Genomic DNA, 57,671 nt, shown 5'->3' with positions numbered 1-57,671 from the left:
TGGGCGGAGGACCACAGGACGGCCTTCGGCGAGGTCTGACGCGCGGCGGGGCGTGGAGCGGGGCACGCCTCCCGTCTCCACGCCCGCGCTCCACTTCCCACGCGCCTGCCGCATCCGCCTCAGCCGTACACCTCCGCACGCTCCTCGGCCTTCTCCGGCTCCGGCGTGGACGACGCGCGTCCCGGCCGGAGCGTCACCGCCGCGAGCACCAACCCCGCCGCCACGATCCCCGTACCGACGGTGAACGCCAGCCGGTGGCCGTCGGCGGTCGCCGCGACCAGGGCCTCGCCCTCGCCCAGGAGTCCGTCCGTGCGGCTCGCCGCCAGCGTCGTGAGCACCGCGAGACCGAGCGAACCACCCACCACCTGCGTGGTGTTGAACAGGCCGGAGGCCAGGCCCGCGTCCTCCTCCAGGACACCTGACATCGCGAGCCCGGTCACCGCGGGCAACGCCGCCGCGAACCCGGCGGAGAGCAGCAGCATCGCGGGCAGCACGTCCGTCACGTACGAACCGTCGACCGGTGCGCGGCTCAGCAGCGCCATCCCGGCCGTGATCAGCACGAGCCCGGCGAGCAGCACCCGGTACGGGCCGAAGCGTCCGATGGTCCGCGCGGACAGGCCCAGCATCAGGATCCCGATCAGGACGGGCGCGGGCAGGAACGCCGTGCCGGTCATCAACTCGCTGTAGCCCAAGACCTGTTGGAGGTAGAGCGCGCCGATGTACTGGAAGCCGAACATCGCCGCGATCATCAGGATCTGCACTCCGTTCGCGCCGGTGAGCAGCCGCGAGCGGAACAGCCGCAGCCGCAGCAGGGGACGCTCGGCCCGTGCCTGCCACGCGGTGAAGGCGACGAAGAGGGCGAGCGAGACCGCGGCCAGTGCGAGCGTGCCGCCGAGACCTCGGTCGCCGGCGCCGACGATCGCGTACACGGTCAGCATCAGTGCGCCGGTGACCAGCGCGGCGCCCGGGTAGTCGGCGCCCCTGCCGAGCCCGGCGCCGCGGTCGGGGGCGAGGATCCGCAGCGCGGCGAGCCACGCGACCACCCCGATCGGCAGGTTGATGAGGAAGATCCAGTGCCAGCCGATCGCCTGGGTCAGCGCTCCGCCGAGGAATGTGCCGAGCGCGCCGCCCGCCGCACCGACGGCGCTGAACACCGCGATGGCCTTGGCCTGTTCGCGCGGCTCGGGAAAGAGCGCGACGAGCATGCCCAGCACCACGGCCGAGGTCATCGCCCCGCCGACGCCCTGCAGCGCCCGCGCCGCGATCAGCGTCCCCTGGCTGGTGGCGACCCCGCACAGCACCGACGCCGCGGTGAACACGACCAGCCCCGCGGTGAACATCCGCTTGCGGCCGACCAGGTCACCGAGCCGCCCCACGAGCAGCAACAGCCCGCCGAAGGGGATCAGATACGCGTTCACGACCCATGCGAGGCCTGGCCCCGAGAAACCGAGGTCGCTCTGGATCGCGGGCATCGCGACGGTCACGATGTTGCCGTCCAGGATCGTCATCAAGGTGCCCGCGCACAGGACGACGAGGGACGCCCAACGGGAATACGTTCGCTCTGTGCGTGAGCCGAAAAGTGACTCATTCCGGGACTTGCTCCGGGACGACATGGCCACGGCCTCCGTATCGCTGCTGGATGTTCCATAGGTGCACGACTTGTAACGGGGAACATCGTGAGTGACCATGAAGACCGGCGTAAGGAGGCACTTCAATGTCCCAGGGGAACACCGGTGTTACTCCGCAGGTCGTGCACGCGGAGGGGTGTCCGGTCCGCGAAGTTCTTGACAGGGTCGCGGGCAAATGGAGTGTGATGATCATCGTGGCCGCCGCGCACGGCCCGATCCGCTTCACGGAACTGGAGCGCAGCATCGAGGGCATCAGCCGCCGCATGCTCACGCTGACCCTGCGCAACCTGGAGCGCGACGGACTCCTGACGCGCACCGTCCACCCGACGGTTCCGCCGAAGGTCGAGTACGAACTCACGCCCGTGGCCCGCGAGTTGTACACCAGCCTGCTGGGCCTGACCGACTGGGCGGAACGGCACCGCGTCACGATCGCCGAGTCTCGCGCGGCGTACGACGCCAAGCACCGGCCGGAGCTGCTGGACGCCTAGCCCGGGGGCCAGTTGAACGCCTACACGCGACGGATCAGAGGCCGAACAGTCGAGGATCCGTGGCCAGAGCGCGGAAGTACTCGCGTGGGTCCGCGACCAGCTTGCGTTCCTTGAGGTCCATCAGGCCGCCGGTGGCCGTGATTTCGGCGGCGACCGTGCCGTCGGTCTTGCGTATCTGCTGCTCGACGCGGAAGATCTTGGACTCGTCCATGTGGAAGTCGCACGTCACCTCGACTTCGTCGCCCGCCCGCAGCTCCCGCTTGTAACGGATGGTCGTCTCCAGCGTCACCGGGCCCACCCCCTTGGCTATCAGGCTCTCCTGGCTGACTCCGGCGGCCTGCACTAACGACCAGCGGGCGTGCTCCGCGTAGTTCAGATACACACTCTGGTTCAGATGGCCCAGGACGTCGGTCTCGTATCCACGGACGGTCACATGGACGGAAAACGGTCCCGACGCTGCTGTCGCTTCTGGCACGGCTTCCCCTTCTCGACGGTTGTGATCACCAGCTTGGCATGCCCGGCTCACACGCGTCGCGGCGAGGTGAAGTCACACCCGTCGCGGTGAAGCCAGCAGATAGCGCGCTCGGGTACGAGGCTCCGTGTACTCCCCGACCTGCCAGCCCGCCTTCTCCAGCGTGGCCGCACAGCCTTGCCGCGACTCGGCGTCCGGCACGTGCACCGCGACCGCCTCCGGCTGCGGTGTCGCACGCACCCGGTAGCCGTCGGCGTCAGCCCCGGCGGGCCGGTGCCCCGCCGCCTCCAGCGCGAGCGCGGCGGCCTGCACCAGATGCGTACGCTCCCATCCGCACGGCCGGTCCACGGCGCCGTCCGGATTGGTCATCCTCCGCAGCTCCAGGAGCCCCTGCCAGGCGCTGTGCACCTCACGTATGCGCCCGGGCCCCGTATCGATGCTCTCCTTGCCGCCGATCCGGGCGGCGAACACACCGGTACCGGCGGGCGCACGACTGGCGGCGTCCTCGGCGGCGGGGACACTGGCGACCTCGGCCTCCGCAGCCCCTTCCTCACGTATCCGATGCCCGGCCGGTGTCAGAAAGTGGTTGTGCGGCGGCCGGGGATGCCGAAAGGCGAGCCCCCGCTTCACCAGCGCCGCGAGCTGGCTCTCCGTACCCCTGAGCCGCCCCGTCACGGGATCGGCGGCATCGATGACACGCCGCTGCGCGGCGGTCGGCGGTCGTGTCACGGCGTGCTCCTCCCCGAATCCGGCTCCACTTGATCAGTGAGCCCATTCGAAGACTACGACCCGCCTCTGACACCAGGGGGCTTCTGATGGACCTCCGCGGCGTCACGGAGATCCATCAGAAGCCCCTGCCCTTTCGTCCGTCACCCGCCCATTCGTCCTTCGCCCGTCACAACTCGCGAGCCCACCGCTCCAACTCCTCGAAGTCCCGCTCCCGCAGCCCCTTGCGCGGATCGATCGGCAGCAGGAGCGCCGCCGCGTCATGATGCGCGGCGACATGCCGTACGTCGAGGTCGGTGATCATGTCGTCGACCCACACGAAAGGCCGGCCGGCAGCCCACGCCACGACGTGCCGCGTCTTCCAGTACAGACCCTCGGGGTCCCTGACGAACAACTCGGGCCACTCGATCACCGGCAGATCGCCCGGCAGCCCGATCACCGGCGCGATCACCTCGTTGGCATCGTGCATCCAGGTCGTGGCCCACGCCAGCTCGTACGGCAACGCCATCAGCCGCGCCCCATGCCCCGGATTGAGCCGCACCCGCAAGCCTCGCCGCAGCCGCCGCGACCCCGGCGCCTGCCGTGCGGACCAGTTCGCGGGATGCAGCCGCCGCGTCACATACCCGCGCGGTCGGACGAACCGCGCGCCGTGGGGATTGAGCGGTCCGTCGACGTCGAGGAGCAGCAGAGGTCGGTCAGTCATGCGAAGAGAGTTACCCAGACCAACCGGGCATGTACCCACAGGAGTTACTGCCAAGAACCCCTACTGCCGATTACTGCCGATACCCGCTCAGGAACCGCCCGATCCGCCCGATCGCCGCGTCCAGGTCGTCGACGTACGGGAGGGTGAGGATGCGGAAGTGGTCGGGGCGGGGCCAGTTGAAGCCGGTGCCCTGGACCACCTGGATCTTCTCCTGCAGCAGCAGGTCGAGGACGAACTTCTCGTCGTCGTGGATCTTGTGCACCTGGGGGTCGATGCGCGGGAACGCGTACAGCGCGCCCTTCGGTTTCACGCAGGAGACGCCCGGGATCTCGTTGAGCTTCTCCCAGGCGCGGTCGCGCTGTTCGCGCAACCTGCCCCCGGGCGCGGTGAGTTCGCGGATGGACTGACGGCCGCCGAGCGCGGCCTGGATGGCGAACTGGGCGGGCGCGTTGGCGCACAGCCGCATGGAGGCCAGCATCGTCATGCCCTCGAGGTAGTTGCGGGCGTGCTGGCGCGGGCCCGTGACGACCATCCAGCCGGAGCGGAAACCCGCCACGCGGTACGTCTTGGACAGTCCGCAGAAGGTGAGGACCACCAGGTCGGGGGCGAGGGAGGCTACCGAGTGGTGCACGGCGTCGTCGTACAGGATCTGGTCGTAGATCTCGTCGGCGAAGACCATCAGGCCGTGCCGGCGCGCGAGGTCGAGGATGCCCTCGATGATCTCCTTCGGATAGACCGCGCCCGTCGGGTTGTTGGGGTTGATGATGACGACGGCCTTGGTACGGTCCGTGATCTTGGCCGCCATGTCGTCCAGGTCCGGGTACCAGTCGGCCTGTTCGTCGCAGAGGTAGTGCACCGCCTTGCCGCCCGCGAGCGTCGTCACCGCCGTCCAGAGTGGGAAGTCCGGGGCGGGGATGAGGATTTCGTCGCCGTCCTCGACCAGCGCCTGGACCGCCATCGAGACGAGTTCCGAGACGCCGTTGCCGAGGAAGACGTCGTCCACGCCGACCTCCAGGCCCAGGTCCTGGTAGCGCTGGGCGACGGCGCGGCGGGCCGAGAGGATGCCGCGCGAGTCGGTGTAGCCGTGTGCCTGCGGCAGCATGCGGATCATGTCCTGGAGGATCTCCTCCGGCGCCTCGAAGCCGAAGAGCGCCGGGTTGCCGGTGTTCAGCCGGAGCACGCTGTGGCCCGCCTCCTCCAGGGCGTTCGCGTGCTCGATTACCGGACCCCGGATCTCGTAACAGACCTCGCTGAGCTTGCTCGACTGCCGGAACTCCATGCGGTGCGCACCTCCAGGTTGGTGTGTTGCTTGGTTTTACCAAGTACCAGCTTGGAAAGTCCAACAACATGTCTAGACTGCGTCGCATGTCACCACGCCGAAGCTACGACCAGTACTGTTCCGCTGCCCGGGCCCTCGACGCCGTCGGTGACCGCTGGACCCTCCTGATCGTGCGCGAGCTCCTCGCCGGTCCGCGCCGCTACACCGACCTGCACGCGGACCTGCCCGGCGTGAGCACGGACGTCCTCGCCTCCCGGCTCAAGGACATGGAACGGGACGGGCTGGCCACCCGGCGTCGGCTGCCCCCGCCGGGAGCGGCCTTCGTGTACGAACTCACCGACCGCGGACGCCAGTTGCTCCCCGTCCTGCAGGCGCTGGGCGAGTGGGGCGCGCCCCTGCTCCAGGAGCGGCGGCCCACCGACGCGGTGCGTGCGCACTGGTTCGTGCTGCCGTTGCTGCGCTGCCTGACGGGACTTGGCGAGGGGGTCGTACAAGTACAGCTGGAGGAAGGGGAGTTCTACGTATGCCTTGGCGCCGGGGACGACGGACCGGTCTACGGGGAGGGGGCCGCGCCCGAGGAGCCCGATGCCCGGCTCGCGCTCGACTCGGGGACGTGTACGGCACTCGCCGGGGGCGGCCTGACACTACGGGAAGCGATACGGGCCGGGCGTGTCGAAGTGGCGGGCGACAGGCCGCTGGCCAAGGAGCTACGAGACATTTGAGGGCACGGCGTCATCCTTCCAGCCCACGGCAGTTCAGGCTGCCCCCAGCGGATTCGGCACCCGTGCCCAGATGTCCCCCGGCCGCTCCGGTGAGAGCCGCATCAGCGTCAGTGCCTTCGTGGGCAGCGGTCCGTCCAGCAGGACCGCCAGGTCGGGCGTGCGCGGCAGGTCGCGTACGGCCGTGGAGAGAGCCTCGCCGAGCGCCGCACTCGAACCCGCCGTCGCCCCCAGCGTGCCCGTGACGAGCGAGCCGAACAGCTTGCGGCGCAGGGTGGTCTCGTCGTCCGTGATCAGCCGCCCTGACAGGTCCGGGGCCGGGATGCCATGGCGGGCGAGGCGGGCCGGACTGATGCGGATGTCGGCAAGGTCGCGGTAGATCAGGCGGGTCGGGGCGCCCGAGGGGGAGAGCACCACGAGAAGATTCTGGCCGTGGGCCTCCAGCGCCACGCCCAGCTCCAGCAGCCGCAGACACACCGTCAGCGCGAGCCGCGTGAACTCGGCCATCCAGGAAGGGGATTGGGCCAGGCCGGTCATGGTGAGTGCGGCGACCGGCACCACCCGCTCGCCCTCCGCCGCGTACATCTCAGGCGCCTCGCGCACCGCGGCCGCGAGATCGGGTGTGTGGGCGGTGGCCGCCCCCAGGGTGCGCGTGATGTGAAGGAGACCGTCCAGGCGAGCGGCGACGGAGTCCAGGAATGCCGACACCGTCGCGGCCGTCTCGATCGAGTACACCGAGATGTCCCGCACCGCCGACGTCAGCCGGGCGCTCAGCGCGGTCTTGATGTGCGGCCCGCCGGGCGCGGCGTCGGCGAGGGTGCGCAGCGACATGAGCGGGTGGGCGGTGATACCGGACTCGCCCACCAGCTGCTCGTCCTTCAGCACATGCCGGGCCTGCCACGGATGCACCGGGATCAGTACCCGCCCGGCCTCCCGGTATGGCCACTCTCCCGCCACCAGACAGGCCTCCTCCGGCGCGGCGACCAGGCCCAGCTCGACCACCGGTCGGTGCTCGGGCGCGTACGCCAGCTGCTCCGCCACCGAAAAGCCCGGCCGGGAACGGCAGTTGGGGTGGAAGGGATGCCCGTCTACGATCCGCTGCTCCCACTCCCAGGTCGCGGAAGGTGCGTCAAGGGGCGGCTGATCGGCGCGGGACAGGGCCAACGAGGCGACGCTGTGGTCGAGTTCGGCGGCGAAGGCGTCACCGTGCGGAAGGGAGAGAGCGGTCATGAGTGCGGCCGGGTGGTCATACGCCGAACCGTCCAGCTCAACCTCCGTAACAGAGGCGGCAGTTCCGTACGCATCCGAGTGCGGCCCGTGCAGCCGGCGGCCGTCGGCCAGATGGAGCGTCAGACCCTCGCGCCCCTGCTCCCGTCGCGTGATCCACGGCAGCGGCTCATGGGCGAGACCACGCCACAGCCGGGTCAGCACGGCCGCCCGGGCGCCCGGCAGCTCGGCGGCGTACCGCGACAGCAGAGAGGGGCATGCGGTACGCAGCTCGGCGGCGAGGTCGGACTCGGCCTCGGCCGGGGTGGGGGGATGGTGCACGGGGTGGCTCCTCGGGTGTGGGGACGGCGTCGGGACCGGGTACTACGACCGGGTACTACGGCAGACATACTGATCGTCAGCACCCGTATGGAACGAATGGATCGCGTGGAACCCATGCTCCCCAGGCCTCCCAGGGACGACGTCGCAGAGGCCGCCGACGCGTACGCGGCAGCGCCGCTGCTCAATTGTCTGCTGCGGGAGGTGGCCGAGCCCGCACCGGGGTCCGGTGAGCGGCCCGTGTACCGGCTTCCTGCCGGGGGACGGCTGCTGCGGGTACACGGCGGACGCCGACCCACCGAGCCGGAGGTCTACGCCGCCGGGGCCTGGCACCGCCTCACCCACGCCGAGCTGGTCAAACTCACCGCCGACGAGCTGCGCCGGCACACCGGCCTTGTCAACTCCGAGCTGCCCGCCGAGATGATCGACAGCCGGGAGGCGGTGGCGGCGCTCCTCGTCGCACGTGAAGGGGCGACCCCGCCCGAGGACCCGTATCAGCGCTCCGAGCAGTCCCTGATCACCGGGCACCCCTACCATCCCGCGCCCAAGGCCCGCGGCGGCGGCCCGGTCGCCGGCTGGCTCCCGTACGCCCCCGAGGCGTACGCCCGCTTCCCCCTTGTCCTTCTCGGGGTGTGCGAGGACGTTGTCGTCGAGGAGGGCGACCTGCGGGCGATCGACGCGCTGGGCCAGGCCCCTCCCGGCTACCGGCTTCTCCCCGCCCACCCCTGGCAGCTCGACCTGATCGGCAGCCGACCGGAGATCCGCGACGCCTTCGCCGACGGCCGCCTCGTACGACTCGGCCACTCCTCGTCCCCGGCCTGGCCCACCGCGGCCATCCGCACGGTGTACGACCCTGCCGCCGACCTCTTCCTGAAATTCAGCCTCGACGTCCGCATCACCAACGACATCCGCCGTCTCTGGCGTCACGACCTCCTCGCGCTCCGCCGCACGGACGCGGCGGTCACCTCGGCGTTCGCGGACGTGGACGGCCCCGCGGCCTGGCTGAGCGACCGCGGCTACCGCACCGCGAGCTTCGCCTTCGAGGAACTCGCCGTCCTCGTACGCGACGGCCTGCAAGGCCACGTCCTCCCCGGCGCCACCCCCTTGCTGGCGGCGGCCCTCACGGAAGGATTCGACGGCAGCCCGCTGGGCTCCCTCGCCGACCCGGCCGCCTGGTGGACGGCGTACGTGCGTCAAGTCGTCCCGCCCGCACTGGAGTTGTTCGCCCGGCACGGTGTCGTACTCGAAGCGCATCTGCAGAACACGGTGGTGGCCGTGGACGACTCCGGTCTGCCGGTGCAGGCGCTGTTCCGGGACGCCGAGGGCGTGAAACTGCTGCCCGACGTCACGCGCGCCGCCGGGTGGGAGCGACTGGTGTACTGCCTCCTCGTCAACAACCTCCTTGAGATCGCGGGGGCGTTGGAGGAGCGGTATCCGGGGGTGGAGCTCTGGCCTGCCGTACGACGGGAGCTGAGGCGTTACGAGCCGGGGCTGCCCGAGGCGGGGGAGCTGCTCCGGGCTCCCACGCTGCCCGGCAAGACGAACCTGCTGCTGCGGTGGACGGGAGCGGACGGGGCGGACGCCCGGTATCTGCCGCTGGCCAATCCCTTGCTGTAGGGGGCGGAGACCGCGGTTGCCCGTTAATGCCGGTGGGTGCGGTGACCCGTTGATTTGCAGTGGCCGGTGTGCTGCGCGAAGTGACCGCCGACCGATACGTGACCCCGCTGAGGTCCGGCGGCTCCGTGCCCGGAGTCGTCGAGGCCGACGACCTGGGGACAGGGTGAGGGTCTTCAACTGTTGGCGGTTTTGCTGCGTTTTCCTGCGTGAACCGGGCGTGGTCGGTCGGGTGCCGTGTCTTTGTGCGGGTGTCGGTCGTTAGGCCGATCGGGTGCGGGGATGTGCCCCACTCGAGGACCGGACAGGGGGTGGCGGGCGTGGGACGGTTGGTGGCGACGGCGACGTGCACCGCCTTCGGTGGCGTGGTCGAGAGCAGCGGTGAGCGGGTCAGCCAGGCCCTGCTGTACGAGCGGGTGGGGTATCTCGCTGGGTTGAGCCGCGAGCTGACCCGGGTGCTGGTGGCGTCCCGGTGGGACGAGGCCTCGCTGCAGGTGCTGGCCGCCGGCCTCGACGGGCAGGGTGAGAAGCTGCCCTCCAAGGGGTGGATGGCGCTGCGCCGCCTGGGCTGGGCGGGGGCCGCCGCGCCGGCTGCGGGGGTGTATGTGTCGGACCGGGTGCGGCGGGGTGCGGAGGAGTACGCGGCGCGCACCCTGCGGCTGGCGCTGCACCGGCGCACCTTGCTGGCGGCCGTGCTGGCCACCTGGCCCGCCGATCCCTTCCGGCGTACCGGGGCGGAGTGGACGGCGCTGCGGGCGCTGCTGCCGACCGGGGTCAGCAGTGCGGAGATCCGCAACCGCACCCGGCAGGTGCGTGCGTATCTGGCCGAGCACGGGAAGCTGCCCGCCGGGTTGTGCGAGCTGGAGGAGCCGCCCGAGATCGCCGCGCAGGTGCTGCTGGCCGCGATGGACCGCCAGCAGGTCACCCTGCAGCGGGTGGACGCGGGGCTGGCCCGGCTGCGGGTGAAGCTCCCGCTGTGCCAGGCCCCCGCCTCGGGCCGGGACTGGGCCTGGCATGCGATCGACCTGCGGCTGCCTGCCACCGTCGGCCCGGAGGCGGTGCTGCACACCCCCACCCTGCGTCCCACCCGGTCCGGGCGGATCGCGGTGGACCTGCCGCACTCCCGGCCCACGGCCGTGGCCCCGGCCGTCGGGCACACCCTGGCGGTCGGCTTCGACTGGGGCATCAACACGCTGCTCACCGGCACCCTCGGTCGACTGACCGGACAGGCCACTACGGCGCGGGTGGTCACCGACGGCCGCCCGCTGCTCTTCGACGCCACCGCGATCAGCGCGAAACTGCACCGGCTGCGCGGCCACCGCGAACACCTCGCCACCCGACGCGACCACTACCAGGCCCTCGCCGACGGACTCGGCTCCCCGCACCTGGCCTGGGCCGCACTGCTGGACAAAGCCGAAGTGCTTCAGGTCGAGCATGAGCGGGTGTGTGCCCGCATCCGCCACCTGAACCAGGCGCTGGCCTGGTCGGCGGCCCGCTGGGCCGTCGACCAGAGCGCCGCACTCGGCGCCACCGTCATCTACCTGGAAGACCTGGCCACCCTGGAGGCGCGCGGCAAACGCAAAGGCAACGCCCGGCTGTCCGGGCAGGTCCGCGGCATGGTCGTTGAGGCGATCCGGCACCTGGCCGCGAAGGCGGGCATCGCGGTGGTCACCGTCCCCGCGCGGGGCACCTCCGCCCGCTGCCCCGGCTGCCTGGGTCCGCTGGGACATCATCCCGCCCCGGACCGGCTCGCCGAGCGCGGCTGGACCTGGGCGCACTGCCCCGGCTGCCACCTGTCCCTGGACCGGGATCACGCGGCCGCCCGCCGGATCGTCTCCCGCGGCCTGCTCGCCCAGGCCCACACCAGCACCGACCGCGCCACCGGCAACCGCACCCTCCGCACCGTGATGGAGGGCACCGTCACCGCGGTGCGCCGGCCGAAGAAGACCACCCGCCGGCTGCGCCGCGCCCGCCGACAGGCGGCCGTGCCACCCCGCCCGGCCGGGCCGAAGACCACCCCCGGCAAGATGCGCCCCACCCCCAGCAGGCCGGCCGGCCCGCAGGTGAGGCGCACCCGCACCCCGCGCCCTACCGGACAGCAGGCCCCGGCCACGGTCCAGGGCCTGGCTGTGCAGACTTCCCGCCGTATGCCCGAGGCGCGTACGGTCCCCGCCACCACCCCCCTCGGGGTGGTCCAGCGTCCGGCGGGGCATGACACCCAGACACCAGCCCATACCGGGCCGGTGCCAGGTCATGGAGTACCCGCACCCGACAACCGGCCGGAGCCTGCTCCGGCCGGGCGGGGGCGGCTCTCCCGCGGAACCTGTCGGCGGCGCACCTGCGCCGCCGGGCGGGCCGGCTTCCACCACGCGCACGCCACCGAGGTCCACCCCCTCACCCCGAGGTTCGGACCCCACAAAGGCGACCGCACACGGCCACGCCGCGCCCGAAAAACCTGAAACCCTCAGGCACACACAGAGTTCCCGAGACGCTCCAGCCACCGCTCGTAGGTGGGAACCAGTGCGTCCCACGGATTTCGAGGCGTTGTCCCCGTCATTGCGTTGTCTGGTCTTCCTCATGATGCTGTGTCATGTTGCCCAACGGTGTCCGTTTTCCGGGCAAAGGGCTATGTCGCATGCTCGACTCAACCAGCGGTCGGTCGGGTGAGCCATACTCCGCTGATGCGGAGCCATACGTGTGCGTGCACACCCGGTGCGCTCTGCCGAGATACCGGCGCAGGCATGGACACCCTCAACGAGGACCCGAACAGTCCCGACCGTCTGGGCCTGGGCGCAAGTTACTTGCACCGCATCACAGTTGACGGCATGTGAACCGTCATGCACTCCTCTATGCTCGGCTCCGTTCGAGCGAATGATGACCGGCGGGCGCCCAGATCGCCGGGAGGGGAACGTGAGAGAGCGCGTGATATCCGGAGATGGCGATCACCAGGCGGCGACGCGTGCGGAACGCGCATCAGGACGGCTGATCGCCGGTCGCTATCTGCTCCACGACGTCCTCGGCAGAGGCGGCATGGGCACGGTCTGGCGCGCGCACGATCAGCTGCTGGACCGTCCGGTCGCGGCCAAGGAACTGCATATCCTCACCCACGGCGACGAGGAGCACCGCGTTCGGATGCGCCGCGCGATCCGTGAGGCGCGCGCGGTCGCACGGGTGCCGCACCCGCACGTGGTGGGCGTCCACGATCTGGTCGAGTACGAGGACCGGCTGTGGATCGTCATGGAACTCGTCGAAGGCCCCTCGCTGGCCCAACGGATCACCGAGAGCGGACCGCTGACACCCCAGCACACCGCCGCACTGGGTCTGCAACTGCTCGACGCGCTGGAGGCCGTGCATGCGGCCGGCACCCTGCACCGCGACGTGAAACCGGCCAACGTACTGCTGCGCCGTGACGGCAACGCCGTCCTGACCGACTTCGGCATCGCGGCCCTGGACGACGGCGAGTTCCTGACGACCACCGGCGAACTGGTCGGCTCCCTGGAGTTCATGGCGCCGGAGCGGGTGATGGGATCGGAGGTCGGACCGGCCTCCGACCTGTGGTCACTGGGCGCGACCCTGGCCACGGTCTGCGGCGGTCAGTCCCCGTTCCGCAGACCGGCGCGGCCCGCGACGCTCCACGCGGTGGCGTACGAGCAACCCCTCCTGTCCGAGCGGCTCGGCCCGCTGCGCCCGATCGTCGAGGCACTGCTGGGCAAGTCCCCGGAGGAGCGCCCGCCGGCGGCGGTCGTACGTTCCGCGCTGCGGCACGTCGCGGCGGGGGAGGTGGACGCCGGGCCGCTGCCGTCGGCAACAATGCGCGTGGGGCGTCCTTCGGTGTCGTTCACCGACGCCGATACCGTGACCAGTGGCCGGGGTGTCATCCCGGCCGGGGAGACCGTGCCGACTTCGCGGCACACCACATCACTCAAGCCCGCGCACCAGCCCTCGTCCCGCCCAAGAGGGCCGAAGCGGCTGTTGTGGACGATGGCCGGCGTGGTCGTGCTGGCAGCGGGCGTGGGGGGCGGTCTCTTCCTCACCGGGGTGCTGCCGCCCAAGGAGGCCCCGAAGACGACGACCACCAGTCAGGTGATCCAGTCCACAGCCGGCTGGCAGGGGATCACCGAGGTGTCCGTCCAGCGGGGCGACCGCGTCAGCGTGTCCGCTTCGGGAGAGTGGACGGTCGACCACCGGAGCAAGCCCATGACCGGGCCGGCCGGTTACGGCGCGGCCATCGACAGGTCGCTGGACTTTGCGAAGAACTGCAAGGTCAAGTCCACCTCGCCGTTCGGCACCCTGCTGGGACGCCTGGTGGGTGCAAAGGACTTCCCCGTCCACGTCGTTGGGCGGGGGATGGCTTTCAAGGCGTCCGGGGACGGCACCCTGCAACTGCGGATCAACGACGGTGACGGGACCTGTCTCGAGGACAACCGGGGCACGGTGACCGTACAGGTGAGCGTCACGCCTCAACCCTGACGGGCGCCACATCGGTGATCGCCACGTGGCGCACATGTTCTGCTCGGACGGCGCAGTCGTTCAAGTGCCCGCTATACCGATCTTCTTAGGCTACGGAGGTAGGGGCGGACCTGGGCCGTTGTGGGCCCGGCGCAGACGAAAGACGAGAAAGTCGTGGACCAAGAGAATTCCACCGGTGCAGTCGCCATCGCTCGTGCCCGTACCGACGCAGGTACGGACATCCTCAGCGAGGCGATCGGGAGTGTGCGGATCGGGCGCGCCCGGGCCTGCCGGGTCAGGGGGTCGGGCTCTTGGGGCATGCGATTTCCTGCCTTTGCGGGCAGCGGCTTCCACATCCTCCTGCGGGGCAGCGCATGGCTGATCACGGCCAACGGCCGGCCACGCGCGCTCAAGGCGGGCGATGTCGTCCTCACCCCGTTCGGGGCCGAGCGTGGACTGAGCCACGCACCATGCCTGCTCCAGGACTTGCGGCCGGTGGTCTCGCACGACCCCGGTCCGGCCGACGTCGACATCCTCTGCGGCGCCTACTGGCTCGACCATGGACAAGTACATCCCTTCCTCAGAGCGTTACCTGAGGTCATCGCGGTGTCGGCGGACTGTGGCCCCACCTCACAACTGCGGTCGCTGGCCAATCTCCTGGCTGTGGACGTGTCCGACACTCAACCCGGGAGCAGGGCGACCCGTGCTGCGCTCCTGGACCTGCTGTTGACTCATGTCCTGCGCCAGTGGCTGGAGCAGAATCGTGACGGGGACGGGCAGGAGATCGGCGATCCGGCCATCGCTGTCGCGCTGCGTGAGATCCACACGAGCCCGCACAAGCCGTGGACGGTACAGCAGCTCGGCGAGACCGTGGGAATGTCGCGGACAGCGTTCACCAAACGATTCACCGCGCTGGTCGGAAAACCTCCCATGACATACCTGACGAATTGGCGCCTGAGTTACGGCGCCCGGCTGCTCCGGGAAACCAAGGCGCCGCTGGCGGCGATCGCCCGCCAGGTCGGCTACTCGACGGAATTCGCGTTCGGAGCCGCCTTCCGCCGCGAGTACGGCATTGCGCCCGGACGTTTCCGTGACCGCTCCCAACGGGACGAGCCCGTTGCCGTAAATGCGTGAAGGCAACACTGATGTTGAACTACGGCCTTGACCTCTCCCGCGTAGAACACGACCTTGCTCTGCCCGACTTGGTGACTGAAGGCGATGAGCTGGACGCCCTGATATCAGCGCAGACCGACTGGTCCATTCCTACGCCGGCGGCGGGGTGGACGATTGCCCACCAGATCGCTCATCTTGCCTCAGCTGATGCGAACGTCCTCATCGCCATACGGACCCCGGACGCCTTTGACGCTGTGCTGAAGCAGGCAGAAGCCGCCGGCAGCACATACGCCGATCTCGATGCCGCCGCGGGAGCGGCCAAGCCGCGATCAGTGCTGCTGGAACAATGGCGCGTCGGCCGAACCGAGGTGGCAGCGGCGCTACGTGACATTCCACTGGACCATGGATTTCCGTGGTACGGCTCGCAGTTGACCGCTGCGCTCATGGTGCCGCTTCGCCTCATGGAAACGTGGGCTCACGGGCAGGACATTTTCGATGCACTGGGCGTCTCACGCCGTCCCACGGGTCGGCTCCGGCATGTGGCCTCGTTGGGAGTGATAGGGCGAGAACTGTCGTTCTATGCCGCCCAGTTGCCTGTTCCGGCAGAGCCGTTCCGTGTCGAGCTGACTGGTCCCGACGGCCAAACCTGGGTATGGGGCCCGGAAGATGCCATGCAGCGGGTTCAGGGCAGTGCCCTCGACTTCTGCCTTCGAGTCACCCAGCGCAGGTCCCGAGCCGAAACCGACCTCACGGCGGTCGGCAAGGACGCGCAGAAATGGCTTGATATCGCTCGTGTTTTCCTCTGAAGGGGCAAGTAGCGATCTGCCGATCGAGCTACTCAACAACACCACCAGTGCAACCGAGATGCGTCAAGTGAAGAGGCAGAGCGTCAAAATCGATGGGCAGCAGATTACTTACCTGGAGAGCCCGGCCGACCAGGGCAGTGACGATGACCGCACGGTCATCTTCGTTCACGGAAACTCGTCTTCGGCCAGGACCTGGCTTCCGGTGATGACTGGTGATTTCGGCCGGCGGTTCCGCTGCCTTGCGCTGGACCTGCCCGGTCACGGGCAGTCCGAGCCGGCCAGAGACCAGGCCGACTATTCGCTGCCGGGATACGCGGCCGTGCTCATCGGATTCGCGAAGGAACTCGGTGCCTCCGACGCGGTCGTCGTCGGCTGGAGCATGGGCGGGCAGATCGTGATGGAGGCCGCGCCTGAGCTGTCGGACGCGTGCGGCTTCGTCGTTTTCGGCGCGCCGCCGGTCGCGTCGCCTGCGCAGATGGCGGAGGCGTTCCTGCCGAACCCGGCGATGGGCGCCCTCTTCAGTGCGCACGTCAGCGAATCCGAGGCAAAGCTGGCCGCGGCGACCTTCACTGCGCCTGGTTCGCCGCTGGACACCGGCGACTTCGTAGCCGACATCCTGGCCACTGACGGCGCGGCGCGCGCCGGGCTCGGTTCCAGCGCCGGGGCGGGCCGGTTCGCGGATGAGATCGCGATCGTCTCAGCGCTCCGCCGGCCGCTGGCCATCGTGCAGGGCGCGGACGAGCAGCTGGTCAGCCTTGACTACATGCGAAAGCTGAACATTCCCGCGCTGTGGCGCGGCGAGGTTCAGGTGATCCCCGGCGTCGGCCATGCTCCGCACCAAGAGGCACCGCAGCAGTTCACCGACCTGCTGACAGAGTTCATCGGTGACCTCAGCCACGAAAAGTGACCGGCAACGCGCCGCTGCTCGGAACCTGCCGCACTCTGGCAGTGGGCGGTGGCCCCGAAGGACGGTTTCCACGTGCTGCGGCACACCTGTGCCTCGATCATGCTGGAGGCCGGAGAGTCCGTCGTGACCTTGGCGCGGCGGCTCGGGCACTCCTCGCCTGCGGTCACCCTTGGTTACTATGCTCGCTTCATGCCGGAGGCCGGAAGCAAGGGGCGCAACGCCATCGACGGACTGCTCGGGAAGCGGGGAGAAGCGCATGCTGGTCGGAGCTCCCCAGATTCTCCCCAGGGCCGTTGACGGGTGATTCCCGCTGCCGCGCCCTTCTGAAGTCGGTCGTGGATTGCAAGCCCAAAGAGACGGGTGGCGTGAGGAAATGCTGAAAGAGGTCACCGCGACCCGCTACATCACGCCCCTGCGTGAGGGCGGCTCGCTGCCGGGGCTCGTCGAGGCCGATGACCTCGGAACGTACGTCGTGAAGTTCACCGGCTCCGCGCAGGGCAGGAAGGCGCTGGTCGCCGAGGTGATCGTGGGCGAGCTGGCCCGCGCGCTGGGGCTCAGGTTTCCCGAGCTGGTCCTGGTGCACTTCGACCCGTCGATCGCCGACGGGGAGCCGCATCAGGAGGTGCGGGACCTGCACAGCGCCAGCGCCGGGATCAACCTCGGCATGGACTTCCTGCCGGGCGCGAAGGACTTCACGCCCGAGGTCGCCGAGACATTCCGCGTGGACGCACTGGAGGCGGGCCGGATCGTCTGGCTGGACGCACTGACCGTCAACGTCGACCGCACGGTCCACAGCTCGAACCTCATGATCTGGCCCACGCTCGGCATTGCACCCCCACGCCTGTGGCTCATCGACCACGGCGCCGCCCTCGTCTTCCACCACCGCTGGGACACGACGGAACCGCAGAAGGCGTACGACTTCCGGCACCACGCGCTCGGCCACTACGCCCCGGACGTACGGGCCGCCGACGCCGAGCTGGCGCCCCGCGTGACCGAACAGCTGCTCCGCGAGATCACCGCCGAAGTGCCGGACGCCTGGCTCGCGGACGAGCCGGGCTTCGCCACGCCCGACGAACTGCGCGAGGCCTACGCCGGCTACCTCCACGCGCGCGTGCGGGCATCAGCGGCGTGGCTGCCCACGGATTTCCCCACCCGGGAGGAACTCGCCGCCGAGCAGGCCCTGCGCGCGGCGAAGAGTCAGAGAGGCCGTCCGAAGTGGCTCCAGCAGGTCCCCGACCTGCACGGCAAACCGGCGGCGGAACAGGATTGGTCGGTACACGTCGAATGACAGCCCGCACAACAGCTCACCGCGTGCAGATCGAGTACTGCACCCAGTGCCGCTGGCTCCCCCGAGCCGCCTGGCTCGCCCAGGAACTCCTCACCACCTTCGAGACCGAGCTGACGGAACTCGCCCTCAAGCCCGGTACCGGCGGCGTGTTCGTCGTACGCGTCGACGACGAGGTGGTCTGGGACCGGCGCGAGCAGGGCTTCCCGGAGCCGACGGCCGTCAAGCGCCTCGTACGCGACCGAGTGGCCCCGGGCAGGACCCTGGGCCACTCGGACAAACCGGCGGACTGACTCGACCTTCGAGCTGACTCAGCCGGCGAGCTGCTCGTACGCGGGCAGCGTCAGGAAGTCCACGTACTCCTCGTCCAGCGACACCTTCAGGAGCAGGTCGTGGGCCTGCTGCCAGTTGCCGGCCGCGAAGGCCTCGTCGCCCAACTCGGCGCGGACGGCGGCCAGTTCCTCGGCGGCGATCTTGCGGGCCAGCTCCGGTGTGGCCTTCTCACCGTTCTCGAACTCCACCCCCGCGTTGATCCACTGCCAGATCTGGGAGCGGGAGATCTCGGCGGTGGCCGCATCCTCCATCAGGTTGAAGATCGCGACCGCGCCGAGGCCGCGCAGCCAGGCCTCGATGTAGCGGATGCCGACCTGGACCGCGTTGACCAGGCCCGCGTACGTCGGCTTGGCTTCGAGCGAGTCGACGGCGATCAGGTCGGCGGCCTTGACGTCCACGTCCTCGCGCAGCCGGTCCTTCTGGTTCGGCTTTTCGCCGAGCACCGCGTCGAAGGAGGCCATCGCGATCGGCACCAGGTCCGGGTGCGCCACCCAGGAACCGTCGAAGCCGTCCCTCGCCTCACGATCCTTGTCGGCCTTGACCTTCTCGAAGGCGACCTTGTTGACCTCCTCGTCGCGCCGCGAGGGGATGAACGCCGCCATGCCGCCGATCGCGTGCGCCCCGCGCTTGTGGCAGGTGCGCACGAGGAGTTCGGTGTACGCGCGCATGAACGGGGCCGTCATCGTCACCGCGTTGCGGTCCGGCAGGACGAACTTCGGCCCGCCGTCACGGAAGTTCTTGACGATGGAGAAGAGGTAGTCCCAGCGGCCCGCGTTCAGCCCCGAGGCGTGGTCGCGGAGTTCGTACAGGATCTCCTCCATCTCGTACGCCGCCGTGATCGTCTCGATGAGGACGGTGGCGCGGATGGTGCCCTGCGGGATGCCGACGTAGTCCTGTGCGAAGACGAAGACGTCGTTCCAGAGGCGGGCCTCCAGGTACGACTCCGTCTTGGGGAGGTAGAAGTACGGGCCCTTGCCGAGGTCGAGCAGGCGCTGCGCGTTGTGGAAGAAGTACAGCCCGAAGTCGACGAGCGCGCCCGGGACCGGGGTGCCCGAATCGTCCACCAGGTGGCGCTCGTCGAGGTGCCAGCCGCGCGGGCGCATCACGACCGTCGCCAGCTCCTCGGCCGGCTTCAGGGCGTACGACTTGCCCTCGGGAGAGGTGAAGTCGATACGGCGCTCGTACGCGTCGGTGAGGTTGAGCTGGCCGAGGACCACGTTCTCCCAGGTGGGCGCCGAGGCGTCCTCGAAGTCCGCGAGCCAGACCTTGGCGCCCGAGTTGAGGGCGTTGATGGTCATCTTGCGGTCGGTGGGTCCGGTGATCTCGACGCGACGGTCGTTCAGGGCCTCTGGTGCCGGGCCCACCTTCCAGGAGTCGTCGGCGCGGATCGCGGCGGTCTCGGGGAGGAAGTCGAGCGTGGAGGTACGGGCGATCTCGGCGCGGCGCTCGGCACGACGGGCGAGGAGCTCGTTGCGCCGGGGCGTGAACTGCCGGTGCAGCTCGGCCAAGAAGGCGAGCGCCGCGTCCGTGAGGACCTCACCCTGCCGGGGCAGGGGCTCGGCGTCGACGATGGCCAGCGGGGACGGCGCTGGTGCGGACATGAGCTGTCACTTCCTTCAGCGAGCTGACTTCAGTACACGGCAGCACTGGGTGCTAGTGGATACTAATTTCCTCATGGTGGAAGTTCAATGTTTTGTTGATGTCAGGATTCTCATGAGTCACAAGATTCTCTGAGTCACTCGAGGTGGATCAGATCGCTTTCCGTGTCGATGTCGTAGGCCTGCGCTACATCACCGCACTCGACGAGCGTGATCGCGTCGTCGTGCGCCTTCAGGTAGGCGCGTGCCCCACGATCCCCGACCGCAGTCGCGACGATGCCGAGCCAGTGGTCGGCGCCGAACAGCACGGGATGCCCGCGTACGCCGTCGTACGCGGCTGCCGCGAGCGATGCCCCGGAGTCGTACGCGGCGAGCACACGGGCCACCGCCTCCGGCCCGATGCCGGGCTGGTCGACCAGCGACACCACGGCGGCCCGCGCCCCCGTACCGGCCAGCGAGTCGAGCCCGGCCCGCAGGGAGGTGCCCATGCCTTCCTCCCACCGGTCGTTGTCGACGAGGACACAGCCCGGCAGTACGGCCCTGGAACGTACGAGGTCCGCCCGCGCCCCCAGGACCACATGCACCCGGGCGCAGCCGCCCGCAAGCAGCACCCCCGCCGCGTACTCGACGAGGGGGCGCCCCCGGTGCTCGAGCAGCGCCTTGGGCCGCCCGCCGAGCCGCCGGCCCCCGCCCGCCGCGAGCAGCAGCCCCGTCACCTGGTCCCGTTTCGCTGTCATGTCTCCTGCATACCTGACGCCGGGGCGAGTTCATGGTTTCCATGGACTGAATTTCGGCTCTCGGAGTGGCGCCCACCGCTCCGGGTGGCGTTTACTGGCCCGCGGCCCCCGGTGCCTGACCAACGCCACGGGGCGCCCGACAGAGGCAGTACGTCCGGCGCACGAAGGAGTGCGAGGGGGGAGAGCTGTGTTGCGGAGCTTGGGGCAGAGGCGGCCAGTGACCGGCAGCGACGAGGATCCAAGGGTGGCGGAGCTCAGGACCGCGGTGTCCAGGCTGCGCCGCGAACTCGCTGCGCATCCGGCCGAGTTCCCGGATCGCGGGATCGCGGAGGACGAACTCGCCGCGCTTGCCGCGATGACGGTCAGCGGTATCCCGGAGGTACCGCGGCTGCGCCGCTCGCTGCTGCTGATCGCCGGCTCCATCGGGTCGGTGAGTGCGCTGGCGCCGCGTCTGCAGGAAGTGCGTAGCGCGGTGGAGCTGTTCGGGGAGCCCCGCCGCTGAGCGCCGCTGCCTCCGGCGGTTGGGTTCGTTGTCGGGTGCGGGCCCGTCGTGGCTGGTCGCGCAGTTCCCCGCGCCCCTTAGGTGGGTGGGGGTCCGGGGTCGTGGGCCGGTGCGTCAGCCCGTCGCAGGGCGGGCATACGGCCCTGGCCTGGTACAGGGTGCGAGTTCTCCGAGACCGGAGCTACGCGACGGGCATACGACGCACCGGCCCACGCCCCCTCCCGCCGGAGAGCAAGTACGGGGTTCATTGGGGTGCGGGCTCCCCCGGGGCCCGGGCTTGTTCGGGGCGCCGGGGTCTTCGGGACGCGGGGAGCCGCAGGCTTTTGCTTTTAGGGGCGCGGGGAACCGCGCGACCAGCCACGACGCACCCGCAGCCGCGACACGACTGTCACCCACCACCCCCTGGCGGGGCCCTGGGGCGCAGCCCCCCACGCGGCGGAGCCGCACATTGATACAGCTCGCGCCCCTTACGGGGCGCTTGGCCCCGAGCTTGCCAGCGCCTCCGACAGTTCCACCGCGATCTGCTGCAGCACCGGCACGGTCTTCTCCGTCATCGTCTCCGTGACGCGGCCGGCCGGGCCTGAGATCGAAATCGCCGCCGCGGTGGGGGAGTTGGGCACGGAGACGGCGAGGCAGCGGACGCCGATCTCCTGCTCGTTGTCGTCCACCGCGTACCCGGAGCGGCGGACCTCTTCGAGTGCGGTGAGGAATGCGTCCGGCGAGGTGATCGTCTTCTCTGTGGCGGCCGGCATGCCTGTGCGGGACAGCAGTGCGCGTACCTCGTTCGCCGGGAGGTGTGCGAGCAGTGCCTTGCCGACGCCGGTGGAGTGCGGCAGCACGCGGCGGCCGACCTCGGTGAACATCCGCATCGAGTGCTTGGACGGGACCTGGGCGACGTACACGATCTCGTCGCCGTCGAGCAGCGCCATGTTCGCCGTCTCGCCGGTCTCCTCGACCAGGCGGGCCAGGTAGGGCCGGGCCCAGGTGCCGAGCAGCCGGGACGCGGACTCGCCGAGGCGGATCAGGCGGGGGCCGAGCGCGTACCGCCGGTTGGTCTGCTGGCGTACGTAACCGCAGGCCACCAGCGTGCGCATCAGCCGGTGAATCGTCGGCAGCGGGAGTCCGCTGCTCACGGAGAGCTCGCTGAGGCCGACCTCGCCGCCCGCGTCCGCCATTCTCTCCAGCAGGTCGAAGGCGCGCTCGAGGGACTGGACGCCACCGCTGGATGCGGAAGTCTTCGATGCGGAGGCATCCGCGGGGGCGTCGCTGGCGCTGGACGTCGGCACGGGCGTTCCTTTCAGGTCCGGCAAGAAGGGCAGCCTATCGGCCGGTCGGTTTGTTGACTGACCGGCTACGGATAACTACGTTCTGCTTGATGGAAGCCTAATTCCGCTTTATGGAAGGAGCTAGGCGTAGAGGTGTGCTCTTGACGGGGCAGGGCCTGCGGTGAAGACTCTTCAACATAACGTTGAATTTCGCATTGCGGAAGAGGCGGAAGCAGCGGAAGAGAACGGCAGAGAGGGGTCCGGGTGTCCGACGACGGATGGAGCGAGGGACAGGGCGAAGGGCGGGGCGAACTGGTCCTGCGCTCGACGCGCGTCATCACTCCCGAAGGGACGCGCGCCGCCTCGGTCGCGGTCGCCGCGGGCAGGATCACGGGCGTACTGCCGTACGACGCCGAAGTGCCCCCCGGAGCGCGGCTGGAGGACTTCGGCGACGATGTCCTGCTGCCCGGCCTCGTCGACACCCACGTGCATGTCAACGACCCGGGCCGCACGGAGTGGGAGGGCTTCTGGACCGCCACTCGCGCCGCGGCGGCCGGTGGCATCACGACGCTGATCGACATGCCCCTCAACTCCCTTCCGCCGACCACGACGGTCGACCACCTTCGTACCAAGAAGGACGTCGCCCGGTCCAAGGCGCACATCGACGTCGGCTTCTGGGGCGGCGCCCTGCCCGACAACGTCAAGGACCTGCGACCGCTGCACGACGCCGGTGTCTTCGGCTTCAAGGCGTTCCTCTCGCCCTCCGGAGTCGACGAGTTCCCCGAGCTGGACCAGGAGCAACTCGCCCGTTCGCTGGCCGAGATCGCGGGATTCGACGGCCTGCTGATCGTGCACGCCGAGGACCCGCACCAGCTTGCCGCCGCCCCCCAGAGGAGCGGCGGCAACTACGCCGACTTCCTCGCCTCCAGGCCGCGCGACGCCGAGAACACCGCCATCGCCCAGCTCATCGCGCAGGCAGGGCGCCTCCATGCGCGCGTGCACGTGCTGCACCTCTCGTCCAGCGACGCACTGCCGCTGATCGCCGCCGCCAAGCGGGAGGGCGTACGGCTGACCGTCGAGTCCTGTCCGCACTACCTCACGCTCACGGCCGAGGAAGTCCCGGACGGGGCCAGCGAGTTCAAGTGCTGTCCGCCGATCCGTGAGGCGGCCAACCAGGATGCGCTGTGGCAGGGCCTGATCGACGGCACGATCGACTGCATCGTGTCCGACCACTCACCCTCCACCGCCGACCTCAAGACGGCCGACTTCGCCACCGCCTGGGGCGGCATCTCCTCGCTCCAGCTGGGCCTTTCGGCGATCTGGACGGAGGCACGCAGACGGGGCCGCTCCCTCGAGGACGTCGTCCGCTGGATGTCCGCACGCCCTGCCGAACTGGCCGGACTCTCCCAGAAGGGCGCCATCGAGGCCGGCCGCGACGCCGACTTCGCGGTCCTCGCGCCCGAGGAGACCTTCACCGTCGACCCCGCCGCGTTGCACCACCGCAACCGGGTCACGGCGTACGCGGGCCGGACCCTGCACGGCGTCGTCAAGTCCACCTGGCTGCGCGGCGAACGCATCGTGGCCGACGGCGAGTTCGGCGAGCCCACCGGCCGACTTCTCGAAAGGAACAGCTGATCAACGTGACGGCGACACCTGGCTTCACCGGCGACGCGAGCCCGTACGGAGGCGGCGACCCGTACGCGGACTACCGCACCGCCGACTTCCCTTTCACGCGGTACGCCAACCTCGCCGACCGCCACCTCGGCGCCGGTGTCATCGCCGCCAACGACGAGTTCTTCGCCCAGCGCGAGAACCTGCTGGTGCCCGGGCGCGCCGAGTTCGACCCGGAGCACTTCGGGCACAAGGGCAAGATCATGGACGGCTGGGAGACGCGCCGCCGCCGCGGTGCCTCGGCCGACCATCCGTGGCCGACGGCCGAGGACCACGACTGGGCGCTGGTCCGCCTCGGCGCGCCCGGCGTGATCCGCGGGATCGTCGTCGACACGGCCCACTTCCGCGGCAACTACCCGCAGGCCGTGTCGATCGAGGGCACGGCGGTGGCGGGCTCCCCGTCCCCCGAGGAGCTGCTGGGCGACGACGTGAAGTGGACGACGCTGGTCCCGCGCACCGCTGTGGGCGGCCACGCGGCGAACGGCTTCGAGGTCTCCGTGGAACAGCGCTTCACACACCTCCGCGTCAACCAGCACCCCGACGGCGGCATCGCCCGGCTGCGCGTGTACGGCGAGGTCGTCCCGGACCCGGCATGGCTCGCGGTCCTGGGCACCTTCGACGTGGTCGCCCTGGAGAACGGCGGCCAGACCGAGAACGCCTCCAACCTCTTCTACTCACCGGCCACCAACACCATCCAGCCGGGCCGCTCCCGCAAGATGGACGACGGCTGGGAGACCCGCCGCCGCCGCGACCAGGGCAACGACTGGATCAGCTACCGGCTGGTGGCCCAGTCCCAGATCCGCGCGATCGAGATCGACACGGCGTACCTGAAGGGCAACAGCGCGGGTTGGGCGTCGGTGTCGGTCAAGGACGGCGAGAGCGGCGAGTGGACGGAGATCCTCCCGCGCACCCGCCTCCAGCCCGACACCAACCACCGCTTCGTCCTGTCCGCCCCCGCCGTCGGCACGCACGCGCGCGTGGACATCTACCCCGACGGCGGCATCTCCCGCCTGCGTCTGCACGGCTCGCTGACACAGCAGGGCGCGGCGGGGCTGGCGGCGCGACACCAGGAACTGGGCGGCTGAACTCCGCTACCGTGAACACCCCTTTCAGAACAGGGGTGTTCACGGGGAGGCGTGATGGCGGTTCTGCTCTACTACCCGTTGGTGAAGCCACCGACTGAGGTCCTGCACCAGGCACTGCTGTACTGGGACGGGATCGCCTCGGTCGTACCGCGGGAACCTGAGGTCTACGAAGCCGCGGTCTCGGCGGAGCTGAAGGAGCTGCGGGACCGGTCTCTGTACCGGCCGCTCCACATCGACATCGGCTCGCTGGAGCAGCTGTACGCCCCGAGGTACGGGCGCCTCGGCGGCAACCTCGCTGCCGAGGTGCTGCGCCAGGAACTGCGCCGTATGGCAGGCAGCCCTGACCGGCCTTCGCTGCCGTCGCCGCCGGAGGCCTTCATCTACCAGTCGAAGCTCGGTCGCGGGCTGGAGCGGGACCTGCTGCGCCTCGGCCTCGCCGAGCGATACGAGAACGATTGGTGGAGGCTCGCCGTACCGAAGCAGGTCCAGGAACTGATCATCGGCGTGCTGGCGCGCGAACTGGCCCTGAAGGGACCGGTCTCGTACATCCCGTACACCGACCGTCCGGACGCGTACGACCGCTCGCTGCGTGCACCTGCCGAGTATGGCCTGCTCGCGTACGAGACGGAACTCGGCGGGCTTCTCCCGGTCCCCGCCCCCGGCACCCCCACCGCCGACGTGCTCGCCTTCCGCGACCGGTACGCCGACGAGCGCCAGCGCCTGATGCGCGCCCTGCACCGGCTGCTCGGCGATCTGCGGCGCGATTACGAACACCCCGCAGACGTCCTCTCCCAGCTGCGTCGCGAGATCGACCAGTCCGTGGAGGACTACCGCGGGGCCGCGAAGAGCAGCCGTATGGCCTGGGTGGAGCGGTCGGTGATGGTGACCGTCGCCCTGGGAGCGGCCGCCGGGAGCATGGTGCAACCCGGCCTGACCTGGGTCCTGGGCGCGGTCGGCGGCTACGCGCTGAACGTGGCCACCCGCGAGATCCGCCCGTTGGCGAGAACGCGTGACGGCCACGACTTCAGCTACCTGCACCGGGTCAAGGAGACGCTGACATGACGGTCACGCCGCGTGTCCGCCGTCCACCGCGAACTCGGCGCCCGTGACATAGTCGGCGCCCGCCAGGTACGCGACCATCGACGCCACCTCCTCGGACGTGCCGAAACGCCCCAGCGCCGTCATCGCCGCCTGGCCGGGTGCGTACGGGCCGTCCCCCGGGTTCATGTCCGTGTCGATGGGCCCGGGGTGGATGATGTTCGCCGTGATCCCGCGCGCACCCAGCTCCCGCGCGAGCGCCTTCGTCAGCCCGATCAGCGCCGACTTGCTCATGGCGTACAGCGTCCCGCCCGGGCCCGGCACCCGCTGGGTCATGCAGGTACCGATCGTGATGATCCGGCCGCCCTCCGACATCCGCGCGGCGGCTGCCTGGGACGCCAGGAACACCCCGCGCACGTTCACGGCGAGCAGCCGGTCGACATCGCCGACCGAGAGGCTCTCCAGCGGCCCGAGCAGGCCGACGCCCACGTTGTTCACCAGGACGTCCAGCCCGCCCAGCGCCTCCGCCGTACGCGTCACCGCCCCGGCCGCCTCCTGCGCGTCCGCGGAGTCCGCGCGCAGGGCCACCGCCCGCCGCCCGAGCGTCTCGACGGCCCGTACGACGTCCTCGGCCGTGTCCTTGCCGTTCACGTAGGTGACGGCCACGTCCGCGCCCTCCCGGGCCAGCCGCAGTGCCGTCGCCGCGCCGATGCCGCGGCTGCCGCCGGTCACCAGGGCCACCTTGCCGTGCATCGGATTCCGGGAAGCGTCCGTGAGGTCCTGAGAAGCCATGAGCTCTTGAGAAGTCATGGCTTCATCACACCGGCTGGCACATCCCGGTGCTGGCGGCAAACGGACTCCGAGTCCACGGACCACGGACCGATGAGTTGCGGGCGCGATAACGGTCTGAGCTGATGACAGAACACCCTCGACTGAACGACCCGACTGAAAGAACACCACTCCACCTCGAAGGAAGGCACTCATCATGGGCAAGCTCGCCCTCACCACCTTCGTCACCCTCGACGGCGTCTACCAGGCCCCCGGCGGTCCCAACGAGGACACACGCGACGGCTTCGAGCACGGCGGCTGGAGCGTTCCATACGGCGACGAGGACTTCGGACGGTTCATCGACGAGGTCTTCGGCCGGGCGGGCGCGTTCCTGCTCGGGCGTCGTACGTACGAGATCTTCGCCGCGCACTGGCCCAGGGTCACCGACCCGGGCAACCCGGTCGCGGGCAAGCTCAACTCCCTGCCCAAGTACGTCGCCTCGTCGACCCTGACGCAGGCCGACTGGGCCGGTACGACGGTCGTCCGCGGCGACCTCGCCAAGGAGGTCACCGCGATCAAGGAGAACACCGGCGGGGAGCTCCAGGTCCACGGCAGTGGCGCCCTCGCCCAGTCCCTCCTGGCGCTCGATCTGGTCGACACGGTGCACCTGCTGACGTTCCCCGTCGTACTCGGCACGGGGCGCCGTCTCCTCGCCGAGGGCGCCGTACCGACTGCGTTCACCCACGCCGAGGCGCGCGTGACGAGTACGGGTGTCGCCATTCACACGTATGAGCTGGCAGGGCGCCCGCAGTACGGCTCGTACGAGCTGCCGGCGGAGACCGCGTAGAGCCCATGGGCCGGAGGCGCGGCGGGTTAACTCCCGGAAAAATCATGCGACTTGCCGGGCGAAATTGTCGGCCTTGACATTGACATGCCAGCGTCTACGCGCGTCATGCTAGGGGCCATGAGATTCCCCCCACGCACCACTCGCATGGGCGCTCTGGTCGCCCTCACATCCGCCCTCCTCATCGGCGGCGCCGCCACGGTCCCCGCGACCGCGGCGCCGACCGCCGTCGGCAACGTCTGCTACAGCGCACTGCCGTCCCAGGCGCACGACACGCTCGACCTGATCGAGTCGGGCGGGCCCTTCCCCTTCCCCCAGGACGGCACCGTCTTCCAGAACCGCGAAGGCATCCTTCCTGACCAGAACACCGGCTACTACCACGAGTACACGGTGATCACGCCCGGCTCCGACGACCGCGGTGCTCGCCGCATCGTCACGGGTGAAGAGCAACAGGAGGACTACTACACCGCGGACCACTACGAGTCGTTCCGGCTGGTCAACTACAGCTGCTGACCAGCAGCCGTCCCCCATGCGGCTGCTGGTCACCGCTGCCGGTCACCCGGATCTCAGGCTCTCGGCGACCGCGAACAGCGCGAGCGACAGAACCACCAGCGTGACGCTCGCGTAGATCTCGTAGTCGTCGAGGAAGCCGACCCGTTGTACGAGGCCGATGTCCCAGTCGGTGAACTCGTGCACCAGGCCGGCCGCGCCCTGCAAGAAGGCGATCACGCCGAGAAACTCCAGAACCTGCTTCATGGCAGGATCCTCGCCCCGCGGCCCCCCCCCACGCTCATCGGCCGCGGGGCGAGGTATGTCCGACGGAAGTCTGGAGTCCGTGAGGAGGGGTCGCGCCGAAAGTCTTCGGTGGCGCGACTTTGGTCGGTGATCGTGCGCAGAGGGGCGGTGTCGGTGGCCGCTGATGCGTAGATTTGCCGACTGTGAGCGGTAACGAGCGTACGCTGGGGGCGGGATCGGGAGCGGTGGGGACAGGAGCGGCGGGGCTGACACCGGAGCCGGGGGCCGCCCCGATGCCGCTGCCCGGGCGGCGCTGGCTGCCCTCGGCGGTCGCCGTCGAGATCGACCCCGACCGGATGGCGCGTGTCGGGCGGACGGGACGGCCCCGGCGTACCGTGCGGGACTGGGTCGTGGACTTTGCCGCCTTCCTGCTGGCCGTGATCGTCGGCCTGCTCGGCGCTGACACCCTGTCCAAGGCCCCCGACCTCCCGTACGCGCTGGAGGTCGCCGACCAGTGGGTCGGTGCGTTCGCCTGTGCCGCGGTCTGGCTGCGCCGCCGCTGGCCGGTCGGCCTCGCCGTGGCCTTGATCCCCGTCAGCCTCGTCTCGATCACGTCGGGCGGGGCGGACCTGGTCGCGCTGTTCACGCTCGCTGTCCATCGACCCTTCAAGTACGTCGCCTGGGTCGGCGGCGCCACGACCGCGGTGGTCCCACTCCTGTACTGGCTGCGGCCCGACCCCGATCTCGGCTACGGCGGGGCGGTGCTCGTCTCGACGCTGCTCACCGTCGCGGTCATCGGCTGGGGTATGTACGTCCGCTCCCGCCGCCAGCTCCTGCTGAGCCTGCGGGATCGCGCCCGGCGCGCCGAGACGGAGGCCGCGCTCCGTGCCGAGCAGGCGCAGCGGCTGGCTCGGGAGGGGATCGCTCGCGAGATGCACGACGTGCTGGCCCATCGGCTGACGTTGCTGAGCGTGCATGCGGGGGCGTTGGAGTTTCGGCCTGATGCGCCTCGGGAGGAGGTGGCTCGGGCTGCCGGGGTCATTCGGGAGAGTTCGCACGAAGCGTTGCAGGACTTGCGGGAGATCATCGGGGTGTTGCGGGCCGGGCCCGCGGGCGGGGAGCCGGGGGAGCCCGGGCGGCCTCAGCCGACGCTCGGAGCGCTGGAGGCGCTGGTCTCCGAGTCGCGTGAGGCCGGGATGAAGGTGAGCCTCGACAACCGCGTTGCCGATGCCGCCTCGGTGCCCGCCTCCGTCGGGCGTACCGCGTATCGGATCGCCCAGGAGGGGCTGACCAATGCGCGGAAGCACGCGCCCGGGGCGGAGGTGACGGTGTCCGTTTCGGGGGTGGCGGGTTCAGGACTCACCGTGTCCGTACGCAATCCGGCTCCGCCGGGGGAGGTGCCGCTGGTACCCGGGTCCGGGCAGGGGTTGATCGGGTTGACGGAGCGGGCGATGTTGGCGGGGGGTCGGCTTTCGCATGGGCCGGTGGGGGATGGGGGGTTCGAGGTGTCGGCTTGGTTGCCGTGGGGCTCCGGCGGCTAGGCCCGAGCCCAACGCCACCGTAAGAAGCCCCAGTTCATGATTACGTGAGGCTCATGACTCCGATCCGTCTGCTCCTCGTCGACGATGACCCGCTGGTTCGCGCCGGCCTGGCCTTCATGATGGGCGGTGCCGATGATCTCGAGATCGTGGGGGAGGCCGCCGACGGCAGTGAGGTGGAAGAACTCGTCGAGCGGACCCGCCCCGACGTGGTGCTCATGGACATCCGGATGCCGACCGTGGACGGACTCGCCGCCACGGAACGGCTCAGGGAGCGAAAGGACGCGCCGCAGGTCGTCGTGCTGACCACCTTTCACGCCGACGAGCAGGTCCTGAGGGCACTGCGGGCGGGCGCCGCCGGATTCGTACTCAAGGACACGCCACCGGCGGACATCATCGAGGCCGTACGCCGTGTCGCGGCCGGCGACCCCGTTCTCTCCCCCACGGTCACCCGCCAGTTGATGGCGCACGCCGCGGGCGGCAGCGGCCCGGACACCCGGCACGCGACCGCCCGCAGACGCATCGCAGCGCTCAACGACCGCGAACGCGAGGTGGCCGTCGCCGTCGGACAGGGGCACTCGAACGCCGAGATCGCCCGCGAGCTGTTCATGAGCGTCGCCACCGTCAAGACCCACGTGTCCCGCATCCTCGCCAAGCTCGACCTCAACAACCGCGTACAGATCGCCCTGTTGACATACGACGCGGGCCTCCTGGAGGGCGACGGGCACTGAGCGCTGAGAGCGGGCCAGCGCAGCGGACTTGCCGAAGTCCCGTGCGGTACCGCGCCCCTTCAGGGGCGCGGGGCTGTGTCAATTTGCGGCTCCGCCGCGTGGGCGCGACCAGCCCCAGACGGCCCGCAGCTTTCGAGTCGCCTCTCCAGCGGAGCGTTCAGTCCCGGCCGCCCGGGATCTCCGCCACCGACACCAACCGGCGCTCGCGCCGCGAGAGTTCGCACGCCTCGGCGATCCGCAGCGCCTGCAGCGCCTCGCGCCCGTCGCACGGGTTGGCGCGCTCGCCGCGCACGACCTCGACGAAGGCGTGCAGCTCTGCCTCGTACGCGGGCGCGAAGCGCTCCAGGAAGCCGGTCCACGGCTTGGTCGCGGGCGGCGGCCCGGTCGGCTCCGTGGAGGCGATCGGCGTACGGTCGTCCAGGCCGACGCCGACCTGGTCCAGCTCACCGGCCAGTTCCATGCGTACGTCGTATCCGGCGCCGTTCATCCGGGTCGCCGTCGCCGTGGCGAGCGTGCCGTCGTCCAGGGTCAGGACGGCCGCGGCGGTGTCGATGTCGTGCGCCTCGCGGAACATCGCCGGCCCGGCGTCCGAGCCCATCGCGTACACCTCGGTGATCTCATGGCCCGTCACCCAGCGCAGGATGTCGAAGTCGTGCACCAGACAGTCCCGGTACAGGCCGCCCGACAGCGGGAGATACGCGGCCGGGGGCGGCGTCTGGTCGGATGTCATCGCCCGCACGGTGTGCAGCCGCCCGAGGCTGCCCGAGCGCACCACCTCGCGCGCGGCCATGTAGCCCTCGTCGAAACGGCGCTGGAAGCCCATCTGCAGGATCGTTCCGGCCGTCTCGACCTCGGCGAGTGCGTGGAGCGTGCCCGGCAGATCGAGGGCGATGGGCTTCTCGCAGAACACCGGGAGCCCGGCGCGTGCTGCCCGACCGATCAGTTCGGCATGGGCCGACGTGGCCGCGGTGATGACGACGGCGTCCACGCCCCAGGTGAAGATCTCATCGACGCTGGGAGCGGCCGTGGCGCCCAGACGGTCGGCCAGCGCACGGGCCCGGGCGGTGTCCGCGTCGGTGACGATCAGAGAGCCGCCGACCTCACGATGGCGACTGAGAGCCGTCGCATGGAATGTACCGATACGACCCGTTCCGATAAGTCCGATGCGCATGGGACCAAACTGCGGCTGAAACCAGCCCGCTGTCAAGCTTTGTCCTGACAATCGAACTTCACGACTTCCCGTCATCATTCACCAGAGCTACGCTCGCCCCGTGCCCAAAGCAGAAGTGGATCCGACCGTGACGCTCCAGCTCAGCGTCGACCGGAGCAGTCCGGTGCCGTTGTACTTCCAGCTGTCCCAACAGCTCGAGGCGGCGATCGAGCACGGCGCGCTCACGCCCGGCAGCCTCCTCGGCAACGAGATCGAGCTCGCCGCGCGGCTCGGCCTGTCCCGGCCGACGGTTCGCCAGGCCATCCAGTCCCTCGTCGACAAGGGCCTCCTCGTACGCCGCCGCGGCGTCGGCACCCAGGTCGTACACAGCCAGGTCAAGCGCCCGCTGGAGCTGAGCAGCCTGTACGACGACCTGGAGGCGGCAGGACAGCGCCCGGCGACCCGGGTCCTCGTCAACACCGTCGTCCCCGCGTCGGCCGAGATCGCCGCCGCCCTCGCGGTGGCCGAGGGCAGCGACGTACACCGGGTGGAACGGCTGCGCCTGGCTCACGGCGAGCCGATGGCGTACCTCTGCAACTTCCTGCCGCCCGGCCTCCTCGACCTGGACAGCTCCCAGCTGGAGGCCACCGGCCTGTACCGGCTGATGCGCGCCGCCGGAATCACCCTGCACAGCGCCCGCCAGACGGTAGGAGCCCGCGCCGCCACCGTGGTGGAGGCGGACCGCCTGGGCGAACCCGAGGGTGCTCCCCTCCTCACCATGCAACGCACGACGTTCGACGACACGGGGCGGGCGGTGGAGTACGGCACCCACACGTACAGGGCGTCGCGCTACTCGTTCGAGTTCCAACTGCTCGTACGCCCGTGAGTTCCCCTTTTCCCGCGACGGTGCGGGGAGCGCCCCATTAGGGGCGCGGGGAACTGCGCGACCAGCCACAACGCACCCGCACCCAAAAGACGGACTTGCCTCACTCGTACCCTCCGCAGCGCAGCGCCGTCGCGTGCGGCAGAATCGGCGCGATGAGCACCTACCGCGACCTCGCCCTCGCACACCGCGGCTCCGCACGGGGCACCGTCCTGCGGACCGTCGGCACGCGTGAGCGCCGATCGCATCTGACGGCTCCCCGCGTCCCCACCGTCGGCATCGACATCGGCGGTACGAAGGTGATGGCGGGTGTCGTCGACGCGGACGGCAACATCCTCGAGAAGGTCCGCACCGAGACCCCCGACAAGTCCAAGAGCCCCAAGGTCGTAGAGGACACCATCGTCGAACTGGTCCTGGACCTCTCCGACCGGCACGACGTGCACGCCGTCGGCATAGGAGCGGCCGGCTGGGTCGACGCCGAACGCAACCGCGTCCTGTTCGCGCCCCACTTGTCGTGGCGCAACGAGCCTCTCCGGGACCGGATCTCCGGGCGCCTCGCCGTGCCCGTTCTCGTCGACAACGACGCCAACACCGCGGCCTGGGCGGAGTGGCGCTTCGGTGCGGGCCGTGGCGACGACCACCTGGTCATGATCACGCTGGGCACCGGTATCGGGGGCGCGATTCTGGAGGACGGCCAGGTCAAGCGTGGCAAGTTCGGTGTGGCGGGCGAGTTCGGCCATATGCAGGTCGTGCCCGGCGGCCACCGCTGCCCCTGCGGCAACCGCGGCTGCTGGGAGCAGTACAGCTCAGGCAACGCGCTGGTGCGCGAGGCCCGTGAACTCGCCGCCGCCGACTCCCCGGTGGCGTACGGCATCATCGAGCACGTCAAGGGCGACATCTCCGAGATCACGGGCCCGATGATCACCGAGCTGGCCCGTGAGGGCGACGCCATGTGCGTCGAGCTGCTCCAGGACATCGGCCAGTGGCTCGGCGTCGGCATCGCGAACCTGGCCGCCGCGCTCGACCCCTCCTGCTTCGTCATCGGCGGTGGTGTCTCGGCGGCCGACGACCTGCTGATCGGCCCCGCGCGGGACGCCTTCCGGCGCCATCTGACCGGTCGCGGCTACCGCCCCGAGGCCCGTATCGCCCGCGCCCAGCTCGGCCCCGAGGCCGGGATGGTCGGCGCCGCCGATCTCGCCCGGCTCGTCGCCCGCCGTTTCAGGCGCGCCAATCGGCGCAGGGTGGAGCGCTATGAGCGGTACGAGCGGTATGTGCAGTCGCGTCGTACGACACAGGGGTCGTTGTGACGGCCGCCGCACTGTCCCACCAGGTGCCGTCGCCGGACGATCCGCGCCCGCCCGAGGGCCGGGGCCACAAGATCCGCCGACGCGCGCTGACGCTGCTGATCATCGTGCTGCTGATCGGCATCCCGGCCGGCTATCTGGTGATCTCCGCCAACCAGAGTCGTGACAGCGGCAGGAACAAGGAAGAGAAGTACGCCGCGAGGGGCCTCACCCATGACTGGCCCTCGCGTGTCCAGCGCCGTCTCTACCATGTGCCGATCCCGCCGGGTTCGAAGAAGGTGGCGTACTACGAGACGAACAACTGGAGGACCAGCCGTCTGTACGTCCAGTTCCGCACCAGCGACGACGGCTTCGACAAGTTCCTCAAGAGCATCGGCACCAGCCGCGCCGCCCTGGAGAAGGACGACTTCCCCATCAGCGCCCGCCACCGGAACATCGTCGACTGGGACTTCACGACACCCGGCCCCTGGTCGGGCCTCACCCGCGCGCGGAAGAACCCGACTCCCACGCTGGACATGGTCGTGAACTGGTCGAAGCCCGGTCGTCCCATGGTGTACGTGGTCTCCAGAACGACGCCCTGACCTTCCTGACCTTGACCTTTCTGACCTTCCGGTGACCTCCCGGTTCGGCCGCCGAGCCCGATTGTCAGACCCGGCCCGTACAGTCGAAGACGAGTGATCCGACTGGTCCGACTGCGGTGAGGGAGGTGGCAGGGAGCATGAGCGTGGGGGAGGCCGAGAGGCACGTGGCAGAAGCCGCGCGGACCGTGGTGCCGGTCCGGCTCGCCGCCGTCTTTCTGCCGGCCGGACTGCCACGGGACGGGCGGATCGCGTTCTGGGACCCGGACGGTGGGGCGCTGCCGGAGGGCGAGCAGGCCGAACTGACGGTGGTACGGCGGCATGGCGCGGGAGTCCGGCGGGCATCGGCGCCCGCACTGACCCTCGCGATCGGCGAGGCGCTGCCCTTGCTCGTACGGGCGAGGCGGGACCCCGCGGCGCATCCCGCCACGACATGCTGGGGCGCCGCCGCGCTGCACGCGCTGCGGCTCCTCGCGCGCGGGCGACTGCTGCCCGGACTGACGCAGGACGGCCACGACGCGTGGCGCGCCGGACCGCTGGATCCGGACGACATCGCCCACTTGAGAGCGGTGGCCGCGGCCCTCCCGTACGAGGGACATGCCGTACCGCTCCCCGGCCGGAGCCCACTTCAGCTGCCCGACCCGGAAGCGCTGATGCGCGCCTTCCTCGACGCCGTCGCCGACACCCTGCCGCGCACCGAGGCCGCGCCGTACGCCGTCGGGAAGCCCTTCGCCGCGCGCGAGCCGCAGCGGCTGCCGGGCGCCCGGCACTGGGCGGCGGAGGTCGCCGCGGGCATGGACGCGGGCGTACGGATCTCGCTGCGCCTGGACCTGTCCGCGTACGACCTCTTCGACGACAGCGACACCGACGACGGCGAGGCCGCGCGGCGGGCGGGCGCGGCTGTCGTCCAGGTGCACAGCCTCGCCGACCCCACTCTCGTCGTCGACGCCGCGGCCCTGTGGGCGGGCGAGGCCGACGCTACGTTCGGGCCACGCGCGCGTGTGGACGCCGCCCTGGCAGTGCGGCGCGCGGCCCGCGTCTGGCCGCCGCTGGACCGGCTGTCGGAACAGTACGTACCGGACGTACTCGCGCTGTCCGAGGACGAGTTGTCCGATCTGCTCGGTGTCGCGGCGACCCGCCTCGGCGCGGCCGGAGTCGCCGTTCACTGGCCCCGCGACCTCGCCCAGGACCTGAGCGCGGCGGCGGTGGTGCGTCCGGCGCCCGGTTCGGCCACGGACGGCACCGGGTTCTTCGAGAGCGAGGAACTGCTCCAGTTCCGCTGGCAGTTGGCGCTCGGCGGCGATCCGCTCAGCGAGGCCGAGATGGACACACTGGCCGAGGCGCACCGGCCCGTCGTGCGGCTGCGGGACCAGTGGGTGCTCGTCGATCCGGCCCTGGTCCGCAAGGCGCGTAAACGCGAACTGGGTCTGCTCGACCCGGTCGACGCGCTCTCCGTCGCGCTCACCGGCAGCGCGGAGGTCGACGGTGAGACGGTCGAGGCGGTGCCCGTCGGCGCGCTGGCCGCGCTGCGCGACCGGCTCACGGCGGGCGTGCGGCCCGCCGAGCCGCCCGCCGGTCTGACGGCGACGCTGCGGGACTACCAACTGCGCGGGCTGGCCTGGCTCGACCTCATGACCTCCCTCGGCCTCGGCGGTTGCCTCGCCGACGACATGGGGCTCGGCAAGACCGTCACCGTCATCGCCCTCCACCTGAAGCGGGCGCGCCGCGAACCGACTCTCGTGGTCTGCCCGGCCTCGCTGCTCGGCAACTGGCAGCGGGAGATCAACCGCTTCGCCCCCGGCGTCCCCGTCCGCCGCTACCACGGAGCGGGCCGCACACTGGAGGACCTGGACGGCGGATTCGTCCTCACCACGTACGGGACGATGCGGTCGGCGGCGGCCCGGCTCGCCCAGCAGCGATGGGGCATGGTCGTCGCGGACGAGGCGCAGCACGTCAAGAACCCGTACTCGGCGACCGCGAAGGCACTGCGTACGATCCCCGCGCCGGCCCGGGTCGCCCTGAGCGGAACACCCGTGGAGAACAACCTCTCCGAGCTCTGGGCCCTGCTCGACTGGACGACCCCCGGACTGCTCGGCCCCCTGAAGTCCTTCCGCGCCCGGCACGCGCGCGCGGTGGAGAACGGCGAGGACGACGAGGCCGTGGCCCGCCTCGCCCGGCTGATCCGCCCCTTCCTGCTGCGCCGCAAGAAGTCCGACCCGGGCATCGTCCCCGAGCTCCCGCCCAAGACGGAGACGGACCACCCCGTCCCGCTCACCCGCGAACAGGCCGCGCTCTACGAGGCGGTGGTGCGCGAGTCGATGCTGGCGATCGAGACGACGGAGGGCATCGCCCGCCGGGGCCTGGTACTGAAGTTGCTGGGTGCGCTGAAGCAGATCTGCGACCACCCCGCGCTGTACCTGAAGGAGGACGTCCCGCCGAAGACCGGCGACCTCCCCCACGCTCGGCTCCGCTCGCGCGGGGGCACCCCCACCGCCGCCGCCCGGTCCGGCAAACTCGCCCTGCTCGACGAGCTGTTGGACACGCTGCTCGCCGAGGACGGTTCGGCGCTCGTCTTCACTCAGTACGTGGGGATGGCGCGGCTGATCGCCTCCCACCTCGCGGCCAGGGCGGTACCGGTCGAGCTGCTGCACGGGGGTACGCCGGTGCCCGAGCGCGAACACATGGTGGACCGCTTCCAGAGCGGGGCGACACCTGTCCTGGTCCTGTCCCTGAAGGCGGCCGGCACGGGCCTGAACCTCACGCGCGCGGGCCATGTCGTCCACTTCGACCGCTGGTGGAACCCAGCCGTCGAGGAACAGGCCACCGACCGCGCCTACCGCATCGGCCAGACCCAGCCCGTCCAGGTCCACCGCCTCATCACCGAGGGGACGGTAGAGGACCGCATCGCCGAAATGCTCGCCTCGAAGCGGGCGTTGGCCGACGCGATCCTGGGCTCCGGCGAGGCTTCCCTCACGGAGCTCACCGACCGCGAGCTGTCGGACCTGGTCTCACTCCGGAGGTCGGCGTGATGTCTTCGACAGGGCGACCGGATCCGGCGCGCTCATCCGGTGAGCCCCGGCCCGCCGATGTGGCCCGCCGTGCCCTGTGGGCCGCGCGGCGCGGTCAGGTCGAGAACGGCGAGGTGGACTCGGAGGATGACCACTCCGCCACCCCCGAGGCGCGACCGGCAGCACGAGGTACGGACCAGGCGGCCTCCGAGGCGACCGCCGCCCGGCGGCAGACGCGGCGGACTGCGCAGGGGCCCAGGCCGGGTGACGTGGCGCGTGACGCTCTGCGGGGTGCGGGCGGGCCACGCACCGCGCGTTCCGAGGACGAGGCCGCATCCGAGCCCGTCCCGGTCGCCGACCGTCCCGACGATGGCGTGGCTTCCGGTGCGCCGCGTCCCGGTGACGTGGCCCGCGAGGCCTTGCGTGCCGCCCGAACCGGCGCGAGTCGGCCCCGTACAGCCGTTGGGGCCAAGGGAGTTGGTGGCCCGCGCCGCTCCGCTGACGCGAAGCCGAAGCCTTCCGCCTCGGCACCGTCACCGAGCACAGCAGACCGCCGCGCGGCGCCTCCCCACAGCACCGTCCACTCGGCAACGACCCCGGAGGCCGCCCCTCCGCCCACCGAGCGACGGTTCCCACCCGGCCCGGCGCCCGCTGCAGGTCCCGTCGGCCGAGGCGCCCGTACGCGACCCACCGGACCCGCGCCCGACGCGGACGGTCCGTCGCCCCGTTCCCCCTCCGCGCCCAGAGGAGCCCCCCAGCCGCACACCACGCCCCCAGCCCCCGCCGGCGACCTGCGGCGTACCTTCCCCGCCCTGCCGCGGCGGTCGCCCGGAGGCGGCAGGTTCGCCGAGACGTGGTGGGGTGACGCCTGGGTGAGGGCGCTGGAGGAGGCGGCGCTGGATCCGGCGCGGCTGGCTCGGGGGCGGGTGTACGCGGGTGAGGGGCACGTGGATGCCGTCACCGTCACGCCGGGGCTCGTGCTCGCGTATGTGCACGGGAGCCGGCCGCGGCCGTACCGCGTGCAGATCCGGATGCGTACGCTCACGGACGAGGACTGGGAGCGGTTCCTGGACGCCGCCGCCGAACGGCCGGGGCACATCGCGGCGTTGCTCGACAAGGACATGCCCCAGTCGCTCGCCGAGTGCGGGGTCGAACTGCTCCCCGGACCCGGAGACCTCGAACCGCACTGCAGCTGCCCCGACTTCGGCCATCCCTGCAAGCACGCGGCCGCCCTCTGCTACCAGACGGCACGGCTGCTGGACGAAGACCCCTTCGTGCTGCTCCTGCTGCGCGGCCGAGGCGAGCGCGAGCTGCTGGACGCGCTGTCGCGCCGCAACGCCGCCCTGGCCGCCCGCTCGGCCCACGCAGGCCAGAAAGGAGGCCAAGAACCCGAACTTCCCGGCGTACGCGCTCGTGATGCCCTGGCCCCCCGCCAACTCCCGCCGCTACCACAGCCGTTGCCCCCGCCCACACACCCCGAACAGCCGCCGGTCTATCCGGCATCCCCGGGCGGCCCGGACCCGTTCGCCCTCGACCAGCTGGCCACCGACGCCGCCACCCGAGCACACGCGCTGCTCACGACGGGACGCGACCCGGTCGCGGAGCTGACCCTCTGGCAGGACGCCGTCCGCCTCGCCGCCACCCGCCCCGGCTCAGGCCTCACCGCCACCACCCGAGCCCTGTACGCATCCCTCGCCTCCGCCGCCGGCCGCACCCCCGCCGACCTGGCACGCGCGGTCGCCGCCTGGCGCCAGGGCGGACTCGAAGGGCTCGCCGTCCTCGAGGAACCCTGGGACCCGCCGGCGGGCCGCTTCGACCGCGCCCGCCCCCTCCTCCTGGCCGCCGACTTCCCCGCCTTCCGCCCCTGGCACAACCACCTCACCCACCCTCGCGGCCACATACAGCTCCGCCTCGGCCACGACGGCCTCTGGTACGCGTACGAGTCGGAACCGGGCCACGACGACTGGTGGCCCCGGGGCACCCCCGACCTCGACCCGGTCGGCGCCCTCACCGGCCTGGGCTCACCGACCGCCTCATGAGCCCCGACTCGACCCCCCAGTGCGCCGTCGCCTCACATGTGGCGGCCCCGTGCAGGCAATGTGGACAAACCGGTCCCGTTTTCGCGGCCACAGGTGCGGAAGCTAGCTTGGAGCGGTGAGTGAGATGAAGTCCCCTGCCCTCCAGTACCGCTTCGACGGCCCGGAAGACGCCCCGGTCCTCGTCCTCGGCCCCTCGCTCGGTACCACCTGGCATATGTGGGACCGGCAGGTCCCGGAGCTGATGAAGCACTGGAGGATCTTCCGGTTCGACCTGCCGGGCCACGGCGGCGCGCCCGCGTACCCGGCCGGTTCGGTCAACGACCTCGCCGACCGGCTGCTCGGCACGCTCGACGGGCTCGGCGTCCAGCGGTTCGGCTACGCGGGCTGCGCGCTCGGCGGCGCCGTCGGCACGGAGCTGGCCCTGCGCCACCCGGAGCGGGTTGCCTCGCTCGCCCTGATCGCCGCCTCACCGCGCTTCGGCACGGCCGACGAGTTCCGCCAGCGCGGCGTGATCGTACGGACGAACGGCCTCGACCCCATCGCCCGTACGTCCCCGGAGCGCTGGTTCACCACCGGCTTCGCCGCCGCCCAGCCCGCGATCACCGAGTGGGCCGTGCAGATGGTGCGCACCACCGACCCCGGTTGCTACATCGCCGCCTGCGAGGCGCTCGCCTCCTTCGACGTACGCCCCGAACTCGGCCGGGTCGGTGTGCCCACGCTCGTTCTCGTCGGCTCCGACGACCAGGTCACCGGCCCCGCCGAGGCCCGCACCCTGGTCGCCGGAATACCGGACGCCCGTCTCGCGGTCGTGCCCGGCGCCTCGCACCTGGTCCCCGTGGAGCAGCCCGCCGCGGTCACCGACCTCCTCGTACGGCACTTCACCAGCGCCTGGCAGCCCGCCTTCGACACGACCACCGGCCATATGGCGATCGCGGCGTCCCCGGTCAAGCCGGTGCTGGCCGCGGCCCCGCCGGTCGCGCCCGTCGCCGAGATCGCCGCCGCCGAGCAGCCCGAGGCCCTGGGCAGGCCCGACCCGTACGACGCGGGCATCAAGGTCCGCCGCGAGGTGCTCGGCGACGCGCACGTGGACCGGGCCTTCGCCCAGGCGGACGAGTTCTCCGGCGACTTCCAGGAGTTCGTCACGCGCTACGCGTGGGGCGAGATATGGGACCGCCCCGGTCTGGACAGACGCTCCCGCAGCTGCGTCACGCTCACCGCCCTCGTCGCGGGCGGCCACCTCGAAGAGCTCGCCTTCCACACCCGGGCCGCCCTCCGCAACGGCCTCACTCCGGCCGAGATCAAGGAAGTGCTCCTCCACGCGGGCGTCTACTGCGGCGTACCGGCGGCGAACAGCGCCTTCAAGGTGGCGCAGCAGGTCATCCGCGAGGAGACCACGCCCCAGGAGTGAGCACCGGGAGGCCCCAGGAGTGAGCCCCAGGAATGAGGTCGCTCCTGGGGAGAGGCCGTCCCTGGGTCAGGGGCAGGATGGAACCCATGAAACTCACGAAGAAGTCGCACTCCTGTATCCGGCTCGAGAAGGACGGGCGCACGCTCGTCATCGACCCCGGCGGTTTCAGCGAGGAGGACGCCGCGGTCGGCGCGGACGCGATCCTGGTCACGCACGAGCACCCCGACCACTTCGACGAGGGCCGCCTGCGAGCCGGTCTTGAGGCCAACCCCGGCGCCGAGCTGTGGACGCTGAAGTCCGTCTCCGACCAGATCGCGGCGGCGTTCCCCGGCCGTGTGCACACCGTCGGCCACGGCGACACGTTCACGGCCGCGGGCTTCGACGTCCAGGTCCACGGCGAACTGCACGCCGTGATCCACCCCGACATCCCGCGCATCACCAACGTCGGCTACCTCGTCGACGGCGGTCGCGTCTTCCACCCGGGCGACGCCCTCACCGTCCCCGACCAGCCCGTCGAGACGCTGATGCTCCCGGTGATGGCCCCCTGGAACAAGATCGCCGAGGTCATCGAGTACGTACGCGAGGTCAAACCGCAGCGCGCGTACGACATCCATGACGCCCTCCTCACCGACCTCGCCCGCCCGATCTACGACCGGCAGATCGGCGGCCTGGGCGGTGCGGAGCACCTGCGGCTGACGCCGGGCGCCTCGGCCGAACTCTGAGCGCAAGCCTTCCGGGCTCTGGGCGCAAGCCTTCCGCGGGTCGTTGTCAGACCCTCCCGGTAAGTTGTGAGGCATGCGGATTGCCACCTGGAACGTGAACTCGATCACCGCCCGTCTCCCCAGGCTGCTGGCCTGGCTGGAGAGCAGCGGCACCGACGTGCTGTGCCTCCAGGAGGCCAAGACCACCGCCGAGCAGTTCCCCACCGAAGAGCTGAGCGCGCTGGGCTACGAGTCGGCGGTGCATGCGACGGGACGTTGGAACGGCGTGGCGGTGATCTCCCGCGCAGGCCTCGAAGACGTGGTCAAAGGCCTGCCCGGCGACCCCGGCTACGACGGCGTCCAGGAGCCCCGCGCCATAGCCGCGACCTGCGGCCCGATCCGCGTCTGGTCGGTGTACGTGCCGAACGGCCGAGAGGTGGACCACCCCCACTTCGCCTACAAGCTCCAGTGGTTCGAGGCCCTCAAGGCGGCGATCGCGGGCGACGTGGGCGGCAGCCGCCCGTTCGCGGTGCTGGGCGACTACAACGTCGCGCCGACGGACGACGACGTCTACGACATCTCCGCCTTCGAGGGCTCCACCCACGTCACCCCCGCCGAGCGCGCCGCCCTCACCGAACTCCGCGAGGCCGGCCTCTCGGACGTGGTCCCGCGCCCCCTCAAGTACGACCACCCGTACACGTACTGGGACTACCGCCAGCTCGGTTTCCCCAAGAACCGCGGCATGCGCATCGACCTGGTCTACGGCAACGAACCTTTCGCAAAGGCGGTCACGGACGCGTACGTGGACCGCGAGGAGCGCAAGGGCAAGGGCGCGTCCGACCACGCCCCGGTGGTGGTGGACCTGGAGGTGTAGCCGACGCCCTCGTCGGTGCGCCCCGCACGGGCGCGCTCCAAAGGGGCGCGGGGCTGTATCAATGTGCGGCTCCGCCGCGATGGGGGTCCCCCCAGGCCCTTAAGGCACTGGGGGAGCAGCCGAGAGTGGGGGAGCGACCAGCCACGGACGGCCCGCAGCCGAACTACGACCTCTCCGCGAAGCGGCGCTGCAGCTACAGCAACCTCAAATCCACAGCCTCCGCCAGCGCAGCGAGCCCCGCGTTCCCCGGATGCAGATGATCCCCACTGTCGTACACCGGCAGCATCCGAGAAGGACGTGCGGGATCCCGCAGCACCGCATCGAAGTCGAGCACCCCGTCGAACTCGGAGCTGGACCGAATCCACCTGTTCACCGCGGAGCGGCCGGCGTCGGCGGCAGCCGTGCACCGTGCCTCGCCCTCGCAGGGGACGATCGTCGCGGCCAGCACCCGCAGCCCACGCGCGTGCGCCCGGTCGGCGATCTCCCGCAGCCCGGCGATGACCTGGTCCGCGCTCGCACCCCAGCGGACGTCGTTGACGCCCTGGAACACGATGGCCGTACGGGCCGACGTCTGGGCGAGGACGTCACGGTCGAGGCGGTTCAGGGCGCTCACGCCGCCCGTGTCGGTGGAGACGCCGTCGCCGGGGTAGCGGTCGGTGACCACACGGTTCGCCGAGATGCCGTGGTTGAGGACCCCGTAGTGCGGGACCACGTCCTGGTTCCGCAGCCGCCTGGCGAGCACATCGCCCCAGCGCAGGTTCGCGTCCGGCGTCGACTTCTCGCCGTCGGTGATCGAGTCCCCGAGCAGCACCACGGAACCGGGCCCTCTGCCCACGTCCACACCGGTCAGCAACGGCCAGTTGCTGATCGCCGAGGTGTACGCGTCCGGGGTGGCGTCCGCCGCGTGGTCGCCCGGCCCGCTGAGGTACGACCGCTGGACGGCGAGGCTGTGAACGGGCGCGGCGGTCACCGTTCCCGGCAGGTGGAAGCTCACCAGCAGATTGGCGTCCGCGGGAACGTCGAAGCCGAGCGGATCGCTGAACGCCTGGGCCCCCGCGGGGATTTCGGTCCCGGCGACACCCCGGAACGACAGCGGCACGGGAGTGCTCCGCGGGCTCGCACCGGACGCCTGGACCGCCACCGTCGCACTGCCGATCCGTACGGGCGCCGCGGCGAAGGTGTTGTCCAGCCGGATCCGTACGCGCGGTCCGCCCGCCGAGGTGTGCACCACGAGGCGCAGCGTCCGGTCCGTCCAGGGCCCGACCGCCGTGTACCCGGAGGTCGAGGTGGCCCAACTGCCCGTCCAGCCCGGGGAGTCGGCGCGTACCGACAGTGCGAACACATGCAGGTCGGCATTGCGCGGCAGCTGCACCGAGGCGACGGCCCGGCCCTCGGCGAGCGGCACGGTCACGACGTACAGCCGTGCCTTCTCGGCGAGTTGGCCGCCGGGCGTGTTGACGTGGGGGAGCGCGACGGCCTTCGTGGCGAGGGGGCCGCGGCGCCAGTCCGGGGCGGTCAGCCGGTACGAGGAGTGCGAGCCGTTCGCGTACCGCACCACACCCGTGCCCGTGGCCGCGTCGCCGGCCGTGCCCGCCACCAGGAAGGTGAGAGCGTCGCCACGGCCGCGTACCCGGACGGACTGGCCGTCGGCGCGCACGTTGTCGGGTTGGCCCGCCGCCCTGCGCGGCCAGGTCAGCCGGGCGCCCTGGACGGTCAGTGTGCGGCCCGGTATCCAGCCCGCGGCGGTCAGGTCCCGAGCCGACAGGGAGCCGCCCGAGCCGTCGAAGTCTGCCTCGCTGGGCCGCGCGTCATCGCTGACGGCCGTGTTGTCGAAGAGCCGCTCCAGGGGGAGCGGCTCGGCCCGGGTGGGCAGCCCGGTCTTCGCGGACGCCGTCGGCACCGCCATCATGAGAAGAGCGAGAGCGACGGCCGGACCCCAGACACGTCGGTGCACGACCGACTCCTCCCGTTTGCCGACAGGACAACACGTGCTGCATGACATGTACGAGACGACCTGCGCGAGACGACATGTGCGAGCGACAGGTGCGCGACAACAGGTGCTCCGGGAAGCTAAGGAGACAGCAGGGACCCGTCAATGATCGACGTGCGAACTCCTGGCGAAATCCCCTGGAACAAGCGGTTCCGCGTGCCCTGTGGTGCGCCGGGCGATATGGATGACAGGCTGGGTGTATGAACATCTCGTTCCTGGGCAACTGGCGCAAGAAGCGAGACCCCGCCAGAGTCGCTGTCTTCTCCGACAGTGAGAGCGATCGTGAGGGGTTGGCCGAGCTTCTCTCCGAGTGCGAACTGCTGCGCTCCCAGGCGTACCGGGCGGGAATCGAACTCGACGACTCCCCGGCCTCGTTGGAGGCGCTCGACCAGCTGCTGCCGCGCTGGCGCGACGACGAGGAGAGCCTGCCCTGGCTCGGCAACGACGCCGGCCTGTATCTCGGCACCGTCATTCTGCGCACGGTCCCCGGCGCGACCTGGCAGCTGTGGCCCAACGGCCAGCCGGTGGTGCGGCTGGAATCCGGCCGCGAGATCGACGTGGTCGCCGCCGGGGGCGAGTGGGCGACCAGCGGCGTACCGGAACTCTCTCAGCTGTACGGCGAGGTGTCGGAAGCGTAGTCCGTCCTCGGCGTGAAGCATTCTCGGTGTGACCCATCACCCCGGCAGTCCCCGATCCTCAAGCACTGACGGGGTGATGCGTTCAAGAACTCCTTGGGGAGTGGTGACTCACGGGCAATGGCCCGCCCGGCAGCAGCCGCAGATCACTACCCGCCCAACGGAACCGACACATACGACGGATCGGCCGCGGGTGAGGAGAAGGTCAGCTGCGCCCCGGTCGGGTTGTGCTCGATGTAGAGCGGGTCGACCGTGTCGACGACCAGGGCGAGCCGATGGCCCGCCGGGACGTCGTAGGCCGTGGAGAACAGCTCCAGATCGACGCCGAACGGCTTGCCCGGCGTCTGCCCGTGGAACGTGTACGGGGCGTTGCTGACCAGCTTGCCGAGGCCGAGCGGGCCCACGTCGTAGAGGTATGCGACGAGAGTGCCGCTCTCCTTGTTGCTGGTGACCGTGGTGTGCAACTTCGTGGTCCCGCGCACCCGCCCAGCGCTCGCGTACTTCTCCGACTGCCATACGGCGGCGTACCGGCGTGGCAGGAACGGCATCGAGGCCATCGGGGGCAGCTTGGCCACCTGGTCGAGGATGCTGGACAGGAAGACGATCCCGCCGTCCGCGCCGGAGTTGACGTTCGCGCGGATCGTGGTGGTGCCCGCGAGGTCGATCTTCTTGCGGGTCGCGGTGACCGACTTCCAGTCCGGGTAGCCCTCGTAGCCGCCTGTGGAGCGGGACTTGAGCCGGACCGGTTGCTCGCGGTCGATGCCGTTGGCCGCGCCCTTGAGGTGGTGGTCGAACCAGCGGGTGGTGTCGGTCCACACGTCGTTGGGCAGGCCGAGCAACCCGGTCGCCTCGTTGGTGGCGTGGTCGCCGGGGCGCAGTTCCAGCCGCTTGGGGCCGGTCAGCTTCTCGAAGAAGTCGGCGTACTGGTTGGGCGGGAAGATCGTGTCGCCCCAGGCGTTGGCCATCATGACCGCCGTGCCGTTGGAGTTGATCCGGTCGACGTACGTCGCGGGGGAACGCTTCTTCCCCCAGGCGATGAGCTCCGGCTCCCTGGCCAGGTTGGAGGCGAAGAAGTCCTTGAAGATCTGCTTGAGTTCGGGGCTCTGGCGGCCGGTGATGTTGCCCGCGCCGTCCAGCAGGGCCGCCGCCTGGGAATGCTGGGTACGGCCGGAGTAGATCGAGTCGATCAGGTCGGCCCAGCCGCTGAGCGCGGCAACCGCCTTGACACGCTTGTCGTGTGCGGCGGCGAGCAGGCTGATGCCCGCGCCGTACGAGAGACCCGCCATGCCGACCTTGTCCGCGTCGGCCGGGGTGTTGGCGAGGGCCCAGTCGATGACCTTGGAGGCGTCGGCGATGTCGGGCGGGCCCGCCACCTCGATGTGGCCGCCGGACTGCCAGAAGCCGCGGACGTTGTAACTGACGACCACGTAGCCGGAGTTGGCGAGCTTCTGGGCCTGGGCGAGGTACTCGACCTGAGGCAGGCCCCAGCTTGTCGGCAGGACGATCAGCGGGTAGCGGCGGGTGCCGTCGTCGTCCGTGGGGGTGACGACGTTGGCCTTGAGGGTGGTGCCGCCGTCGCCGGCGATGTCTACGAACCGGACGCCGGCCGCGGCTGCCTGCATGCCGGGCGCCGACTGGGCGGCAGGGGCGAGCCCCAGGGCCGTGCCGGCGAGCAGGGTCGCCGAAACGGCACCAACGGCGGTGGTACGCAGGGCTTTGCGAGGACTTCCCACGGGTCACTCCTCACTCGTGTAAGTGCAAAGTGACCCGACGGTAACCGCCGTCTCTTACCGCAGGTAACCCGTCGGTAAGTTACGTGCGAGTAACGATCGTTGAAATGTGTAGAGACCTAGGAGGCGCGATGTCCCTTCTGGGGAGCGGCCTCAACTGCCGGGGTCTGCGCGGCCTTTGTGACGTCCGCGACGAGTTCGACGACATCGGAGCCGTACGCCTGGGAGTTGGTGACCTTCAGGAGCAGAACGAAGGAGTTGTTGCCGTGCTTGCGCGCCAGCCGCTCGTGATGGCGGGCGAGATAGCGGGTGGCCGCCTGGTTGGTGATCGCGCGCTGGCCGCAGAAGACGAACACGGGTCTCGTCGTGTCGTGGCCCTGGCCCGCGGTGAGCCGGGCGAGAAACGCGTACTCGGTCCGGCCGGGCTCCAGGCGATAGGACTCCCCGCCGATCTGGAAGGCGCCGCGGTCCGGGCCCGGCTCCGGATCCGTGTTCAGGCGCACACCCGGCAGCAGCGAGTGCAGATGCGCGGCCATCCGGCGGTTCGCCGAGGGGTGGCCCACGCAGAACTCCGTACGCTCCCCGAAGCCCTGCTGCGCCGCGTCGTGTGCGACGAGTTGGGAGTGCGCGCCGCAGTCCTTGATCAGTGCGGCGAGTTCGAGCAGCGCGGCCACGTCGTGGCGCACGACCGTGAGATCCGGGCCGCCCGCATCGCGATTCACCACCAGCAGCGACTCGGAGTTCTCGGGCAGCCCGAAGAACGCCTGCTTACGGTGGAGTTTGCGCTTCCACAGGTACGTACGGGCGAGCCAGCCGAGCGCGGCGCCGATGACTGCCAGGGCCGCGCCCAGAACGATGTTGCGCACGTCGTCATTCATGGGCGCGCATGGTAGCGGGCGCGTCGGAACGCTGTTCGAGGAGTCCCTGACGGGATCATGGCAAAGAAGTACGCTGCGCAGACGGCTGATAACTGGAGGTATGGATGCATCGTCGTCCGGTTGGACGGAAGCTCGCGGTCCTGGCGGTCTCGGCTGCCGTGGTGTCGGTCGGGGCGGCGGCACCCCCGTCCGCGCCTGCCACCGCGACGCCCGAGAAGGAGCCGGTCGCCGTCGGATACGGCGGGGCCGTGTCGAGTGTCGACGCGGACGCGTCCGCCGCCGGTATCGAGGTCCTGCGCAAGGGCGGCAACGCGGTGGACGCGGCCGTCGCCACGGCGGCGGCGCTCGGCGTCACCGAGCCGTACTCCGCGGGCATCGGCGGGGGCGGCTACTTCGTCTACTACGACGCCAAGTCCCGTACGGTGCACACCATCGACGGACGCGAGACGGCACCGCTGACCGCCGACTCGGGGCTCTTCCTGGAGAACGGGCAGCCGATCCCGTTCGCCGACGCGGTGACCAGCGGCCTCGGCGTGGGAACGCCAGGCACCCCCGCCACCTGGCAGACGGCACTCGACGCCTGGGGCAGCAAGCGGCTCGGCCCGCTGCTGAAGCCCGCCGAGCGGCTCGCGCGCGAAGGATTCACCGTCGACCCGACCTTCCGCTCCCAGACGGAGTCCAACCAGGCCCGCTTCAAGGACTTCCCGGACACGGCCGAGCTGTTCCTCCCCGGCGGCCAACTGCCCGTGGTCGGCACTACCTTCAAGAACCCCGATCTGGCGCGCACGTACGAGGAGTTGGGCCGTAAGGGCGTCGGCGCGCTCTACCGCGGCAAGCTGGCGCGGGACATCGTCGACACGGTCAACGACCCGCCCGTGGACCCGGCTTCGGGACGTAACGCCCGCCCCGGCGAGCTGTCCCTGAAGGACCTCGCGGCGTACGAGACGAAGCGGCAGGCCCCGACGCAGACGAAGTACCGCGGTCTGAACGTCTACTCCATCGCACCCTCCTCCTCCGGCGGCACCACGGTCGGGGAGGCACTCAACATCCTTGAGAACACGGACCTTTCGAAGGCCTCGGACGTCCAGTACCTGCACCGCTACATCGAGGCGAGCCGTATCGCCTTCGCGGACCGGGGGCGCTGGGTGGGCGACCCCGCCTTCGAGGACGTACCGACGAAGGAACTGCTGTCGCAGAAGTACGCTGACTCGCGCGAGTGCCTGATCAAGGACGACGCGGTGCTGACGAGCCCGCTGGCGCCGGGAGATCCGCGGAACCCCGCGGCCTGCTCGACCGGCGGTACGGCGGCGCCGACGACGTACGAGGGTGAGAACACCACGCATCTCACGGCGGCCGACAAGTGGGGCAATGTCGTCGCGTACACCCTCACCATCGAGCAGACCGGCGGCAGCGGCATCACCGTCCCGGACCGCGGCTTCATCCTCAACAACGAGCTGACGGACTTCTCCTTCACACCCGCGAGCCCCGACGTGCACGACCCGAACCTGCCGGGTCCGGGCAAGCGGCCGCGCTCGTCGATCTCACCGACGATCGTGCTGGACCAGCACAACAAGCCGGTGGTGGCGCTCGGTTCGCCGGGTGGCGCGACGATCATCACGACCGTGCTGCAGACGTTGACGGGCTTCGTCGACCGTGGCCTTCCGCTGGTCGACGCGATCGCCGCACCGCGCGCCAGCCAGCGCAACCAGACGACCACCGAGCTCGAACCTGGCCTGTGGAACAGCGAGTTGAGGACTGGGCTGGAGTCGATCGGCCATGGCTTTAGGCAGAACCCGGAGATCGGCGCGGCGACGGCCGTCCAGCGGCTGCCGAACGGGAAGTGGCTGGCGGCGGCGGAGAAGGTACGGCGCGGGGGTGGCTCGGCGATGGTGGTGACACCGGCGAAGTAGATCGGCCTTCGGCTTGACGGGTCTCGTCCGTGGCTCAGCCTTCGGCCTGGCCCGTCTCGTCGGTGCCCTCGTCGGTGTTCTCGTCGGTGCGGAACACCGGCTCGCCGTGCTCGATGTCCACCGTCACCCGGCTGCCCGGCGTGAGCCGGCCGTCGAGGAGGAGACGGGACAGCCGGTTGTCGATCTCCCGCTGGATGGTGCGGCGCAGCGGCCGGGCGCCGTACTCGGGCTCGTGTCCGCGCTGCGCGAGCCAGTCGACGGCCCTGTCGGTGAAGGTGACCGAGACGTCCCGGACGCGCAGCCGGTGCCGCGTCTGATCCAGCAAGTGCTCGGTGATGCGGTGCAGTTGATCGCTGGTGAGCTGCCGGAAGACCACGACCTCGTCGATCCGGTTGAGGAACTCCGGCCGGAAGTGCTGGCGCAGCGGGCGCAGGATCTGCTCACGGCGGGCCTGCTCGTCGGCCTCGGCGTCGCGCGCGGCGAAGCCGAGGCCGGTGCCGCGGGTGATCGCCTCGGAGCCGAGGTTGCTGGTCATCACGATCACGGTGTTGGTGAAGTCCACCGTGCGGCCCTGGGCGTCGGTGAGCCGGCCGTCGTCGAGGACCTGCAACAGGATGTTGAACACGTCGGGGTGGGCCTTCTCCACCTCGTCGAGCAGGAGCAGCGAGTACGGGTGCCGTCGTACGGTCTCGGTGAGCTGCCCGGCCTCCTCGTGGCCGACGTAGCCGGGCGGGGCGCCGACGAGCCGACTGACGGTGTGCCGTTCCTGGTACTCGCTCATGTCCAGGCGCACCATCCGCTCCTCGCTGCCGAACAGGGCCTCCGCCAGCGCGCGGGCCAGTTCTGTCTTGCCGACCCCGGTCGGGCCGAGGAAGAGGAAGCTGCCGATCGGCCGGTCGGGGCTGGCAAGCCCGGCCCGGGAGCGCAGCACCGCGTCGGCAACGACCCTGACCGCCTCGTCCTGTCCGACGACCCGCTCGTGCAGATGCTCCTCCAGGCCGAGCAGCCGGTCCTTCTCCTCGGTGGTGAGGCTGCTGACCGGGATGCCGGTCTGCCGGGAGACCACCTCGGCGACGGCCTCGGCGGTGACCTCGAGCTGCTGTCCCTCGTCGGCCTCCCCGTCGCGCCCCGCCTCGATCTTCGTCTTCAGCTCGGTGATCCGGTCGCGCAACTGTGTGGCCTGTTCGTACTGCTCACTCGCCACCGCCTGGTCCTTGTCCCGGGTGAGCTGCTCGACCTCGCGCTCCAGGGCGCGTACGTCGGTGCCCTTGGTCCTGGCGCGCAGGCGCACACGGGCACCCGCCTGGTCCATCAGGTCGATGGCCTTGTCCGGCAGATGGCGGTCCGTGATGTAGCGGTCGGACAGTTCCACGGCGGCGACCAGGGCCTCGTCGGCGTAGCGGACCTGGTGATGGGCCTCGTACCGGTCGCTCAGGCCGCGCAGGATCTCCAGCGCGTCCGCGGCGGAGGGCTCGGGGACCAGGATCGGCTGGAACCGGCGCGCCAGGGCCGCGTCCTTCTCGATCCGGCGGAACTCCTCCAGCGTCGTGGCACCCACGACGTGCAGCTCACCGCGGGCCAGCGCCGGCTTGAGGATGTTGCCCGCGTCCATCGAGCCGCCCTCGCCGCCGCCTCCGGCGCCGACGACGGTGTGCAGTTCGTCGATGAAGACGATCAGCTCGTCGGAGTTCGTACGGATCTCGTCGACGATGTTGGTCAGCCGCTCCTCGAAGTCACCGCGGTAGCGCGTCCCGGCCACCACGCCCGACAGGTCCAGGGCGACCACCCGGCGGCCGGCGAGGACATCGGGTACGTCCCCGTCGGCGATGCGCTCCGCGAGGCCTTCCACGATGGCGGTCTTGCCCACGCCCGCGTCGCCGATCAGGACCGGGTTGTTCTTGCCGCGCCGGGACAGCACCTCGACGGTCTGCTCGATCTCCTGGTCCCGGCCGATGACCGGGTCGATACGGCCCTGCCGGGCGAGGTCGGTGAGATCCCGGCCGTACTTGTCCAGGGTCGGGGTGGGGGAGGAACGCGCCCGCTCGGGATGCGCGGGGGCACCTGCCGCCGGGGCCGATCCCTCGGGCGGGCCGGGGGAGGGGCTGAACCGGGCGGCGTTCAGGATGTGCCCGGCGGCGGAGTCGGGGTTCGCGGCGAGGGCGCTGAGGACGTGCTCGGGGCCGATGTAGCCGACGCCTTGCGCCCTGGCCAGGGCGTGGGCGTCGAGGAGGGCGCGCTTGACCGCGGGGGTGATGCCGAGGGGGGCGTGGGGGCGGTCGTCGGGCTGGGCGTCGGTTCGGTCCTCGGGCCGGTTGTCGGGCCTGTCGGTGGACTGGTTGCCGGGCTTGGTCGCGGACTGGTTGTCGGCCGGGCCCACTCGTTCGTCGATCTCGGTGGCCAGCGCGTCGGGGTCGGCGCCGGCGCGGGCCAGGAGGCTGCGGGTGGGTTCGACGGCGAGGGCGGCGCGGAGGAGGTGCTGGGTGTCGAGGTCCGTACTGCCGTGTTCGGTGGCGTACGTCGCGGCGGTGGCGACCAGCTGGCGGGCGGGGCCGCTCATCAGCCGGCCGATGTCGATGTGCCGGGGGGCGGGGCGCGGCCCGCCCCCGAAGAAGCGGGCGAAGAATTCTCCGAAGGGGTCCGGGCCGTAGCCCTGCGGACCTGGGAAGCCGCTGGTCATGGCCGTCCTCGCATGTTGACTACCGTGCGGCTCGCGAGTGCCCATGACTCCGTCGGTTACACGTGGGGGTTTGGGGGCGTTCGGGTGCGTTGTTGGGTGCGGGTGTGTGGGTGGCTGGTCGCGCCGTTCCCCGCGCCCCCGGGGTGGGTGGTGGGTGCGGGGTCGTGGGCCGGTGCGTCAGCCCGTCGCAGGCCGGGCATACGACCCTTAGCTGGTACACGGTGCGGGTTCTCCGAGACCGAAGCTACGCGACGGGCATACGACGCACCGGCCCACGACCCCTCCCACCGGAGGGAAGCCGCGAGTAGTCGGGAGTACGGGCTTGCTCCGGGCGCGGGAAGCCGCAGGCTTTTGCTTTTCAGGGGCGCGGGGCTGTTTCGATATGCGGCTCCGCCGCGTGGGCGCGACCAGCCACGACGCACCCGCACTCGCCCACGCACCGAACCCACCACCCCCGTAGTCCCCGCCCGACCGCCGGAGGTTTCAGCGGGCCGTCAGGACCCTGGGACCCGTGGTGGTGATGGCCACCGTGTGCTCGGCGTGGGCTGCACGGGAGCCGTCGTTGGTTCGGAGGGTCCAGCCGTCTGCGGCTGCGTGGTAGCCGTCCGCGCCGGAGGCGATGAGCATGGGCTCGATGGCCAGGACCATGCCGTGGCGGAGGGGGAGGCCGCGGCCGGGTCGGCCCTCGTTCGGGACCGGAGGGTCCTCGTGCATGCGGCGGCCGATGCCGTGGCCGCCGAAGCCGTCCGGAATGCCGTAGCCCGCCGCGCGGCACACCGTGCCGATGGCGTGCGCGATGTCGCCGATGCGGTTGCCGACGACGGCCGCCTCGATGCCCGCCGCCAGGGCGCGCTCGGCGGTCTCGATGAGACGTAGGTCGTCGGGGCGGGGCCGGCCCACGACGAAGCTGATCGCCGAGTCGCCTGCCCAGCCGCCCAGTTCGGCGCCGAAGTCGGCGGAGAGCAGGTCGCCGTCGCGCAGCCGGTAGTTGGTCGGGATGCCGTGCACGATCGCGTCGTTCACGGAAGTGCACAGGACCGCCGGGAAGGGCGTGGGGGCGAAGGAGGGCCGATAACCGAGGAAGGGGGAGCCGGCGCCTGCGCTGCGCAGGACGTCGTGGGCGACCTCGTCCAGTTCCAGGAGCGAGACGCCGATGTCTGCGGCCTTCCGTACCGCCGTGAGGGCCCGGCCCACGACCTGGCCCGTTTCGTACATCGCGTCGATAGACGTGTCCGTCTTCAGTTCAACCATGCCAATTACTATACCGCTCAGCACCTATTAATATACCGCTTGCCGGTATTAGTATGGGGCCATGGTGCGAAACCCCCTGACCCCCGAAGAGCGTGAACGCGGCGAGCGGCTCGGCCGGTTGCTGCGCGAGGCCCGTGGTGGCCGCAGTATGGCGGAGGTCGCCGCCAGCGCGGGCCTCTCCGCCGAGACGCTCCGCAAGATCGAGACCGGCCGGGCCCCGACCCCCGCCTTCTTCACCGTGGCGGCACTGGCCGGAGCGCTGGGTCTGTCGATGGACGAGATCGCGGGGCGGTGTGCCCTGACGGGGGTGTGAGCTGCTGCCGGAGTACCGAGTTTTGCTGACTGATACTGCGCGACAGTCCTGCGGTGGGCTGGTGAACCTTAAGGAGTGGGCGCGGGTGCAGGGGATCCATCCGTAGACGGCGTATCGGTGGTTTCGGGAGGGGCGGTTGCCGGTGCCCGCGGCGGATCAATCAGCGGACGGCGTTGATCGAGCAGTCGTTGACGAAGTCGGTGCAAGGGGCGCGGTTGTTCGGGCGGCGCTCCGCGCGGAGCCGGGCTGGGGCGGCGGTGGCTGCGGCCGAGGGCGGGCTCGGGAGAACCGAGGTTTTGAGGCCGAACGGGTGACCTTGCGTTGCTGAGGTCGTTAGCCCTGTACGGACTCGGATACAGGGGGGTGGGGTGGTGGCTGCGGGGTCGGTGGTGCGTTCGGTGTCGGGGTTGCGGGTGCTGGCCCCGCCCCGGCTGGCGGAGCATTCCGGGGCGATGGCCGTCCGCACCCGGCTGCACCTGTCCCGGCGGGATGAACGGGTACTGGCTGAACTCGGGGAATTTCTGGGCGAGTTGGCCAACCGGGATCTGGCCGAACGCATCTTCCTGGGGGCGGGGCACACCACGGAGGATTTCGCCCGGCGCAAGCGGGAGCTGACCGCGCTGTCGTCGTCGCGGTGGGCGGGCACCATCACCCGGGGCAGCAACGACCAGTGGGCGCTGGCCCGCCGCGCCCAGGCCGCACACCTGGCGGAGCTGGAGCAGGCCATCGCCACGGTGTCCGCGCGGCTTGCCGTCCCCGTCGGCGCCTGCCACGGCACGACCCGTATCGAGGGCTATCCCAGCCAGGCCGTCCGGGCGGCCAAGCAGCGCCGCCTGATCCACCTCCAGGCCGAGGCCACCCGGGTGCGGGCGGCCTGGGAGCAGGGCCATGTGCGGGTGGTGCGCGGCGGCCGCGGACTGCTGCACACCCGGCTGCACCTGGAGCAGGCCGGGCTGGACCAGGAGCGGTGGCGGCGCCGGTGGCGCGAGGCGCGCACGAGGATCGAGGCGGACGGGGAGAGCGGCAAGCGGCACGGCAATCAGAGCATCCACATCACCCCCGACGGCACCGTCACGATCAAGCTGCCGCCCGAACTCGCCGCCCGCCACGCCCGGTGGTGCGATGCTCATGGCCGCTACCCGCTCGATGCGCGGTGCGCGTTCGCCTACCGCGACCGTCAGTGGCGGGCCCAGGTAGGCGCCCACCGGGCGGTCGGCTACCGCATCGCCTTCGAGGACGGGCGCTGCTATCAGGGGCTGGGCGCGCGGCGCAGGGCAGAGAAGACCGTCCCCCGCAAGCAGACGGAAGCCGTCCCAGCCCACCCCGTCAGGGAGGGCAGGCGGTGCGCGACGACGCACCCCGGGACCGGTACGGAAGACCATCGCCCACCCGCGCTGACCACCCAGCCCGACCCCGACCGCACCCCCACGGCCCGAGCGCGCCTGGAGGATCGTGCACACGATGCACGCCGCCGAAGGCCCCACGCGACGGCCGAGTCCGCCCAACACCGTTCGGAGCGGGCCACTGACGTGCAGACCTGGACGCAGAACTCACTACCACTCAGTGTTTAGGAACGGTGTAGGCATCCTTCGCATTACGGGAGTTGCCGGCCTCTCGAAGCTCCGCCGCGCACATCACGTTCCGAGTGGGGCGGAGTACTGTGCGGCCCGTCCGAAAGCCCGTCGTAGCACATCCGTAACACGAATGGTGTTTTCTACCGGAACGGAGTACTCCAGGCTGGCGTGGGGTGAACATAATGACGGTGGAACAACTCCCGGGCCAGGTACGGGAGTTCGCTCAATATCTCAAAGGGCTGCTGACCCGGCTCGACCAGGGCGGCGGGTGGTGTGCTGTGTTCTGGCAGCGCGATCCCGAAGGGATGCGGGCCTGCATGGACGGCTGGGAAGTGCCGCCCTGGGACGTCGTGGAGGCCCTCCTCCAGGACCTCGCCGCCGCATACGGTGACCGGGCCGCCACGCAGGAGACCGAGCGGGCACGCGTCCTCCACCGCGCCTCGCTCGCCGCGTACGATGCCCGACCCGGCGGCCGGGAGGCCCTCGGCGACCGCCTCGACGTCATGCTCCGCGAACAGCGCTACGCCGCCGAACGCCAGGCGGAACTCACCCAGTCGCTCCGCGCCGCCACCTCCCGCGACGAGGTCGACTCCATACGCCTCGACCTGGCCTGGGCCCGCGACGACCACGAACGCGCCACCGCCCGCTGCGCCGAAATCCAGTCCCGCCTGGACGAGTTGAACCGCCGGACGCCGGGCGGACACGCACGCGAGGCGATGACGATCCCTCCGGGGGACGGCGGGGGAATGGTCTGGGTCGACGAGGGGTCCGACGGGGGCGAGGGGTCGACGGACGACGGTTACGGGGGGTCGTCCCATGGGCGCGGTGGTGCGTACGGCTCCGAGCGTGCCGCCGGGGGACGCGTGGGCGCGCCGCGCCGGGAGCCGATCGAGGACGACTGGCCGGACATCTGGCGGGACTCGACCACGCGTCGGGCTGCCTGGCAGCCCGACGCCGGCGTGGACACCCCGGCCCCGATGCCCGCCTCGCCCTCACCAGAACACGCCAGCCCGTCCGACGGCCGGATCTCTCCGGCCGACTCTCACCCCGTGCCATCCACACCCACCGCTCCCGCCGCCCCAAAGGGGGCCAAGGCGGCCAAGCAGCGCTCCAAACGGCGGCCCCGAGGCAGTGCCCGCTTCGCCGGGATCGAAGCGGACACCGGTGCCAGCGCCGTACCGGCCATGCCCGCGCCTGCCGCCACGGAACGCAGCCCGCGGGGGGTTCGTTACGCAGGGGCCACCGAGGAGGTGGAGCGGCGGCCGTCGGCGCGGCGCGAGCCGTTGGACGACGACGCGCGGCGGGCCACGGTCGAGACGGTCCAGCGGCTCGTCCGGCTGCGCGGCGAGGGCCGCAGCGGCGAGGCGCACGTCCTGCTGGCCGAAGCCGCGTACTGGCCTGCGGCCCGCTTTCCCCTTCTCGCCGCCGAGCTGCACCGCGCGGGCCTGGGTGCGGACTGGTCCACGCTTCTGTGGGAGGCGGTTTCGCTGCCGGCCGACCGGCTGGTCGCCGCGGCCGATGCGCTCGCGGCGGCGGGGCGTACGGCGGACGGCCGGCAGATGCTGCGACAGGGTGTCACACGGCCTGCCTCGGAGATCGGCGAGGCGGTGTTGGCGCTCGCCGAGGATGGCCGCGACCGTGAGGTGCGCGCGCTCCTCGACGCGTACGTCCGCGTCCGCACGCCTGAGGAAGCGGCCCGCAGCGCGGCCCCCGACCCGGCGCGCCTGGCCCCCCTCCTTCTTGAGGCGGCCAAGGCCGTGTCCGAGGAACGCCACTGGGACTTGGTCCATGCGTTGCGCGTTGCGGGTTACACGGGGTGACGGCGCCTCCGCCTCCGGCGGGTGGGGGACGCCTATGGGGGTGGTGGGTTCGGTTCGTTGGCGAGTGCGGGTGCGTCGTGGCTGGTCGCGCAGTTCCCCGCGCCCCTGAAAAGCAAAAGCCTGCGGCTCCACTCAGCCAAAGCCACAACGGACCCGCGCCCTGCCCTCCGGCGGGAGGGGGCGTGGGCCGGTGCGTCGTATGCCCGTCGCTTAGCTTCGGTCTCGGAGAACCAGGGCCGTGTACCAGGCCAGGGCCGTATGCCCGGCCTGCGACGGGCTGACGCACCGGCCCACGACCCCCCCCCCCGGAGGGCAGGGCGCGGGTCCGTTGTGGCTTTGGCTGCGTGGAGCCGCAGGCTTTTGCTTTTC

General features: G+C 70.8%; 50 protein-coding genes and 1 pseudogene (1 of these 51 running past the window's edge). 34 read left to right on the top strand and 17 right to left on the bottom strand.

The genetic code is table 11. The features are described 5' to 3' along the window. A protein-coding gene (locus OP79_RS37220) for an SDR family oxidoreductase (protein ID WP_033326806.1) crosses the window boundary here: on the top strand, nt 1-39 show its 3' portion. Its footprint begins 816 nt before the window's first position; only the last 39 of its 855 coding nucleotides appear in the window; its start codon lies off the left edge, out of view; the stop codon is at nt 37-39. An 80-nt stretch (nt 40-119) separates the two neighbouring features. Here the strand turns inward: OP79_RS37220 and OP79_RS37215 are convergent, their stop codons facing one another. Next, nucleotides 120-1,613 (bottom strand): MFS transporter, encoded by a 1,494-nt coding sequence (locus OP79_RS37215; protein WP_051745202.1) that lies wholly within the window; start codon nt 1,611-1,613, stop codon nt 120-122. A 101-nt stretch (nt 1,614-1,714) separates the two neighbouring features. On the opposite strand from OP79_RS37215, the gene OP79_RS37210 reads away from it, so the two are divergent. Beyond that, nucleotides 1,715-2,116: a winged helix-turn-helix transcriptional regulator gene (locus OP79_RS37210; protein ID WP_033326804.1), complete on the top strand. Its 402-nt coding sequence runs from the start codon at nt 1,715-1,717 to the stop codon at nt 2,114-2,116. A 34-nt stretch (nt 2,117-2,150) separates the two neighbouring features. Here the strand turns inward: OP79_RS37210 and OP79_RS37205 are convergent, their stop codons facing one another. The 4 genes from OP79_RS37205 to OP79_RS37190 all read right to left on the bottom strand — a co-directional run bounded on the left by OP79_RS37205 (nt 2,151) and on the right by OP79_RS37190 (nt 5,296). Beyond that, complete coding sequence (locus OP79_RS37205) at nt 2,151-2,591, bottom strand: acyl-CoA thioesterase (RefSeq protein ID WP_033326802.1); 441 nt, start codon at nt 2,589-2,591, stop codon at nt 2,151-2,153. A gap of 72 nt (nt 2,592-2,663) precedes the next feature. Beyond that, nucleotides 2,664-3,317 (bottom strand): hypothetical protein, encoded by a 654-nt coding sequence (locus OP79_RS37200; RefSeq protein WP_033326801.1) that lies wholly within the window; start codon nt 3,315-3,317, stop codon nt 2,664-2,666. Between the two features lie 166 nt (nt 3,318-3,483). Then, nucleotides 3,484-4,017 (bottom strand): hypothetical protein, encoded by a 534-nt coding sequence (locus tag OP79_RS37195; RefSeq protein ID WP_033326797.1) that lies wholly within the window; start codon nt 4,015-4,017, stop codon nt 3,484-3,486. 70 nt (nt 4,018-4,087) lie between these two features. Further along, nucleotides 4,088-5,296: a pyridoxal phosphate-dependent aminotransferase gene (locus OP79_RS37190; protein ID WP_033326795.1), complete on the bottom strand. Its 1,209-nt coding sequence runs from the start codon at nt 5,294-5,296 to the stop codon at nt 4,088-4,090. An 86-nt stretch (nt 5,297-5,382) separates the two neighbouring features. Here OP79_RS37190 and OP79_RS37185 point away from each other — a divergent pair, with 86 nt between their 5' ends. Then, entirely contained in the window at nt 5,383-6,018 is a 636-nt protein-coding gene (locus tag OP79_RS37185) for a winged helix-turn-helix transcriptional regulator (protein WP_033326793.1), read from the top strand. Between the two features lie 33 nt (nt 6,019-6,051). On the opposite strand, the gene OP79_RS37180 is transcribed toward OP79_RS37185, so the two are convergent. Further along, entirely contained in the window at nt 6,052-7,563 is a 1,512-nt protein-coding gene (locus tag OP79_RS37180) for an IucA/IucC family protein (RefSeq protein WP_033326791.1), read from the bottom strand. A 96-nt stretch (nt 7,564-7,659) separates the two neighbouring features. Here OP79_RS37180 and OP79_RS37175 point away from each other — a divergent pair, with 96 nt between their 5' ends. The 10 genes and pseudogenes from OP79_RS37175 to OP79_RS37140 all read left to right on the top strand — a co-directional run bounded on the left by OP79_RS37175 (nt 7,660) and on the right by OP79_RS37140 (nt 18,027). Beyond that, complete coding sequence (locus OP79_RS37175) at nt 7,660-9,177, top strand: IucA/IucC family protein (RefSeq protein ID WP_033326788.1); 1,518 nt, start codon at nt 7,660-7,662, stop codon at nt 9,175-9,177. Between the two features lie 68 nt (nt 9,178-9,245). Then, nucleotides 9,246-9,338 (top strand): annotated as a pseudogene (locus OP79_RS58650) (HipA family kinase); the annotation flags it as partial. Between the two features lie 156 nt (nt 9,339-9,494). Then, complete coding sequence (locus OP79_RS37170; protein WP_157857422.1) at nt 9,495-11,633, top strand: zinc ribbon domain-containing protein; 2,139 nt, start codon at nt 9,495-9,497, stop codon at nt 11,631-11,633. 451 nt (nt 11,634-12,084) lie between these two features. Continuing rightward, nucleotides 12,085-13,644: a serine/threonine-protein kinase gene (locus tag OP79_RS37165; RefSeq protein ID WP_157857421.1), complete on the top strand. Its 1,560-nt coding sequence runs from the start codon at nt 12,085-12,087 to the stop codon at nt 13,642-13,644. 120 nt (nt 13,645-13,764) lie between these two features. Beyond that, on the top strand, nt 13,765-14,757 hold the full coding sequence (locus OP79_RS37160; RefSeq protein ID WP_245685583.1) for an AraC family transcriptional regulator: 993 nt from the start codon (nt 13,765-13,767) through the stop codon (nt 14,755-14,757). 11 nt (nt 14,758-14,768) lie between these two features. Beyond that, nucleotides 14,769-15,542, top strand: coding sequence for a TIGR03084 family metal-binding protein (locus OP79_RS37155; protein WP_033326786.1), 774 nt, complete (start codon nt 14,769-14,771; stop codon nt 15,540-15,542). Next, nucleotides 15,517-16,449 carry an alpha/beta fold hydrolase gene (locus OP79_RS37150; protein ID WP_157857420.1) on the top strand — a complete coding sequence of 311 codons (933 nt, stop codon included), beginning with the start codon at nt 15,517-15,519 and terminating at the stop codon, nt 16,447-16,449. The genes OP79_RS37155 and OP79_RS37150 overlap by 26 nt, the downstream gene beginning before the upstream one ends. Nucleotides 16,450-16,497: 48 nt before the next feature. Further along, nucleotides 16,498-16,746 (top strand): tyrosine-type recombinase/integrase, encoded by a 249-nt coding sequence (locus tag OP79_RS52575; RefSeq protein ID WP_342669573.1) that lies wholly within the window; start codon nt 16,498-16,500, stop codon nt 16,744-16,746. Nucleotides 16,747-16,822: 76 nt separating this feature from the next. Then, on the top strand, nt 16,823-17,737 hold the full coding sequence (locus tag OP79_RS37145) for a HipA family kinase (protein WP_033326782.1): 915 nt from the start codon (nt 16,823-16,825) through the stop codon (nt 17,735-17,737). Further along, nucleotides 17,734-18,027 (top strand): Rdx family protein, encoded by a 294-nt coding sequence (locus tag OP79_RS37140; protein ID WP_033326780.1) that lies wholly within the window; start codon nt 17,734-17,736, stop codon nt 18,025-18,027. Before OP79_RS37145 ends, OP79_RS37140 begins: the two co-directional genes overlap by 4 nt. 18 nt (nt 18,028-18,045) lie before the next feature. Here the strand turns inward: OP79_RS37140 and aceB are convergent, their stop codons facing one another. Further along, nucleotides 18,046-19,668: a malate synthase A gene (aceB, locus tag OP79_RS37135; RefSeq protein ID WP_033326778.1), complete on the bottom strand. Its 1,623-nt coding sequence runs from the start codon at nt 19,666-19,668 to the stop codon at nt 18,046-18,048. Between the two features lie 134 nt (nt 19,669-19,802). Then, nucleotides 19,803-20,402 carry a nucleotidyltransferase family protein gene (locus OP79_RS37130; RefSeq protein ID WP_033326776.1) on the bottom strand — a complete coding sequence of 200 codons (600 nt, stop codon included), beginning with the start codon at nt 20,400-20,402 and terminating at the stop codon, nt 19,803-19,805. 217 nt (nt 20,403-20,619) lie between these two features. Here OP79_RS37130 and OP79_RS37125 point away from each other — a divergent pair, with 217 nt between their 5' ends. Continuing rightward, the gene (locus tag OP79_RS37125) at nt 20,620-20,904 is read left to right on the top strand and encodes a DUF5955 family protein (protein ID WP_245685582.1); all 285 of its coding nucleotides are present in this window, start codon (nt 20,620-20,622) and stop codon (nt 20,902-20,904) included. Between the two features lie 467 nt (nt 20,905-21,371). Here OP79_RS37125 and OP79_RS37120 read toward each other — a convergent pair whose 3' ends face one another. After that, a complete protein-coding gene (locus OP79_RS37120; RefSeq protein ID WP_033326772.1) occupies nt 21,372-22,190 on the bottom strand; it encodes an IclR family transcriptional regulator in 819 nt (272 codons plus the stop codon). Between the two features lie 243 nt (nt 22,191-22,433). On the opposite strand from OP79_RS37120, the gene allB reads away from it, so the two are divergent. From allB to OP79_RS37105, 3 genes are read left to right on the top strand one after another with little or no spacing between them, the layout of a single operon-like run. Continuing rightward, nucleotides 22,434-23,804 (top strand): allantoinase AllB, encoded by a 1,371-nt coding sequence (gene allB, locus OP79_RS37115; RefSeq protein ID WP_051745199.1) that lies wholly within the window; start codon nt 22,434-22,436, stop codon nt 23,802-23,804. Between the two features lie 5 nt (nt 23,805-23,809). Beyond that, nucleotides 23,810-24,925, top strand: coding sequence for an allantoicase (gene alc, locus OP79_RS37110; RefSeq protein WP_033326771.1), 1,116 nt, complete (start codon nt 23,810-23,812; stop codon nt 24,923-24,925). Between the two features lie 54 nt (nt 24,926-24,979). Continuing rightward, nucleotides 24,980-25,987, top strand: coding sequence for a hypothetical protein (locus tag OP79_RS37105; protein ID WP_033326769.1), 1,008 nt, complete (start codon nt 24,980-24,982; stop codon nt 25,985-25,987). A 3-nt stretch (nt 25,988-25,990) separates the two neighbouring features. Here OP79_RS37105 and OP79_RS37100 read toward each other — a convergent pair whose 3' ends face one another. Then, entirely contained in the window at nt 25,991-26,716 is a 726-nt protein-coding gene (locus tag OP79_RS37100) for an SDR family oxidoreductase (RefSeq protein WP_169786238.1), read from the bottom strand. A 232-nt stretch (nt 26,717-26,948) separates the two neighbouring features. Between OP79_RS37100 and OP79_RS37095 the strand changes: the two genes are divergently transcribed. Beyond that, on the top strand, nt 26,949-27,578 hold the full coding sequence (locus tag OP79_RS37095) for a dihydrofolate reductase family protein (RefSeq protein WP_033326766.1): 630 nt from the start codon (nt 26,949-26,951) through the stop codon (nt 27,576-27,578). Nucleotides 27,579-27,695: 117 nt separating this feature from the next. After that, complete coding sequence (locus tag OP79_RS37090) at nt 27,696-28,088, top strand: guanyl-specific ribonuclease (RefSeq protein ID WP_033326764.1); 393 nt, start codon at nt 27,696-27,698, stop codon at nt 28,086-28,088. A gap of 42 nt (nt 28,089-28,130) precedes the next feature. Here the strand turns inward: OP79_RS37090 and OP79_RS37085 are convergent, their stop codons facing one another. After that, nucleotides 28,131-28,331: a hypothetical protein gene (locus OP79_RS37085; protein WP_033326762.1), complete on the bottom strand. Its 201-nt coding sequence runs from the start codon at nt 28,329-28,331 to the stop codon at nt 28,131-28,133. Between the two features lie 272 nt (nt 28,332-28,603). Between OP79_RS37085 and OP79_RS37080 the strand changes: the two genes are divergently transcribed. Together OP79_RS37080 and OP79_RS37075 are read left to right on the top strand one after the other, a co-directional pair. Beyond that, the gene (locus OP79_RS37080) at nt 28,604-29,851 is read left to right on the top strand and encodes a sensor histidine kinase (protein ID WP_033326760.1); all 1,248 of its coding nucleotides are present in this window, start codon (nt 28,604-28,606) and stop codon (nt 29,849-29,851) included. 53 nt (nt 29,852-29,904) lie between these two features. Next, nucleotides 29,905-30,579, top strand: coding sequence for a response regulator (locus OP79_RS37075; protein WP_033326758.1), 675 nt, complete (start codon nt 29,905-29,907; stop codon nt 30,577-30,579). Between the two features lie 157 nt (nt 30,580-30,736). On the opposite strand, the gene OP79_RS37070 is transcribed toward OP79_RS37075, so the two are convergent. Further along, complete coding sequence (locus OP79_RS37070) at nt 30,737-31,750, bottom strand: Gfo/Idh/MocA family protein (protein ID WP_033326756.1); 1,014 nt, start codon at nt 31,748-31,750, stop codon at nt 30,737-30,739. A 127-nt stretch (nt 31,751-31,877) separates the two neighbouring features. Between OP79_RS37070 and OP79_RS37065 the strand changes: the two genes are divergently transcribed. The 8 genes from OP79_RS37065 (at nt 31,878) to OP79_RS37030 (ending at nt 42,524) form a co-directional block, all read left to right on the top strand. Continuing rightward, nucleotides 31,878-32,615: a GntR family transcriptional regulator gene (locus tag OP79_RS37065; protein ID WP_106972571.1), complete on the top strand. Its 738-nt coding sequence runs from the start codon at nt 31,878-31,880 to the stop codon at nt 32,613-32,615. 152 nt (nt 32,616-32,767) lie between these two features. Next, the gene (locus OP79_RS37060) at nt 32,768-33,919 is read left to right on the top strand and encodes an ROK family glucokinase (RefSeq protein WP_033326752.1); all 1,152 of its coding nucleotides are present in this window, start codon (nt 32,768-32,770) and stop codon (nt 33,917-33,919) included. Next, entirely contained in the window at nt 33,916-34,497 is a 582-nt protein-coding gene (locus OP79_RS37055) for a hypothetical protein (protein WP_033326750.1), read from the top strand. Before OP79_RS37060 ends, OP79_RS37055 begins: the two co-directional genes overlap by 4 nt. 137 nt (nt 34,498-34,634) lie before the next feature. After that, complete coding sequence (locus OP79_RS37050) at nt 34,635-37,523, top strand: DEAD/DEAH box helicase (protein WP_051745198.1); 2,889 nt, start codon at nt 34,635-34,637, stop codon at nt 37,521-37,523. Between the two features lie 113 nt (nt 37,524-37,636). Further along, a complete protein-coding gene (locus OP79_RS52570; protein ID WP_245685585.1) occupies nt 37,637-39,541 on the top strand; it encodes an SWIM zinc finger family protein in 1,905 nt (634 codons plus the stop codon). 124 nt (nt 39,542-39,665) lie between these two features. Then, nucleotides 39,666-40,949 (top strand): bifunctional 3-oxoadipate enol-lactonase/4-carboxymuconolactone decarboxylase PcaDC, encoded by a 1,284-nt coding sequence (gene pcaDC, locus OP79_RS37040; RefSeq protein ID WP_211270932.1) that lies wholly within the window; start codon nt 39,666-39,668, stop codon nt 40,947-40,949. Between the two features lie 86 nt (nt 40,950-41,035). Then, entirely contained in the window at nt 41,036-41,671 is a 636-nt protein-coding gene (locus tag OP79_RS37035) for an MBL fold metallo-hydrolase (protein ID WP_033326746.1), read from the top strand. Nucleotides 41,672-41,744: 73 nt separating this feature from the next. After that, a complete protein-coding gene (locus tag OP79_RS37030) occupies nt 41,745-42,524 on the top strand; it encodes an exodeoxyribonuclease III (protein WP_033326744.1) in 780 nt (259 codons plus the stop codon). A 193-nt stretch (nt 42,525-42,717) separates the two neighbouring features. On the opposite strand, the gene OP79_RS37025 is transcribed toward OP79_RS37030, so the two are convergent. Continuing rightward, the gene (locus OP79_RS37025) at nt 42,718-44,478 is read right to left on the bottom strand and encodes an SGNH/GDSL hydrolase family protein (RefSeq protein WP_033326742.1); all 1,761 of its coding nucleotides are present in this window, start codon (nt 44,476-44,478) and stop codon (nt 42,718-42,720) included. Between the two features lie 236 nt (nt 44,479-44,714). Between OP79_RS37025 and OP79_RS37020 the strand changes: the two genes are divergently transcribed. After that, nucleotides 44,715-45,152: a DUF6278 family protein gene (locus tag OP79_RS37020; RefSeq protein WP_033326740.1), complete on the top strand. Its 438-nt coding sequence runs from the start codon at nt 44,715-44,717 to the stop codon at nt 45,150-45,152. 146 nt (nt 45,153-45,298) lie between these two features. Here the strand turns inward: OP79_RS37020 and OP79_RS37015 are convergent, their stop codons facing one another. Both OP79_RS37015 and OP79_RS37010 read right to left on the bottom strand, forming a co-directional pair. Then, nucleotides 45,299-46,882 (bottom strand): alpha/beta fold hydrolase, encoded by a 1,584-nt coding sequence (locus tag OP79_RS37015; RefSeq protein ID WP_033326738.1) that lies wholly within the window; start codon nt 46,880-46,882, stop codon nt 45,299-45,301. 116 nt (nt 46,883-46,998) lie between these two features. Beyond that, nucleotides 46,999-47,757: a hypothetical protein gene (locus tag OP79_RS37010; RefSeq protein ID WP_078492241.1), complete on the bottom strand. Its 759-nt coding sequence runs from the start codon at nt 47,755-47,757 to the stop codon at nt 46,999-47,001. Nucleotides 47,758-47,861: 104 nt separating this feature from the next. Between OP79_RS37010 and ggt the strand changes: the two genes are divergently transcribed. Next, nucleotides 47,862-49,667: a gamma-glutamyltransferase gene (gene ggt, locus OP79_RS37005; RefSeq protein ID WP_033326734.1), complete on the top strand. Its 1,806-nt coding sequence runs from the start codon at nt 47,862-47,864 to the stop codon at nt 49,665-49,667. 34 nt (nt 49,668-49,701) lie between these two features. Here ggt and OP79_RS37000 read toward each other — a convergent pair whose 3' ends face one another. Together OP79_RS37000 and map are read right to left on the bottom strand one after the other, a co-directional pair. Beyond that, on the bottom strand, nt 49,702-52,344 hold the full coding sequence (locus OP79_RS37000) for an ATP-dependent Clp protease ATP-binding subunit (protein WP_033326732.1): 2,643 nt from the start codon (nt 52,342-52,344) through the stop codon (nt 49,702-49,704). 483 nt (nt 52,345-52,827) lie between these two features. Next, entirely contained in the window at nt 52,828-53,595 is a 768-nt protein-coding gene (gene map, locus OP79_RS36995; RefSeq protein ID WP_033326731.1) for a type I methionyl aminopeptidase, read from the bottom strand. A gap of 61 nt (nt 53,596-53,656) precedes the next feature. On the opposite strand from map, the gene OP79_RS36990 reads away from it, so the two are divergent. The 3 genes from OP79_RS36990 (at nt 53,657) to OP79_RS36980 (ending at nt 57,302) form a co-directional block, all read left to right on the top strand. Beyond that, a complete protein-coding gene (locus OP79_RS36990) occupies nt 53,657-53,908 on the top strand; it encodes a helix-turn-helix domain-containing protein (protein ID WP_033326729.1) in 252 nt (83 codons plus the stop codon). A 371-nt stretch (nt 53,909-54,279) separates the two neighbouring features. Beyond that, on the top strand, nt 54,280-55,479 hold the full coding sequence (locus tag OP79_RS36985; RefSeq protein WP_157857419.1) for a hypothetical protein: 1,200 nt from the start codon (nt 54,280-54,282) through the stop codon (nt 55,477-55,479). A 185-nt stretch (nt 55,480-55,664) separates the two neighbouring features. Further along, nucleotides 55,665-57,302 carry a hypothetical protein gene (locus OP79_RS36980; RefSeq protein WP_033326727.1) on the top strand — a complete coding sequence of 546 codons (1,638 nt, stop codon included), beginning with the start codon at nt 55,665-55,667 and terminating at the stop codon, nt 57,300-57,302. The last annotated feature ends 369 nt before the right edge of the window (nt 57,303-57,671 follow it).

The sequence above is a fragment of the Streptomyces yerevanensis genome, from assembly GCF_000716805.1.
Classification (GTDB): Bacteria; Actinomycetota; Actinomycetes; order Streptomycetales; family Streptomycetaceae; genus Streptomyces; species Streptomyces flaveus.
This window is presented reverse-complemented; position numbering and strand designations above follow the sequence as displayed.

What these genes read in the sequence shown, in the direction of transcription:
- OP79_RS37105 (WP_033326769.1), top strand. Translation starts at nt 24,980, where the DNA reads ATGGCGGTTCTGCTCTACTACCCGTTGGTGAAGCCACCGACTGAGGTC.
- OP79_RS37070 (WP_033326756.1), bottom strand. Translation starts at nt 31,750, where the DNA reads ATGCGCATCGGACTTATCGGAACGGGTCGTATCGGTACATTCCATGCG.
- map (WP_033326731.1), bottom strand. Translation starts at nt 53,595, where the DNA reads ATGGTTGAACTGAAGACGGACACGTCTATCGACGCGATGTACGAAACG.
- OP79_RS37060 (WP_033326752.1), top strand. Translation starts at nt 32,768, where the DNA reads ATGAGCACCTACCGCGACCTCGCCCTCGCACACCGCGGCTCCGCACGG.
- OP79_RS36980 (WP_033326727.1), top strand. Translation starts at nt 55,665, where the DNA reads ATGACGGTGGAACAACTCCCGGGCCAGGTACGGGAGTTCGCTCAATAT.
- OP79_RS37140 (WP_033326780.1), top strand. Translation starts at nt 17,734, where the DNA reads ATGACAGCCCGCACAACAGCTCACCGCGTGCAGATCGAGTACTGCACC.
- OP79_RS37020 (WP_033326740.1), top strand. Translation starts at nt 44,715, where the DNA reads ATGAACATCTCGTTCCTGGGCAACTGGCGCAAGAAGCGAGACCCCGCC.
- ggt (WP_033326734.1), top strand. Translation starts at nt 47,862, where the DNA reads ATGCATCGTCGTCCGGTTGGACGGAAGCTCGCGGTCCTGGCGGTCTCG.
- OP79_RS37090 (WP_033326764.1), top strand. Translation starts at nt 27,696, where the DNA reads ATGAGATTCCCCCCACGCACCACTCGCATGGGCGCTCTGGTCGCCCTC.
- OP79_RS37215 (WP_051745202.1), bottom strand. Translation starts at nt 1,613, where the DNA reads ATGTCGTCCCGGAGCAAGTCCCGGAATGAGTCACTTTTCGGCTCACGC.
- OP79_RS37035 (WP_033326746.1), top strand. Translation starts at nt 41,036, where the DNA reads ATGAAACTCACGAAGAAGTCGCACTCCTGTATCCGGCTCGAGAAGGAC.
- OP79_RS37095 (WP_033326766.1), top strand. Translation starts at nt 26,949, where the DNA reads ATGGGCAAGCTCGCCCTCACCACCTTCGTCACCCTCGACGGCGTCTAC.
- OP79_RS37050 (WP_051745198.1), top strand. Translation starts at nt 34,635, where the DNA reads ATGAGCGTGGGGGAGGCCGAGAGGCACGTGGCAGAAGCCGCGCGGACC.
- OP79_RS37185 (WP_033326793.1), top strand. Translation starts at nt 5,383, where the DNA reads ATGTCACCACGCCGAAGCTACGACCAGTACTGTTCCGCTGCCCGGGCC.
- OP79_RS37010 (WP_078492241.1), bottom strand. Translation starts at nt 47,757, where the DNA reads ATGAATGACGACGTGCGCAACATCGTTCTGGGCGCGGCCCTGGCAGTC.
- OP79_RS37130 (WP_033326776.1), bottom strand. Translation starts at nt 20,402, where the DNA reads ATGACAGCGAAACGGGACCAGGTGACGGGGCTGCTGCTCGCGGCGGGC.
- pcaDC (WP_211270932.1), top strand. Translation starts at nt 39,666, where the DNA reads ATGAAGTCCCCTGCCCTCCAGTACCGCTTCGACGGCCCGGAAGACGCC.
- OP79_RS36990 (WP_033326729.1), top strand. Translation starts at nt 53,657, where the DNA reads ATGGTGCGAAACCCCCTGACCCCCGAAGAGCGTGAACGCGGCGAGCGG.
- OP79_RS37075 (WP_033326758.1), top strand. Translation starts at nt 29,905, where the DNA reads ATGACTCCGATCCGTCTGCTCCTCGTCGACGATGACCCGCTGGTTCGC.
- OP79_RS37100 (WP_169786238.1), bottom strand. Translation starts at nt 26,716, where the DNA reads ATGCACGGCAAGGTGGCCCTGGTGACCGGCGGCAGCCGCGGCATCGGC.
- OP79_RS37210 (WP_033326804.1), top strand. Translation starts at nt 1,715, where the DNA reads ATGTCCCAGGGGAACACCGGTGTTACTCCGCAGGTCGTGCACGCGGAG.
- OP79_RS37155 (WP_033326786.1), top strand. Translation starts at nt 14,769, where the DNA reads ATGTTGAACTACGGCCTTGACCTCTCCCGCGTAGAACACGACCTTGCT.
- aceB (WP_033326778.1), bottom strand. Translation starts at nt 19,668, where the DNA reads ATGTCCGCACCAGCGCCGTCCCCGCTGGCCATCGTCGACGCCGAGCCC.
- OP79_RS37195 (WP_033326797.1), bottom strand. Translation starts at nt 4,017, where the DNA reads ATGACTGACCGACCTCTGCTGCTCCTCGACGTCGACGGACCGCTCAAT.
- OP79_RS37080 (WP_033326760.1), top strand. Translation starts at nt 28,604, where the DNA reads ATGCCGCTGCCCGGGCGGCGCTGGCTGCCCTCGGCGGTCGCCGTCGAG.
- OP79_RS37085 (WP_033326762.1), bottom strand. Translation starts at nt 28,331, where the DNA reads ATGAAGCAGGTTCTGGAGTTTCTCGGCGTGATCGCCTTCTTGCAGGGC.
- OP79_RS37000 (WP_033326732.1), bottom strand. Translation starts at nt 52,344, where the DNA reads ATGACCAGCGGCTTCCCAGGTCCGCAGGGCTACGGCCCGGACCCCTTC.
- OP79_RS37175 (WP_033326788.1), top strand. Translation starts at nt 7,660, where the DNA reads ATGGATCGCGTGGAACCCATGCTCCCCAGGCCTCCCAGGGACGACGTC.
- OP79_RS37190 (WP_033326795.1), bottom strand. Translation starts at nt 5,296, where the DNA reads ATGGAGTTCCGGCAGTCGAGCAAGCTCAGCGAGGTCTGTTACGAGATC.
- OP79_RS37145 (WP_033326782.1), top strand. Translation starts at nt 16,823, where the DNA reads ATGCTGAAAGAGGTCACCGCGACCCGCTACATCACGCCCCTGCGTGAG.
- OP79_RS37030 (WP_033326744.1), top strand. Translation starts at nt 41,745, where the DNA reads ATGCGGATTGCCACCTGGAACGTGAACTCGATCACCGCCCGTCTCCCC.